The organism is Serratia sp. EC4 (genome assembly GCF_059652115.1).
This window is the reverse complement of the sequence record NZ_JBNIDE010000001.1, coordinates 1,311,885-1,367,454: the sequence shown is the minus strand read 5'-3', so window position 1 is coordinate 1,367,454 and position 55,570 is coordinate 1,311,885. Positions and strand designations below refer to the sequence as shown.

General features: G+C 61.1%; 51 protein-coding genes, 6 tRNA genes and 1 other RNA gene (2 of these 58 only partly in view). 30 read left to right on the top strand and 28 right to left on the bottom strand.

The window, feature by feature from the left end:
* The 10 genes from ACP39K_RS06445 to ACP39K_RS06400 all read left to right on the top strand — a co-directional run.
* Window positions 1-306, top strand: partial view of a DUF2919 domain-containing protein gene (locus ACP39K_RS06445; RefSeq protein ID WP_033639700.1) — the 3' portion only. Its footprint begins 159 nt before the window's first position; the window shows 306 of its 465 coding nt (coding positions 160-465); its start codon lies off the left edge, out of view; it ends in the stop codon at window positions 304-306.
* 156 nt (window positions 307-462) lie between these two features.
* Window positions 463-1,050, top strand: coding sequence for an RpoE-regulated lipoprotein (locus ACP39K_RS06440; RefSeq protein ID WP_004936494.1), 588 nt, complete (start codon window positions 463-465; stop codon window positions 1,048-1,050).
* Window positions 1,051-1,227: 177 nt separating this feature from the next.
* On the top strand, window positions 1,228-2,127 hold the full coding sequence (locus ACP39K_RS06435) for a Dyp-type peroxidase (protein ID WP_004936493.1): 900 nt from the start codon (window positions 1,228-1,230) through the stop codon (window positions 2,125-2,127).
* A gap of 201 nt (window positions 2,128-2,328) precedes the next feature.
* Window positions 2,329-3,351 carry a sulfate ABC transporter substrate-binding protein gene (locus tag ACP39K_RS06430; RefSeq protein WP_497008371.1) on the top strand — a complete coding sequence of 341 codons (1,023 nt, stop codon included), beginning with the start codon at window positions 2,329-2,331 and terminating at the stop codon, window positions 3,349-3,351.
* Window positions 3,352-4,191: a sulfate/thiosulfate ABC transporter permease CysT gene (gene cysT, locus ACP39K_RS06425; RefSeq protein ID WP_019453852.1), complete on the top strand. Its 840-nt coding sequence runs from the start codon at window positions 3,352-3,354 to the stop codon at window positions 4,189-4,191.
* Window positions 4,191-5,066, top strand: coding sequence for a sulfate/thiosulfate ABC transporter permease CysW (cysW, locus tag ACP39K_RS06420; protein ID WP_497008370.1), 876 nt, complete (start codon window positions 4,191-4,193; stop codon window positions 5,064-5,066). The genes cysT and cysW overlap by 1 nt, the downstream gene beginning before the upstream one ends.
* Window positions 5,056-6,144, top strand: coding sequence for a sulfate/thiosulfate ABC transporter ATP-binding protein CysA (gene cysA, locus ACP39K_RS06415; RefSeq protein WP_025303786.1), 1,089 nt, complete (start codon window positions 5,056-5,058; stop codon window positions 6,142-6,144). The genes cysW and cysA overlap by 11 nt, the downstream gene beginning before the upstream one ends.
* Window positions 6,145-6,226: 82 nt before the next feature.
* Window positions 6,227-7,108, top strand: a complete 882-nt coding sequence (gene cysM, locus ACP39K_RS06410; RefSeq protein ID WP_497008369.1) for a cysteine synthase CysM — start codon at window positions 6,227-6,229, stop codon at window positions 7,106-7,108.
* Between the two features lie 252 nt (window positions 7,109-7,360).
* Complete coding sequence (locus ACP39K_RS06405) at window positions 7,361-8,041, top strand: response regulator transcription factor (RefSeq protein ID WP_016926783.1); 681 nt, start codon at window positions 7,361-7,363, stop codon at window positions 8,039-8,041.
* Between the two features lie 6 nt (window positions 8,042-8,047).
* Window positions 8,048-9,367, top strand: a complete 1,320-nt coding sequence (locus ACP39K_RS06400) for an ATP-binding protein (RefSeq protein ID WP_033639703.1) — start codon at window positions 8,048-8,050, stop codon at window positions 9,365-9,367.
* A gap of 299 nt (window positions 9,368-9,666) precedes the next feature.
* On the opposite strand, the gene crr is transcribed toward ACP39K_RS06400, so the two are convergent.
* The 5 genes from crr to cysZ all read right to left on the bottom strand — a co-directional run bounded on the left by crr (window position 9,667) and on the right by cysZ (window position 14,569).
* A complete protein-coding gene (gene crr, locus ACP39K_RS06395) occupies window positions 9,667-10,176 on the bottom strand; it encodes a PTS glucose transporter subunit IIA (protein ID WP_004936467.1) in 510 nt (169 codons plus the stop codon).
* 49 nt (window positions 10,177-10,225) lie between these two features.
* A complete protein-coding gene (ptsI, locus tag ACP39K_RS06390) occupies window positions 10,226-11,953 on the bottom strand; it encodes a phosphoenolpyruvate-protein phosphotransferase PtsI (protein WP_004936461.1) in 1,728 nt (575 codons plus the stop codon).
* A gap of 46 nt (window positions 11,954-11,999) precedes the next feature.
* Window positions 12,000-12,257, bottom strand: a complete 258-nt coding sequence (gene ptsH, locus ACP39K_RS06385; RefSeq protein WP_004936458.1) for a phosphocarrier protein Hpr — start codon at window positions 12,255-12,257, stop codon at window positions 12,000-12,002.
* A gap of 399 nt (window positions 12,258-12,656) precedes the next feature.
* On the bottom strand, window positions 12,657-13,625 hold the full coding sequence (cysK, locus tag ACP39K_RS06380; RefSeq protein WP_016926786.1) for a cysteine synthase A: 969 nt from the start codon (window positions 13,623-13,625) through the stop codon (window positions 12,657-12,659).
* 185 nt (window positions 13,626-13,810) lie between these two features.
* Window positions 13,811-14,569, bottom strand: coding sequence for a sulfate transporter CysZ (gene cysZ, locus ACP39K_RS06375; protein WP_033639704.1), 759 nt, complete (start codon window positions 14,567-14,569; stop codon window positions 13,811-13,813).
* Between the two features lie 221 nt (window positions 14,570-14,790).
* On the opposite strand from cysZ, the gene zipA reads away from it, so the two are divergent.
* From zipA to ACP39K_RS06360, 3 genes are all read left to right on the top strand, one after another.
* Window positions 14,791-15,816 (top strand): cell division protein ZipA, encoded by a 1,026-nt coding sequence (zipA, locus tag ACP39K_RS06370; protein ID WP_016926788.1) that lies wholly within the window; start codon window positions 14,791-14,793, stop codon window positions 15,814-15,816.
* 79 nt (window positions 15,817-15,895) lie between these two features.
* Entirely contained in the window at window positions 15,896-17,917 is a 2,022-nt protein-coding gene (ligA, locus tag ACP39K_RS06365) for an NAD-dependent DNA ligase LigA (protein ID WP_004936443.1), read from the top strand.
* A complete protein-coding gene (locus tag ACP39K_RS06360) occupies window positions 17,917-18,132 on the top strand; it encodes a DUF3820 family protein (RefSeq protein WP_004936441.1) in 216 nt (71 codons plus the stop codon). Before ligA ends, ACP39K_RS06360 begins: the two co-directional genes overlap by 1 nt.
* Window positions 18,133-18,158: 26 nt before the next feature.
* On the opposite strand, the gene ACP39K_RS06355 is transcribed toward ACP39K_RS06360, so the two are convergent.
* Window positions 18,159-19,151 (bottom strand): bile acid:sodium symporter family protein, encoded by a 993-nt coding sequence (locus ACP39K_RS06355; protein WP_016926790.1) that lies wholly within the window; start codon window positions 19,149-19,151, stop codon window positions 18,159-18,161.
* 96 nt (window positions 19,152-19,247) lie between these two features.
* Between ACP39K_RS06355 and ACP39K_RS06350 the strand changes: the two genes are divergently transcribed.
* Window positions 19,248-20,168 carry a LysR family transcriptional regulator gene (locus tag ACP39K_RS06350; RefSeq protein WP_033639707.1) on the top strand — a complete coding sequence of 307 codons (921 nt, stop codon included), beginning with the start codon at window positions 19,248-19,250 and terminating at the stop codon, window positions 20,166-20,168.
* Window position 20,169: 1 nt separating this feature from the next.
* On the opposite strand, the gene ACP39K_RS06345 is transcribed toward ACP39K_RS06350, so the two are convergent.
* Window positions 20,170-20,637 carry a FlxA-like family protein gene (locus tag ACP39K_RS06345; protein ID WP_497008368.1) on the bottom strand — a complete coding sequence of 156 codons (468 nt, stop codon included), beginning with the start codon at window positions 20,635-20,637 and terminating at the stop codon, window positions 20,170-20,172.
* A 52-nt stretch (window positions 20,638-20,689) separates the two neighbouring features.
* The gene (locus ACP39K_RS06340) at window positions 20,690-21,238 is read right to left on the bottom strand and encodes a nucleotidyltransferase family protein (protein WP_197788569.1); all 549 of its coding nucleotides are present in this window, start codon (window positions 21,236-21,238) and stop codon (window positions 20,690-20,692) included.
* 159 nt (window positions 21,239-21,397) lie between these two features.
* Between ACP39K_RS06340 and ACP39K_RS06335 the strand changes: the two genes are divergently transcribed.
* The gene (locus ACP39K_RS06335) at window positions 21,398-22,783 is read left to right on the top strand and encodes an ethanolamine ammonia-lyase subunit EutB (RefSeq protein WP_497008367.1); all 1,386 of its coding nucleotides are present in this window, start codon (window positions 21,398-21,400) and stop codon (window positions 22,781-22,783) included.
* On the top strand, window positions 22,780-23,571 hold the full coding sequence (gene eutC, locus ACP39K_RS06330; protein WP_060444460.1) for an ethanolamine ammonia-lyase subunit EutC: 792 nt from the start codon (window positions 22,780-22,782) through the stop codon (window positions 23,569-23,571). The genes ACP39K_RS06335 and eutC overlap by 4 nt, the downstream gene beginning before the upstream one ends.
* Here eutC and ACP39K_RS06325 read toward each other — a convergent pair.
* Window positions 23,550-24,452, bottom strand: coding sequence for a LysR family transcriptional regulator (locus tag ACP39K_RS06325; RefSeq protein ID WP_060444461.1), 903 nt, complete (start codon window positions 24,450-24,452; stop codon window positions 23,550-23,552). The genes eutC and ACP39K_RS06325 overlap by 22 nt on opposite strands.
* 450 nt (window positions 24,453-24,902) lie before the next feature.
* Here ACP39K_RS06325 and budA point away from each other — a divergent pair, with 450 nt between their 5' ends.
* From budA to ACP39K_RS06310, 3 genes are all read left to right on the top strand, one after another.
* A complete protein-coding gene (gene budA, locus ACP39K_RS06320) occupies window positions 24,903-25,682 on the top strand; it encodes an acetolactate decarboxylase (protein WP_004936416.1) in 780 nt (259 codons plus the stop codon).
* Between the two features lie 32 nt (window positions 25,683-25,714).
* Window positions 25,715-27,400, top strand: a complete 1,686-nt coding sequence (gene alsS / locus ACP39K_RS06315; protein ID WP_016926797.1) for an acetolactate synthase AlsS — start codon at window positions 25,715-25,717, stop codon at window positions 27,398-27,400.
* A 140-nt stretch (window positions 27,401-27,540) separates the two neighbouring features.
* Window positions 27,541-29,127 carry an ABC transporter substrate-binding protein gene (locus ACP39K_RS06310; RefSeq protein WP_048324631.1) on the top strand — a complete coding sequence of 529 codons (1,587 nt, stop codon included), beginning with the start codon at window positions 27,541-27,543 and terminating at the stop codon, window positions 29,125-29,127.
* A 28-nt stretch (window positions 29,128-29,155) separates the two neighbouring features.
* On the opposite strand, the gene ACP39K_RS06305 is transcribed toward ACP39K_RS06310, so the two are convergent.
* From ACP39K_RS06305 to ACP39K_RS06265, 9 genes are all read right to left on the bottom strand, one after another.
* Window positions 29,156-29,962 carry an ABC transporter ATP-binding protein gene (locus tag ACP39K_RS06305; RefSeq protein ID WP_033639715.1) on the bottom strand — a complete coding sequence of 269 codons (807 nt, stop codon included), beginning with the start codon at window positions 29,960-29,962 and terminating at the stop codon, window positions 29,156-29,158.
* A 17-nt stretch (window positions 29,963-29,979) separates the two neighbouring features.
* On the bottom strand, window positions 29,980-31,017 hold the full coding sequence (fepG, locus tag ACP39K_RS06300; protein WP_016926800.1) for an iron-enterobactin ABC transporter permease: 1,038 nt from the start codon (window positions 31,015-31,017) through the stop codon (window positions 29,980-29,982).
* Window positions 31,017-32,072 (bottom strand): Fe(3+)-siderophore ABC transporter permease, encoded by a 1,056-nt coding sequence (fepD, locus tag ACP39K_RS06295; protein ID WP_497008366.1) that lies wholly within the window; start codon window positions 32,070-32,072, stop codon window positions 31,017-31,019. Before fepD ends, fepG begins: the two co-directional genes overlap by 1 nt.
* 214 nt (window positions 32,073-32,286) lie before the next feature.
* The gene (gene fepB / locus ACP39K_RS06290; RefSeq protein WP_048324629.1) at window positions 32,287-33,294 is read right to left on the bottom strand and encodes a Fe2+-enterobactin ABC transporter substrate-binding protein; all 1,008 of its coding nucleotides are present in this window, start codon (window positions 33,292-33,294) and stop codon (window positions 32,287-32,289) included.
* A gap of 207 nt (window positions 33,295-33,501) precedes the next feature.
* A non-coding RNA gene (locus ACP39K_RS06285) (RtT sRNA) lies at window positions 33,502-33,625 on the bottom strand.
* 74 nt (window positions 33,626-33,699) lie between these two features.
* Window positions 33,700-33,775, bottom strand: a tRNA-Lys gene (locus tag ACP39K_RS06280).
* A gap of 7 nt (window positions 33,776-33,782) precedes the next feature.
* Window positions 33,783-33,858, bottom strand: a tRNA-Val gene (locus ACP39K_RS06275).
* Between the two features lie 38 nt (window positions 33,859-33,896).
* Window positions 33,897-33,972 (bottom strand) — tRNA-Val (locus tag ACP39K_RS06270).
* 29 nt (window positions 33,973-34,001) lie between these two features.
* Window positions 34,002-34,077, bottom strand: a tRNA-Val gene (locus tag ACP39K_RS06265).
* A gap of 294 nt (window positions 34,078-34,371) precedes the next feature.
* On the opposite strand from ACP39K_RS06265, the gene gltX reads away from it, so the two are divergent.
* Window positions 34,372-35,787 (top strand): glutamate--tRNA ligase, encoded by a 1,416-nt coding sequence (gene gltX, locus ACP39K_RS06260; protein ID WP_016926803.1) that lies wholly within the window; start codon window positions 34,372-34,374, stop codon window positions 35,785-35,787.
* A 68-nt stretch (window positions 35,788-35,855) separates the two neighbouring features.
* Here the strand turns inward: gltX and ACP39K_RS06255 are convergent, their stop codons facing one another.
* Window positions 35,856-36,641, bottom strand: a complete 786-nt coding sequence (locus ACP39K_RS06255) for a formate/nitrite transporter family protein (protein WP_497008365.1) — start codon at window positions 36,639-36,641, stop codon at window positions 35,856-35,858.
* 308 nt (window positions 36,642-36,949) lie between these two features.
* Here ACP39K_RS06255 and ACP39K_RS06250 point away from each other — a divergent pair.
* Window positions 36,950-37,025, top strand: a tRNA-Ala gene (locus ACP39K_RS06250).
* Window positions 37,026-37,085: 60 nt separating this feature from the next.
* Window positions 37,086-37,161: transfer RNA gene (locus tag ACP39K_RS06245), tRNA-Ala, on the top strand.
* Window positions 37,162-37,279: 118 nt separating this feature from the next.
* Here the strand turns inward: ACP39K_RS06245 and ACP39K_RS06240 are convergent.
* Window positions 37,280-38,467 carry a NupC/NupG family nucleoside CNT transporter gene (locus ACP39K_RS06240; RefSeq protein WP_004936373.1) on the bottom strand — a complete coding sequence of 396 codons (1,188 nt, stop codon included), beginning with the start codon at window positions 38,465-38,467 and terminating at the stop codon, window positions 37,280-37,282.
* A 377-nt stretch (window positions 38,468-38,844) separates the two neighbouring features.
* Between ACP39K_RS06240 and ACP39K_RS06235 the strand changes: the two genes are divergently transcribed.
* Entirely contained in the window at window positions 38,845-40,083 is a 1,239-nt protein-coding gene (locus ACP39K_RS06235; RefSeq protein ID WP_497008364.1) for an Nramp family divalent metal transporter, read from the top strand.
* A gap of 41 nt (window positions 40,084-40,124) precedes the next feature.
* On the opposite strand, the gene ACP39K_RS06230 is transcribed toward ACP39K_RS06235, so the two are convergent.
* Both ACP39K_RS06230 and mgrA read right to left on the bottom strand, forming a co-directional pair.
* Complete coding sequence (locus tag ACP39K_RS06230; protein ID WP_004936369.1) at window positions 40,125-40,535, bottom strand: DUF2502 domain-containing protein; 411 nt, start codon at window positions 40,533-40,535, stop codon at window positions 40,125-40,127.
* 222 nt (window positions 40,536-40,757) lie between these two features.
* A complete protein-coding gene (gene mgrA, locus ACP39K_RS06225; protein WP_016926806.1) occupies window positions 40,758-41,747 on the bottom strand; it encodes an L-glyceraldehyde 3-phosphate reductase in 990 nt (329 codons plus the stop codon).
* Window positions 41,748-41,935: 188 nt separating this feature from the next.
* Here mgrA and ACP39K_RS06220 point away from each other — a divergent pair, with 188 nt between their 5' ends.
* Window positions 41,936-43,597 carry an alpha-keto acid decarboxylase family protein gene (locus ACP39K_RS06220; protein WP_060444738.1) on the top strand — a complete coding sequence of 554 codons (1,662 nt, stop codon included), beginning with the start codon at window positions 41,936-41,938 and terminating at the stop codon, window positions 43,595-43,597.
* On the opposite strand, the gene ACP39K_RS06215 is transcribed toward ACP39K_RS06220, so the two are convergent.
* Complete coding sequence (locus ACP39K_RS06215; RefSeq protein ID WP_033639718.1) at window positions 43,594-44,463, bottom strand: LysR family transcriptional regulator; 870 nt, start codon at window positions 44,461-44,463, stop codon at window positions 43,594-43,596. The genes ACP39K_RS06220 and ACP39K_RS06215 overlap by 4 nt on opposite strands.
* Before the next feature lie 99 nt (window positions 44,464-44,562).
* Between ACP39K_RS06215 and ACP39K_RS06210 the strand changes: the two genes are divergently transcribed.
* Window positions 44,563-45,015 carry a multidrug/biocide efflux PACE transporter gene (locus ACP39K_RS06210; protein ID WP_016926809.1) on the top strand — a complete coding sequence of 151 codons (453 nt, stop codon included), beginning with the start codon at window positions 44,563-44,565 and terminating at the stop codon, window positions 45,013-45,015.
* A gap of 66 nt (window positions 45,016-45,081) precedes the next feature.
* Entirely contained in the window at window positions 45,082-45,774 is a 693-nt protein-coding gene (locus tag ACP39K_RS06205; RefSeq protein WP_016926810.1) for an aspartate/glutamate racemase family protein, read from the top strand.
* Here ACP39K_RS06205 and ACP39K_RS06200 read toward each other — a convergent pair.
* Window positions 45,771-47,018 carry an ion channel protein gene (locus ACP39K_RS06200; RefSeq protein WP_049190183.1) on the bottom strand — a complete coding sequence of 416 codons (1,248 nt, stop codon included), beginning with the start codon at window positions 47,016-47,018 and terminating at the stop codon, window positions 45,771-45,773. The genes ACP39K_RS06205 and ACP39K_RS06200 overlap by 4 nt on opposite strands.
* 310 nt (window positions 47,019-47,328) lie before the next feature.
* On the opposite strand from ACP39K_RS06200, the gene glk reads away from it, so the two are divergent.
* Window positions 47,329-48,291 (top strand): glucokinase, encoded by a 963-nt coding sequence (gene glk, locus ACP39K_RS06195; protein WP_497008363.1) that lies wholly within the window; start codon window positions 47,329-47,331, stop codon window positions 48,289-48,291.
* A 69-nt stretch (window positions 48,292-48,360) separates the two neighbouring features.
* Here glk and ACP39K_RS06190 read toward each other — a convergent pair whose 3' ends face one another.
* A complete protein-coding gene (locus ACP39K_RS06190) occupies window positions 48,361-49,590 on the bottom strand; it encodes an L-lactate MFS transporter (RefSeq protein WP_016926813.1) in 1,230 nt (409 codons plus the stop codon).
* A 397-nt stretch (window positions 49,591-49,987) separates the two neighbouring features.
* On the opposite strand from ACP39K_RS06190, the gene ACP39K_RS06185 reads away from it, so the two are divergent.
* The gene (locus tag ACP39K_RS06185; RefSeq protein WP_016926814.1) at window positions 49,988-50,320 is read left to right on the top strand and encodes a DUF2502 domain-containing protein; all 333 of its coding nucleotides are present in this window, start codon (window positions 49,988-49,990) and stop codon (window positions 50,318-50,320) included.
* Between the two features lie 4 nt (window positions 50,321-50,324).
* Here the strand turns inward: ACP39K_RS06185 and ACP39K_RS06180 are convergent, their stop codons facing one another.
* The 3 genes from ACP39K_RS06180 to ACP39K_RS06170 form a co-directional block, all read right to left on the bottom strand.
* Window positions 50,325-51,059: a LytR/AlgR family response regulator transcription factor gene (locus ACP39K_RS06180; protein ID WP_004936341.1), complete on the bottom strand. Its 735-nt coding sequence runs from the start codon at window positions 51,057-51,059 to the stop codon at window positions 50,325-50,327.
* Window positions 51,056-52,747 carry a sensor histidine kinase gene (locus ACP39K_RS06175; RefSeq protein WP_033632451.1) on the bottom strand — a complete coding sequence of 564 codons (1,692 nt, stop codon included), beginning with the start codon at window positions 52,745-52,747 and terminating at the stop codon, window positions 51,056-51,058. Before ACP39K_RS06175 ends, ACP39K_RS06180 begins: the two co-directional genes overlap by 4 nt.
* A gap of 91 nt (window positions 52,748-52,838) precedes the next feature.
* Window positions 52,839-54,083 (bottom strand): DUF1479 domain-containing protein, encoded by a 1,245-nt coding sequence (locus ACP39K_RS06170; RefSeq protein WP_016926816.1) that lies wholly within the window; start codon window positions 54,081-54,083, stop codon window positions 52,839-52,841.
* Between the two features lie 168 nt (window positions 54,084-54,251).
* Here ACP39K_RS06170 and ACP39K_RS06165 point away from each other — a divergent pair, with 168 nt between their 5' ends.
* Together ACP39K_RS06165 and alaC are read left to right on the top strand one after the other, a co-directional pair.
* The gene (locus ACP39K_RS06165) at window positions 54,252-54,791 is read left to right on the top strand and encodes a GNAT family N-acetyltransferase (RefSeq protein WP_497008362.1); all 540 of its coding nucleotides are present in this window, start codon (window positions 54,252-54,254) and stop codon (window positions 54,789-54,791) included.
* A 119-nt stretch (window positions 54,792-54,910) separates the two neighbouring features.
* Window positions 54,911-55,570, top strand: partial view of an alanine transaminase gene (gene alaC / locus ACP39K_RS06160; protein WP_033639724.1) — the 5' portion only. 570 nt of this gene lie beyond the right edge of the window; the window shows 660 of its 1,230 coding nt (coding positions 1-660); it begins with the start codon at window positions 54,911-54,913; its stop codon lies off the right edge, out of view.

Below are 55,570 nucleotides of genomic sequence, written 5' to 3'. Positions count from 1 at the left end.
GCGCTGTTTTATCCGGATACCCAACGCTTTTGGTACGGCATGCTGCTCGGTCTGCCGGCGGCGCTGGCGTTTTTGCTGAGCGGCCGTCGCCACCAATGGCCGCGGCTGTGGCGCGGTTGGCGCTGGGGGCTGGCTGTCTCGCTGCTGGCGTCGCTCGGCGGCTCGCTGTTCAGCCTGTGGCGCCAGGACGGCGATGCGCCGGGGCTGGAGCTGGCGTTGGCGTTACTCGACGCGCTGGCGCTGAGCTATCTGTTGCTGAATGCGCGTCTGAAAGCCTGTTTCGCGCCGGCGGGGCGCGCCGACTAATTGCCGAGAAGTGCGGCACTTTTCGCATTTTCCGCACTCCAAGCTGGCAACCGTTGGCGTAGTGCGGGCCGTTGTGAGAGGCTGGCATGCAGCAAAACGCCGAGTGCGGCAGGGGCGGGTTACCGCCCCGTGCCATTGATGTTTAAGGAGCTAGAGATGAATATTCGCCCCCTGTTGTTAGGGCTTCCGCTGTTACTGACCGGCTGTTCGAGCATGTCCAATTTCTCTTGGTCCAGCCTGTCGCCGTTCAACTGGTTCGGCAGCAGCCTGGAGGTCGGCGCCAAGGGCGTCGGCAAGCTCAATGCCGGCACGCCGATGTCGGAAAGCGCCATTAATGACGGGCTGGACGGCAACTACCGCCTGCGCGGCGGCATGGCGACCAACAACGGCCAGATCGTCTCTTATTACCAGGCGCTGTCCGGCGACGAAGTGAAACTGGTGATCACCGGCGAACCGAAAGGGCGCCTGCAGCGCGTGGACGTGCTGGATCCGAAAGTGGCGACGGAGTGGGGCAACAAGCTCGGCACGCCGTTCGGCGATATGTACAGCAAGGCGTTCGGCTCTTGTAAGCCGGGCAGCGGCGAAGACGCCGGTAAAGTGGAGTGCGTGGCGGAGCAGAGCAAGTACGTCACCTACATCTTCAGCGGCAAGTGGGCCGGGGCGCAGGATATCATTCCGCCGGACGACACCCTGAAAAGCTGGACGGTCAGCAAAATCATCTGGCACGCCAAGCCGCAGCAGTAATGCGTTCAACGGGCGCCGGTTCGCGGCGCCTGCCTTTTCAAGCCATTACCCCTATTTTCTTTGCGCTGCTGCAAGGCAATCGCCCGCGCTTGCGGTATGATAGCGCGCGTTTGTAACAGGGAACCCGCGCGTCAACCGCCATACCTGTTGCCTGGTTTTGGTATTGAGGATAACAACATGACACAGGTTCAGAGCGGTATTCTGCTGGAGCACTGCCGTTTCGCCATTTTTATGGAAGCCAGCGTACAGGGCGAATTCGCCGACTTGCGCCAGGGCTGCAAGCAGTTTTGTCAGACCCTGAGCGAGCTGCAGCAGCAGTTCCCCGATGCGCGCCTCGGCGCGGTGATCGCTTTCGGTTACGACGTCTGGCACGATCTCTCCAGCGGCCAGGGCGCGAAAGAGTTGAAGCCGTTCACGCCGCTCGGCAAAGGGCTGGCGCCGGCCACCCAGCGCGATATGCTGATCCACATCCAGTCGCTGCGTCACGACGTCAATTTCACGCTGGCGCAGGCCGCGCTGGCGGCGTTCGGCAACGTCATCAAGATTGAAGAAGAAACCCACGGTTTCCGTTGGGTGGAAGAGCGCGATCTGAGCGGCTTCATCGACGGCACCGAAAACCCGCAGGGCGATCAGCGCCCGGCAGTGGCGACGATCGCCGAAGGCGAAGAGGACGCAGGCGGCAGCTACGTGCTGGTGCAACGTTACGAGCACAACCTGCGCCAGTGGCAGCGCTTTACCACCGAGCAGCAGGAGCAGATCATCGGCCGCACCAAGCACGACAGCGAAGAACTGCCTGCGGATCAGCGCCCGGATACCTCCCATGTCAGCCGCGTCGATTTGAAAGAGAACGGCAAGGGCCTGAAAATTCTGCGCCAGAGCCTGCCTTACGGCACCGCCAGCGGCAAGCACGGCCTGTTCTTCATCGCCTATTGCGCGCGCTTGCACAATATCGAGCAGCAACTGCTGAGCATGTTCGGCGATTTGGACGGCAAACGTGACGCGATGTTGCGCTTCAGCCGTGCAGTGACCGGCAGCTACTACTTTGCGCCATCGCTGACGCGCCTGCTGTCACTTTGACGCCGTCGCCGAAGCCGGCGCGTCCGGCTTCGGTCCGTTTTCCCGTCCCGAAAACGCCTCGCATTCCCTGCCTTATAGCGTTTGATGCTTGTAAATCACTAAACGGTATATAAAAGCGTTACAGCTCCGCACCGAGTTATAAATACACTGGTCGTCAATAAGGCGAAAGCCTGAAGGAATGACTCAGTGATAAGGTGCAGAATGAAACAAAACCGGGTTAAAAATCTCGTGCTGAAAGGTTGGCTGGCGGCTGCGCTGTTGGCGAGCGGCGCCGCATCGGCGGCGGAAATGCTGAACAGCTCTTATGACGTTTCCCGTGAATTGTTCGTCGCGCTGAATCCCGGCTTTGAACAGCAGTGGAATCAACAGCATCCGAACGACAAGTTGACCATCAAACAATCGCACGCCGGCTCGTCGAAGCAGGCGCTGGCGATCCTGCAGGGCCTGCGGGCCGACGTGGTGACGTACAACCAGGTCACCGACGTGCAGATCCTGCACGATCGCGGGCAGTTGATCCCGGCGGACTGGCAGGCGCGCCTGCCGAACAACAGCTCGCCGTTCTATTCCACCATGGCGTTTCTGGTGCGCAAGGACAACCCGAAGGGTATCCACACCTGGAACGATCTGGTGCGCGAAGACGTGAAACTGGTGTTCCCGAACCCGAAAACCTCCGGCAACGGCCGTTACACCTATCTGGCCGCCTGGGGCGCCGCCAGCCAGGCTGACGGCAACGATGCGGCCAAGACCCGCGCCTTTATGACCCGCTTCCTGAAAAACGTGCTGGTGTTCGATACCGGCGGCCGCGGCGCGACCACCACCTTCGTCGAGCGCGGTTTGGGCGACGTGCTGATCAGCTTCGAGTCCGAAGTGAACAATATCCGCAAGCAATACGGTGAAGACAAGTACGAAGTGATCGTGCCGCCGGTCGATATTCTGGCGGAGTTCCCGGTGGCCTGGGTTGACAAAAACGTCGAGCGCAACGGCACCGAACAGGCGGCCAAAGCCTATCTGAACTATCTCTACAGCCCGGCGGCGCAGCAGGTGATCACCAGCTTCTACTACCGCGTCTATGACCAGAAAGCGATGGCTGCCGCGAAGGGGCAATTCCCGGACACCCAACTGTTCCGGGTGGAAGACCAGTTCGGCGGCTGGCCGCAGGTGATGAAAACCCACTTCGCCACCGGCGGCGAGCTGGATCAGCTGTTAGCGGCAGGGCGCAAGTAAATGTTGGCGTTGTCGTCCAGTAAGCGGGTGCTGCCCGGATTTGGCCTCAGCCTCGGCAGCAGCCTGTTTTATACCTGTTTGATCCTGCTGCTGCCGCTCACCGCGCTGGTGATGCAGTTGGCGCAGATGAGCCTGGCGCAGTACTGGGAAGTGATTTCCAACCCGCAGGTGGTGGCGGCGTATAAAGTGACGCTGCTGGCGGCCGGCGTCGCCAGCCTGTTCAACGCGGTGTTCGGCATGCTGATGGCCTGGATCCTGACGCGTTATCGCTTTCCCGGCCGTTCGCTGCTGGACGGTCTGATCGATTTGCCGTTCGCGCTGCCGACGGCGGTGGCCGGCCTGACGCTGGCGGGGCTGTTTTCCACCACCGGCTGGTACGGCCAGTGGCTGGCGCACTTTGACATCAAGGTCACCTTCACCTGGCTTGGGATCGCGGTGGCGATGGCGTTCACCAGCCTGCCGTTTGTGGTGCGCACCGTGCAGCCGGTGCTGGAAGAGCTGGGGCCGGAATACGAAGAGGCGGCCGAGACGCTGGGCGCCACGCGTTGGCAGAGCTTTCGCCGCGTGGTGCTGCCTGAGGTGGCGCCGGCGCTGCTGGCCGGCACCGCCATTTCCTTTACCCGCAGTCTGGGCGAGTTCGGCGCGGTGATTTTCATCGCCGGCAATATCGCCTGGAAGACGGAAGTGACTTCGCTGATGATTTTTGTGCGTTTGCAGGAGTTCGATTACCCGGCGGCCAGCGCCATCGCCTCGGTGATCCTGGCGGCGTCGCTGTTGCTGCTGTTCAGCATTAACGTCTTGCAAAGCCGCTTTGGCAGACGTTTGGGAGGAGGGCACTGATGGCTGATGTTTCCGCCTTCAACGGCGCCGAGCGCCCGCGCGTCAACTGGGGCAAGTGGACGCTGATCGCCATCGGTACGCTGTTCTCGGTGCTGCTGCTGGTGGTGCCGATGATGTCGATTTTCGCCGAGGCCTTTTCCAAAGGATTCGGCGCGATGTGGAGCAATTTGCTCGATCCGGACATGCTGCACGCCATTTGGCTGACGGTCTTGATCGCGCTGATTACCGTGCCGTTTAACCTGGTGTTCGGCACGTTGCTGGCGTGGCTGGTGACGCGTTTCACCTTCCCCGGCCGCCAGCTGCTGCTGACGCTGATCGATATCCCGTTCGCCGTCTCACCGGTGGTGGCGGGGCTGATTTATCTGCTGTTTTACGGCAGCAACGGCCTGCTGGGCGGCTGGCTGGATGCGCATAACATCCAGATCATGTTCTCCTGGCCGGGCATGGTGCTGGTGACTATCTTCGTCACCTGTCCTTTCGTGGTGCGCGAGCTGGTGCCGATGATGCTCAGCCAGGGCAGCCAGGAAGATGAGGCCGCCATTCTGCTGGGGGCGTCCGTTTGGCAGATGTTCCGCCGCGTGACGCTGCCCAACATTCGCTGGGCGCTGCTGTACGGCGTGGTGCTGACCAACGCGCGCGCCATCGGCGAGTTCGGCGCGGTGTCGGTGGTGTCCGGTTCGATTCGCGGCGAAACCTACAGCCTGCCGCTGCAGGTCGAGCTGTTGCAGCAGGATTACAACACCGTCGGTTCCTTTACCGCCGCCGCGCTGTTGACCCTGATGGCGATCGTTACCCTATTTTTGAAGAGCGCGCTGCAGTGGCGTCTGGAACGTCAAAACGCGCGTCTCGAGCGGGAGGAAAATCATGAGCATTGAGATTAACGGCATCAACAAGTACTTCGGTCGCACCAAGGTATTGAACGATATCTCGCTCGATATTGCTTCCGGCGAGATGGTGGCGCTGCTTGGGCCATCCGGTTCCGGCAAGACCACGCTGCTGCGCATCATCGCCGGGCTGGAGAGCCAGAGTGGCGGCAAACTGGGTTTTCACGGCACCGACGTCAGCCACATGCATGCGCGCGACAGACGTGTCGGCTTCGTGTTTCAGCACTATGCGCTGTTCCGCCACATGACGGTGTTCGACAATATCGCCTTTGGCCTGACCGTACTGCCGCGCCGCGAGCGGCCGAACGCCGCGGCGATCAAACAGAAAGTCACTCAGTTGCTGGACATGGTGCAGCTTGGCCATTTGGCCAATCGCTACCCGTCGCAGCTGTCCGGCGGCCAGAAACAACGCGTGGCGCTGGCGCGCGCCCTGGCGGTGGAACCGCAAATTCTGCTGCTGGACGAGCCGTTTGGCGCGCTGGATGCGCAGGTGCGTAAAGAGCTGCGTCGCTGGCTGCGCCAGCTGCACGAAGAGCTGAAGTTCACCAGCGTATTCGTCACCCACGATCAGGAAGAGGCGATGGAAGTGGCTGACCGCATCGTGGTGATGAGCCAAGGCAATATTGAACAGGTTGGCTCGCCGGAGGAGATTATGCGCGAGCCGGCCAGCCGTTTCGTGCTGGAGTTTATGGGGGAAGTGAACCGTCTGAACGGCGAAATTCGCGGCTCCCAGCTGTTCGTCGGCGCGCACCAGTGGCCGCTGTCGTTCCAGCCGATGCACCAGGGCAGCGTCGATCTGTTCCTGCGCCCGTGGGAAATGGAAGTGGCGACCGAGAGCAGCGAGCGCTGCCCACTGCCGGTTCAGGTGTTGGAAGTCAGCCCGCGCGGCCATTTCTGGCAGCTGACGGTGCAGCCGATCGGCTGGCATCAGGAACCGATAAGCATAGTGTTGCCGGAAGGCAACGCCACGCCGGTGCGCGGCGGCCGTTATTACGTCGGCAGCCTCAATGCGCGGCTGTATGCCGGCGATCAACTGCTGCAACCTGTTGCGTTAGCCAAAAGCGCCTGATAGGTTTTAGCCAGTCCTTTTCTTTAAGGCAACCCCGGGGTTGCCTTTTTACTTTACGCACACCAACACACAGGCAAAGATCGTGACAACGCTCGAACAATGCATCGGGAATACCCCGCTGGTACAACTGCAACGGCTGGCCGCCCAGGCGGGCAGCGAGGTATGGGTCAAACTGGAAGGCAATAACCCGGCGGGATCGGTGAAGGATCGCGCCGCGTTGGCGATGATCCAGCAGGCGGAGTTGCGCGGAGAGATCAAGCCCGGCGACGTGCTGATCGAGGCTACCAGCGGCAACACCGGCATTGCACTGGCGATGATCGCTGCATTGAAAGGCTATGCGCTGAAGCTGCTGATGCCGGAGAACATGAGCCTGGAGCGGCAGGCGGCGATGCGCGCCTACGGTGCGGAACTGATCCTGGTCAGCCGTGAGCAGGGGATGGAAGGGGCGCGCGATCTGGCGCTGGATATGCAGCGCCAGGGGCAGGGCAAGGTGCTGGATCAGTTTAACAATTTCGACAATCCCTATGCCCACTTCACCACCACCGGCCCGGAGATCTGGCGCCAGACCGAAGGGCGCATCACGCACTTCGTTTCCAGCATGGGCACCACCGGCACCATTACCGGCGTGGGCGGTTACCTGAAGAGCCAGAATCCGCAGGTGCAGATCGTCGGCCTGCAGCCGGCGGAGGGCAGCAGCATCCCCGGCATTCGCCGTTGGTCGCCCGCTTACCTGCCGGGGATTTTCCGCCCGGAGCTGGTGGATCAGGTGTTGGATATCGAACAGGGCGATGCCGAGCAAACAATGCGCCAGTTGGCGCAGCGTGAAGGCATTTTCTGCGGCGTCAGCTCCGGCGGTGCCGTAGCCGGCGCCTTGCGCATCGCGGCGGCCCATCCTGGCAGCGTGGTGGTGGCGATCGTCTGCGATCGCGGCGACCGTTACCTCTCTACCGGCGTGTTCGACTGATCGCTCCTTCCCGGCGGTGTGTTCCGTCGGGAGAATCTTTCCCACTTTCCTTCCGACAGACGGCAGCCCCGCTTGCGTGGTTGCTGCCGCTTGCTCGTGCGCCAATGCCATGACTGAAGTAGAGAAATTGCGCGGCAGCGACCACAATAACGGTGGCGAGACGCAAAGAGCGATGTGTAAGGATTGAGTAAAACCGGCTGCGGGCCGGCGGAATTGGCGGGAAAATAACGAAAATCGGTGAAGGAGCAAGGCATGAAAATTTTACTGGTCGACGATGACCTGGAGCTTGGCACCATGCTGAGCGAATACCTGACGGGCGAAGGTTTCGACGCCACGCTGGTGCTGACCGGCAAGGCGGGGGTTGAGGGCGCGCTGTCGGGCGACTATACCGCGATGATCCTCGACATCATGCTGCCGGACATGAGCGGCATCGACGTGCTGCGCGATGTGCGTAAAAAGAGCCGGCTGCCGATCATCATGCTGACCGCCAAAGGCGACAACATCGATCGGGTGATTGGCCTGGAGATGGGCGCTGACGATTACATGCCCAAACCGTGCTACCCGCGCGAATTGGTGGCGCGTCTGCGCGCGGTGCTGCGCCGTTTCGAAGAGCGGCCGCAAGAGGCGGACGAGGAGGCCGCCATCAGCTTCGGCGAGCTGACGCTGAACCCTTCAACCCGCAGCAGCGAATGGCGCGGTAAGGCGTTTGATCTGACCGCTTCGGAATTCAATCTGTTGGAGCTGTTGCTGCGCGCGCCGGATCGCGTGGTATCGAAGGACGAACTGTCCGAGAAGGGGCTGGGGCGCCCGCGCGAGGCCTATGATCGCAGCGTGGACGTGCATATCAGCAATATCCGCCAGAAGCTGAGCGCGCTGGCCGGCAGTAAGCTCAGCATCGAGACGGTGCGCAGCATCGGCTATCGCATTCGGTAACCTGACATGCGCGGAAGACTGTTCTGGAAAATTTTACTCGGCTTTTGGCTGACCTTTCTCATCATGACGCAGGCGCTGTGGGTGGCGTTTTCTCTTTATGGCGATCGCTATGTGCCGCCGGAGAACGCCATGGCGCGACGGGCGATCGGCCTGCAGCTGACCTCCGCCGCCACCCAGTTGCGCAGTGGCGGCATGCCGGCGCTGGAAGCCTTGATGCGCGACTGGCCGGAGGACGATCGGCGTCTGCTGTCGGTGACGCCGATGACCCAACCGCCGCCTGCGCCGGAAGAACCGGTGTTTGAAGGGCGGCGGATGCCGAAAGCGATTTCCGCCTGGGTGCAGACCGGGGAAGGGCAGGGTTACTGGCTGAGCTATGACGTGCGCGGGCTGCGGGAAGAGTATCGGCCGGAGCGGCGTTCCCACTTCTTCAACATTCCTGCGCCGATGCTGTGGGTCGGCGGGCTGGGCGGTTTGCTGTTCAGCGCCGTGCTGGCCTGGAACCTGACCCGGCCGATGCGTCAGCTGCGCGGCGGCCTGGATCGGGTGGCGCAGGGCGATCTCTCGGTGCGGCTGTTTCCGACGATGCGGCGCCGCCATGACGAGCTGTCCGACGTGGCGCGCGATTTCGACACCATGGCCGAACGCCTGGAGCTGTTGGTCAGCGCCCGCGAGCAGCTGTTGCACGACGTCTCGCACGAGTTGCGTTCACCGCTGGCGCGCCTGCAGCTGGCGATCGGACTGGCGCGACAGAATGCCGGCAACGTCGAAACCTCGCTCAAGCGCATCGAACATGAGTCGGGGCGGCTGGACAAAATGATCGGCGAGCTGCTGGCGCTGTCGCGTACCGAACACAGCAGCCTGCCGGACGAGGAGTACTTCGATCTGTACGGCCTGGTGGACGCGGTGGTGAGCGATGCGCGCTACGAGGCGCAGGTGCCCGGCGTGGATATCGTGCTGCAGGCCGAATCGGACGTGGAGTATACCGTCAAGGGCAATGCGGAGCTGATGCGGCGAGCGGTGGACAACATCGTGCGCAATGCGCTGCGCTTTTCCAGCCACGGGCAGCGGGTGACGGTGGCGCTGTCGCGCGTCGATAACCAGTTCCAGATCGCCGTCAGCGATCAGGGGCCGGGGGTCGAAGAGGCGAAGCTGTCGAGCATCTTCGATCCGTTCGTGCGCGTGAAGTCGGCGCAGTCGGGCAAGGGCTACGGCCTGGGGCTGGCGATTACCCGCAAGGTGGTGTTGGCGCACGGTGGCCAGGTTGAGGCGCGCAACGGCGACAAAGAGGGGCTGGTCATTACCCTGCGTATCCCGCGCTGGCAATAATAGACTATCTTACTTGCCATTTTGAACTAGGGCAGTGCTCGCCTTCGTCACGTACTGCGTGTACGCTCCGAAGGTTGCGCGCTGTCCATGTTCAAACTGCCTGCGCCGATAACGTCTATTATCCGCGGCATACCCAAAGGATTTCGAATTGCAGCTAGGCGGCAAGCGGGGGAATCCCCGGGAGCTTACTCCGGTAAGTGACCGGGGTGAGCACGTGCGGCCAACAACGCTGCGGTTCGAAAGACGAAGGGGATAAAAAAAACGGCGCCGAGGGCGCCGTTTTTCTTGCTCATCCGCGATTACTTCTTGATGCGGATGATCGGGGTTTCGCCAACGGTCACGCTGCCCGACAGTTTGATCAGCTCTTTGATCTCGTCCATGTTGGAGATAACGACCGGCGTCAGGGTAGACTTGGCTTTCTCTTCCAGCAGTGGCAGGTTGAACTCGATAACGACGTCGCCTTTCTTGACGCGCTGGCCTTCTTCGGCGATGCGTTTGAAGCCTTCGCCTTTCAGTTCTACGGTATCGATGCCGAAGTGGACGAACAGCTCAATGCCGCTGTCGGATTCGATAGAGAATGCATGGTTGGTTTCGAAAATCTTGCCGATGGTGCCGTCAACCGGAGCAACCATTTTGTTGCCGGCCGGTTTGATGGCGATACCGTCGCCAACGATTTTTTCAGCGAACACTACGTCCGGCACATCTTCGATATTGACGATTTCGCCAGAAAGGGGAGCGACGATCTCGATAGTGCCCGTGTCTTTCTTGTCATCAGAAACCAGAGATTTCAGTTTATCGAACAAACCCATGATCTTCTCCTAAGCATTAAATTGGGCGGCGTTCCAGTGTCGTGGAAGTTTAGCAGAGCGTTTTTTCTTCGATGAATTTATTGACGCAATTCATCAGGTCTTGTGCCGTTGGCTGTGCCAAGGCCTGCGCTGCCAACGCCTTCACATCTTCGAAATTCGTGTTACGAATAATTTTCTTGATGCGCGGGATTGAAATCGCACTCATGCTGAACTCATCCAGCCCCATGCCCAATAACAACAGTGTAGCACGCTCATCGCCAGCCAGTTCGCCGCACATGCCGGTCCACTTGCCTTCCGCGTGAGATGCATCAATAACCTGTTTGATCAGGCCAAGCACTGATGGGGACATCGGGTTATAGAGATGAGAAATCAGCTCGTTGCCGCGATCTACCGCCAGAGTATACTGGGTTAGATCGTTTGTCCCAATACTAAAGAAGTCGACTTCTTTCGCCAGGTGGTGAGCGATGACCGCCGCAGCCGGTGTTTCCACCATCACGCCCACTTCGATGCTCTCGTCAAACGCCTTGCCTTCTTCGCGCAGCTGCGCCTTCAGCGTCTCGATTTCGCCTTTCAGATCGCGCACTTCTTCCACGGAGATGATCATCGGGAACATGATGCGCAGTTTGCCGAACGCCGAGGCGCGCAGGATGGCGCGCAGCTGGGCGTGCAGGATTTCACGGCGGTCCATCGCGATGCGGATGGCGCGCCAGCCGAGGAACGGGTTCTCTTCCTTCGGCAGGTTCATGTACGGCAGGTCTTTGTCGCCGCCGATGTCCATGGTGCGGACGATCACGGCCTGCGAGCCCATGGCTTCGGCCACGGCTTTATAAGCCTGGAACTGCTCGTCTTCGGTTGGCAGCGAGTCGCGATCCATGAACAGGAATTCGGTACGATACAGGCCGACGCCTTCCGCGCCGTTGCGCTCTGCACCTGCGACGTCGCGCACGGTGCCGATGTTGGCGCAGACTTCAACCTGATGGCCGTCCAGCGTAATCGCCGGCAGGTCCTTCAGCTTGGCCAGATCGTTTTTCTCGGTGATGTATTGGTTCTGGGCGGCTTTCAGCTGATCGATAACGTCAGCGGTCGGGTTAACGTAAATCTGGTTGTTAACCGCGTCCAGAATCAGGTAGTCGTCGTTCTTCACCTGCTTGGTCACGTCGCTGGTGCCGACGATCGCCGGCAGCTCCAGGGAGCGCGCCATGATAGAGGTGTGGGAAGTGCGGCCGCCGAGATCGGTAATGAAGCCCAGCACTTTGTCCAGGTTCAGCTGCGCGGTCTCGGACGGGGTCAGATCGGTGGCCACCAGGATCACTTCGTCCTGAATGGAGCCCAGATCGACGATCGGCATGCCCAGAATGTTCTGCAGCAGACGTTTGCCGATGTCGCGCACGTCGGCGGCGCGTTCTTTCAGGTATTCGTCGTCCAGCTCTTCCAGCGCTTTCGCCTGACCTTCGATCACGGTGTAGGCGGCGGCGTCTGCGGAGGCCAGATCGTCTTTGATTAGGGCTATGATTTCCTGCTCAAGCTCTTCGTCTTCCAGCAACATGATGTGGCCTTCGAAGATAGCTTCCTTCTCTTCGCCGAAGGTTTCGCCAGCTTTGGTCTTGATCGCTTCCAGCTGTTCGGACGCTTTCGCGCGGCCGGCCAGAAAACGCGAGACTTCCTGCTCTACTTGATCAGCAGAGATTTTCTTCCGGTTGATGACGATGTCGTCTTCTTTCAGCAAGAGAGCCTTACCAAAAGCGATGCCCGGTGATACTAAAATGCCTGAAATCATAACCCTACCTTACTCTTGACTGGTGTTAACTAAAAAGACGGGCCGATTACTCAAGCTCTGCCATCAGTTTTACCAAGTGCTCAACGGCTTTCTGCTCGTCTTCACCTTCAGCTGAGATGGTCACTACGGTCCCTTGAGTCAGCCCCAGAGTTTGCAGTTTGAACAGGCTTTTAGCGCTGGCGCTTTTGCCGTTGGAGGTCACGGTGATGTCAGACGTGAAGCCTTTGGCTTCTTTAACGAACTGAGCGGCAGGGCGAGTATGCAGACCATTCGGAGCGGTAATAGTAACTTCTTGCTGGAACATTGATGTTTCCCCAACTTATTGGATTAATGTTGTGGAGTTAAAGTTTAGCCCAGGGGCCTGACTTTAACTTGTCTGGTTATAGCGCCTGACTATGGACAGGGGCGAACGTTGATGCAACAGAAAACGACGCGTTAGGCACTTCAGATCAAAAAACTCGGCTTTTGACGTCGTTCCAATCCGCTCCCCATTATGCCCGATTCGCCGCATCGGCGACAGATGAGTAAATCGATTCAGCCTCGACCAGGCTCGGAGAGTGATTAATTTTGCGCATCGAAATAATGCACCGTTAAATACTAAAGGCGACGGGCAAAAGCAATCTTGGACTGCTATAAAGTTTGATCCAGTCCACAAAAAAGCACCCCACAGGGTGCTTTTTTAGCGATTTGTGCAGTGGCGGAATTACTGCTGCAATTCTTGCTCGGTGAACAGATCGGCGAACAGCGCGGTGCTGAGATAACGTTCGCCGGAAGAGGGCAGGATGACCACAATGGTCTTGTCGGCGAACGCCGGTTCTTCGGCCAGTTTTACCGCCGCTGCGACCGCTGCGCCGGAGGAGATGCCTGCCAGGATGCCTTCTTCGTCCATCAGGCGGCGCGCCATGCTGATGGCTTCGTCGTTGGAGATTTTTTCGACGCGATCCACCAGGTCAAGATCGAGGTTGCCTGGAATGAAGCCGGCGCCGATGCCCTGGATCTTGTGCGGGCCCGGTTTCAGCTCTTCACCGGCCAGCGCCTGGCTGATGACCGGCGAGTCGGTCGGCTCGACCGCCACGGTGGTGATGGCCTTGCCTTTGGTGTTCTTGATGTAGCGGCTGACGCCGGTCAATGTGCCGCCGGTGCCGACGCCGGAGATGAACACGTCGACTTCCCCATCGGTGTCTTCCCAGATTTCCGGGCCGGTGGTTTTTTCATGGATGGCCGGGTTGGCCGGGTTGCTGAACTGTTGCAGGATCAGGTAGCGGTTTGGATCGGTGGCGACGATCTCCTCCGCTTTGGCGATGGCGCCTTTCATGCCTTTCGCCCCTTCGGTCAGCACCAGATTGGCGCCCAGCGCCTTGAGCAGCTTGCGGCGCTCGATGCTCATGGTTTCCGGCATGGTTAGCGTCAGCTTGTAACCGCGCGCGGCGGCGACGAAGGCCAGCGCGATGCCGGTGTTGCCGCTGGTCGGCTCCACCAGTTCCTTGCCGGCGGTCAGCACGCCGCGTTGTTCCGCATCCCAAATCATATTGGCACCGATGCGGCATTTGACGCTGAAGCTCGGGTTGCGTGATTCAACCTTGGCCAGAATGCGTCCGTTGCCGATACGGTTCAGACGAACCAGCGGCGTATGGCCGATTGTTAATGAGTTGTCTTCATATATCTTGCTCATAGCCCGTCCTTTAACTCTATGAAAATGTGGGGAACATCGAAAGCATACGCTAACAGTACCGGCAGGGAAGTAAAGAATTGGTATATCTATATGTTATTAGGAAATAAGTTTTAAGCACAATGATAAGGGCGCGAAATGCGCGCCCTGTCGAAAATTTCCGCGCTGTCGGCGGCAAAAAACGGCGGTTATCGGACGAATTGCGAGCGGTAGCGATCGACCCACATCGCGGTGGCACCGCAGACGGCGACCGGCAGGATCACCAGGTTGAGGATCGGGATCATGGTGAACAGGCTGACCAGCGCGCCGAACTGCAGGTTGTCGGTTTTGTGCTGGCGCAAAGCGCGGCGCATGTCGGCAAAGCTCACCTTGTGGTTGTCGAACGGGTAGTCGCAATACTGGATCGCCAGCATCCAGGCGCTGAACAGGAACCACAGCACCGGCGCCACCGTCTGACCGATGCCGGGCACGAAGTACAGCGCCAGCAGCAGCAGCGCGCGCGGCAGGTAATACATCAGTTTGCGCCATTCGCGCGCCATGATGCGCGGCAGATCTTTGGCGATGCCGAGCAGGCCGGTGTCCGGCAGCGGTTTGCCGGTCAGGCTGCCTTCGAGCTGCTCGGCCAGCAGGCCGCAGAACGGCGCGGCGATCAGATTGGTGATGGTGCTGAACAGATAGCTGAACACCAGCAGCACCGAAATGACCGCCAGCGGCCACAGCAGGTAGCTCAACCATTGCAGCCAGTCGGGAACGTGGCTCATCATCGCCGGGATCCAGTCGCCGAGGCGGCTGAACAGCCACCAGAAAGCGGAACCCATCAGCAGCACGTTGACCAGCAACGGCAGGACCACATAGCGTTTAATCCCCGGGCGTGAAATCAGGCGCCAGCCTTCGGCGAAATAGTGAATGCCGCTGGTCGATCGGGGAGGGGGCTGCGTATAGGACATATCTTAAGTTATCTCGTTGTCTGAACAGGCATCATTATCATATAGGGATGATTTTCCACTGGCTAGGGTAGGGTTGGCTGAAAAACCAGCAGAAAAAGGCAGTATAATCATCTTTATTGGCATAAAGTTCAGCACGGACTTGCACTTGTGTGCGCGGGCAAATAGAGTTAAAGAGTGAATGTTTGCCGCGGTGGCAATGTATTGGAACAACAGAGATAGCAATGATGCAGGATTTGCGTCTGATATTAATCGTTGTTGGCGCGATCGCCATAATAGCGCTGTTATTGCACGGTCTGTGGACCAGTCGCAAAGAACGGTCAGCGCTCTTCCGCGATCGCCCAGCCAAACGTTCCCAAAAGGAACGTGAACAAACTCCGATCGACGATCTCGAAGAAGGCGTCGGTGAGGTGCGCGTACGCGCCGCTCACCCGCAAGACGAGCCGTCATTCGGCCATTTCGATGCCGCACGCGAAGAACCCGTGGCCGCGCCGAAGCCCGCTCCGGCGGCTGCGCCTGCGCCCCGCGCCGTTCAGCCGGCCGCTCATCAGACGCCGCCTCCGCTGTCTCAGCGGCCGGAGTATGATGACATCCTGCTGAACAACTACGCGCCGGACGAAGAACCGGCCGAGCCGCAGCAATCGCAACCGGCCGCGCGCCGCGAGCCGCGCGTTGACGATCTACCGCATGAACATGAGGCGCCGCTGGCGGCGGAACCGGCATTCCACGCCGAACCCGCCCCTGTGCAGCCCGCGCCGGAAGTCAAGCCTGCGTCGGAACCTGCACCGCAGCCGCAACAGCCGGCCGCTGCGCCAGTTCAGGCTAAACTGAAAGAGACCGTGCTGGTGCTGCACGTCGCGGCCCATCAGGGCGGCGTGATCGGCGGCGAAGTGCTGCTGCAGAGCGTGTTGCAAGCGGGCTTCCAGTTTGGCGAGATGGGCATCTTCCACCGCCATATCAGCCCGGCCGGCAGCGGCCCGGTGCTGTTCAGCCTGGCGAACATGGTCAAGCCGGGGTCGTTCGATCCTGACATGATGTCCGACTTCTCCACGCCGGGCGTGTCGATGTTCATGATGGTGCCGTCTTACGGCGACGCCAATCAGAACTTCAAGCTGATGCTGCAGTCGGCGCAGCGCATCGCCGACGACGTGGGCGGCGTGGTGCTGGACGACGAGCGCCGCATGATGACGCCGCAGAAGCTGGAAACCTACAAAGCGCGTATCCGTGAAGTGTTGGAAAACAACGCCTGACCGGGTTGCCGCGCGCACTGAACATCCGTAACAACAAAGCCCCCGCTAGCCGGGGGTTTTTTATCTTTGATGGTGAGCCATGGAATCGATAATCCAACAAATCAATCAACTACGAGCCACACTGCGCCATCATGAATACCAGTATCATGTACTGGATGCGCCGGAAGTGCCGGATGCGGAATATGACCGCCTGATGCGCGAACTGCGCGAGCTGGAGAGCGCGCATCCGGAGCTGATCACCGCCGATTCACCGACCCAGCGCGTGGGCGCGGCGCCGCTGGCGGCGTTCGACCAGGTGCGTCACGAAGTGCCGATGCTGTCGCTGGACAACGTATTCGACGAAGAAAGCTTCCTGGCGTTTTACAAGCGCGTGCAGGACAGGCTCAAAAGCAGCGATCCGCTGACCTTCTGCTGCGAACTGAAGCTGGATGGCCTGGCGGTCAGCCTGCTGTATGAAGACGGCGAACTGGTGCGCGCGGCGACGCGCGGCGACGGCACTACCGGCGAGAACATCACTACCAACGTGCGCACCATTCGCGCCATCCCGTTGCGCCTGACCGGCGACAATATCCCGCGCCGGCTGGAAGTGCGCGGCGAAGTGTTCATGCCGCAGGCCGGTTTTGAACAGATGAACGAAGAGGCGCGGCGCAAAGACGGCAAGGTATTCGCCAACCCGCGCAACGCTGCCGCCGGCTCGCTGCGCCAGCTCGATCCGCGCATTACCGCCAAACGCCCGCTGACCTTCTTCTGCTACGGCGTCGGCCTGCTGGAAGGCGGCGAGCTGCCGCGCAGCCACTTTGAGCGCCTGATGCAGTTCAAGGCCTGGGGCCTGCCGGTCAGCGATCGCGCCCAGCGCCGCACCGGCAGCGAGGAAGTGCTGGCGTTTTATCGTCAGGTCGAGCAGGACCGCGCACAGCTCGGTTTCGACATCGACGGCGTAGTGATCAAGATTGACGATATCGATCTGCAGGAAACGCTGGGCTTCGTGGCGCGTGCGCCGCGCTGGGCGACGGCGTTCAAATTCCCGGCGCAGGAGCAGATCACCGTGGTGCGCGAAGTGGAGTTTCAGGTTGGTCGCACCGGCGCGATTACGCCGGTGGCCCGCCTTGAGCCGGTGCTGGTGGCCGGGGTGACCGTCAGCAATGCGACCTTGCACAACGCCGATGAAATTGAGCGGTTGGGGCTGCGCATCGGCGATACGGTGATCGTGCGCCGCGCCGGCGACGTGATCCCGCAGGTGGTGGGGGTGCTGGAAGACCGTCGGCCGCAGGATGCGCGCGAAGTGGTGTTCCCGCTGCACTGTCCGGTGTGCGGCTCCGACGTTGAGCGCGTGGAAGGCGAAGCCGTGGCGCGCTGTACCGGCGGGCTGATCTGCGGCGCGCAGCGCAAAGAGGCCTTGAAGCACTTCGTTTCCCGTCGCGCGCTGGACGTCGAGGGCATGGGTGACAAGATCATCGAGCAACTGGTGGACAAGGAGTACGTGAAGAACCCGGCCGATCTGTTCCGCCTGTCCGCCGGCATTCTGACCGGTCTGGATCGCATGGGGCCGAAATCGGCGCAGAATCTGGTCAACGCGTTGGAGAAATCCAAGCAGACCACCTTCGCCCGTTTCCTGTATGCGCTCGGCATTCGCGAGGTCGGTGAAGCGACCGCCGCCAACCTGGCCGCGCATTTCGGTTCGCTGGAGAAGCTGTTCGCCGCCGATATCGAGGCGCTGAAAGAAGTGCCGGACGTCGGCGAAGTGGTGGCCAAACACACCCGCAATTTCCTCGATGAAGCGCTCAATCAGCAGGTGATCAACGAGCTGGTGGGCGCCGAGATCGGCATCCGCTGGCCGGCGCCGGTGGTGGTGGTAGCGGAAGAGATAGACAGCCCGTTCGCCGGAAAAACCGTGGTGCTGACCGGCTCGCTGAGCCAGCTGTCGCGCGACGAAGCCAAAGATCGCCTGACGGCGCTGGGCGCCAAGGTCAGCGGCAGCGTGTCGAAGAAAACCGATCTGGTGATCGCCGGCGAGGCGGCCGGCTCCAAGCTGGCGAAGGCGCAGGAGCTGGGTATCGCCGTGATCGACGAAGCGGAAATGATCCGCCTGCTGGGTGACTGATGGAAAAGGAAAACCTGCTGGAGATCGCCAATACCGTGATGCCGTTCGGCAAGTACCAGGGGCGGGTGCTGATCGACCTGCCCGAAGAGTACCTGCTGTGGTTCGCCCGTAAGGGCGAATTCCCCAAAGGCAAGCTCGGCATGCTGATGGAGATGACGCTGGCGATTAAAATCGAAGGGCTTGACCACTTGGTCAAGCCGCTGAAGAAAAGCTGATCTGACGGGCCTCGGCCCGTCTTTTTTTACCCGCGCGACGCCTGCGCGTTGGGTACCGCCTGCTGCGTCTGCTGCTTGCGCTGGTATCTTTTGGCCAGCACTGCGCAGGTCATCAACTGCACCTGATGAAACACCATCAGCGGCAGCACCATGATCCCCACCGTCGCCGCCGGGAACAGAATATTGGCCATCGGAATGCCGTTCGCCAGGCTCTTCTTCGATCCGCAGAACACGATGGTGATTTCGTCTGCCTTGCTGAACCCCAGCCAGCGCGCCATGTAAGTGTTCACCACCAGCACGATCGCCAGCAGCACGATGCTGCCGCCGACGATAAACGCCAGCGAACCGATCCCTACCTGATGCCAGATGCCGTGCGTGACCGCTTCGCTGAAGGCGGCGTACACCACCAGCAGAATCGAGGTCTGGTCGGTTTTGCCGATAAGCGGGCGATGGCGCTCGATCCAGCCGCCGATCAGCGGCCGCAGCAGGTGGCCGGCGACGAACGGCACCAGCAGCTGCAGCACGATCGAGCCCACCTGCCGCAGGCTGCCGGTATCGCCGTGCACGTTCATCAGCAGGCCGACCAACAGCGGCGACACGAAGATCCCCAGCAGGCTGGAGGCGGAGGCGCTGCACACCGCCGCCGCCACGTTGCCGCCCGCCAGTGAGGTGAAGGCGATGGCCGACTGCACGGTGGCGGGCAGGATGCACAGGTAGATGAAACCGGCGTACAGCTCGGGGCTGACGTCGATCGGCGCCCACCAGGCGAACAGCATCCCCAGCGCCGGAAAAATGATGAAGGTGCTGAACATCACCCACAGATGCAGCCGCCAGTTATTGCTGCCGGCCAGGATGGCCTCGCGCGACAGCTTGGCGCCGTGCATGAAGAACAGCAGGGCGATGGCGGCGATGGTCAGGGCGTTGAGCCAGCCGACGAACTCGCCGCGCGCCGGCAGGAACGACGCCAGCAGCACGGTGGCGATCAGCGTCAGGGTAAAACGATCGGGCAGGAATCTCATGGCGATGCGCTCGGGTAGAAAATCGATGGGGCTATTCTCCCGCGCGGGGATATAATAATTAAATTGATTTATTTAATTCATCTATGAATAAAACACATGAATTACTCACTCAAACAGCTGCGGGTGTTCGTCGTTGTCGCCCGCCACGGCAGCTTCAGCCGCGCCGGCGAGGCGATCGGCCTGACGCAATCGGCGGTCAGCCACAGCGTGAAAGAGCTGGAGGCGGAGGTCGGCGTGCGTTTGCTGGATCGCACCACGCGTGAAGTGGTGTTGACCGACGCCGGCCTGCGGCTGGCCAACCGGGTTGAACGGTTGCTGGACGAACTGCAGGCTGCTTTGCTGGATGCGCGCAGCTTTGGCGTACAGCGCAGCGGCACGGTGCGGGTGGCGACGAGCCAGACCATTTCCGCCCATCTGATGCCGCAGTGCATCGCCGCCGGCGAGCGCCAATACCCGGAGATCCGCATCATGCTGCGCGATCAGGCGCAGCAGCAGGTGCTGCACAGCGTGCGTAACGCCGAGGTGGATTTCGGCATCGTGGTCGATCCGGTGCAAGCGGTGGATCTGGAGTGCGAAGCGGTGCTGCATGAACCGTTCCTGTTGCTGTGCCGCGACGATCACCCGTTTGCTGCGCAGCAGGCGGTACGTTGGTCGGCATTGAACGGCTGCCGTCTGGTGCTGCAGGATTATGCGTCGGGCAGCCGGCCGCTGATTGACAGCGCGCTGAGGCAGCAGGGCGTGGAGGCGCAGGTGGTGCAGGAAATCGGCCATCCGGCGACGCTGTTCCCGATGGTGGCGGAGGGGATCGGCATCAGCATTTTCCCGGCGTTGGCGCTGCCGCTGCCGGAAGGGGGGCGGCTTCGGGTACGGCGGCTGGTGCCGGAAGTTAACCGCGCGCTGATGCTGGTGCGCCGCAAGAACCGCTCGCTGACGCCGGCGGCGGAGGCCATCTGGCAGGTGGCGCGTCAGCAGGCGGCGCTACTGCAACAGCGCCGGCGGGAAAACGCGGAATATTGAGTCAGATATAGACGTCCACCGCGTTGAGCGGCGTTGGGCGGTTGACGCCGTCGCCGGCTCGCGCCGCGGCTTTTTCCATTTGCTCCTGCTGCTGCTTTTCCATTTCTTCTTTCTGGATGCGCGCGATCTCGGCTTGCAACATCTTGATCTGCGCTTCGATCAGCTGTTTCTGCTTTTCGATTTCCTTAGGATCGGCGTCGGAGTCCTTCAGTTCCACCAGCTTTTGCTGCAGCGCCTGACTCTGCCGGTTCAGCGCCTTGATGCGCGCCGAGGCGCGGCTTTCGTTGAGATTAACCGGTTCGTCATTGCCGTTGGCGCGTTCGTTTTTCTCCATCTTGCCGCCTTGCGGCTGGTTGTTGACCGGCTTGGCCATCAGCAATTCGCCCTGATGGCCCGGCGCGCTGAACACGTTGCTGACGCCGGGGACGGTATTTTTGATCGGTACGATCATGGTGATGGTGGTCGACATGGTTGCTCTCCCTGAGTCTGGATCTCGCTGTTCAGGGTATCGGCAGCGGCGGCTAAATCTTTACCTGCCGCAGATGCGGCCAACGCTGCAGCCAGCCTTTGTCGACCACGCGCTGGGCATAGGCCGCGCGATCGCCGTTTTTCGCGTTGAAGGTAATGGTGTCGTCGAACAGCGCCGCGAGCCCGAAGGGGGCCACCAGCGTGATGCTGTCGTCGGCGTTCAGGCGCGCGCCGATCGCCGTTTCCACTTCGGTCCAGAAGCTGATGGCCTCTTCGCTGTCGCGGTAAGGCGCCCGGCCGCCGCGCAGGTGCATCCGCGCCTGGTTCTTGACCGACCAAGGCCGCGGCAGCCACTGTTGCAGCCGCGCCTCCAGCATGCGATCGCGCTCAGCGTCCGCACGCTCCGCATCGAAGTGGATCACGTCGATATCGTTGAGCGGCGTGGGTTCCGTATAGCCATGGCGCCGATCCCACACCAGATTGCGCACAAAGCCGGCGCCGAGGCACCAGTCATTCAGGCCGAGCCGGCGCACGGTGCGCAGGGCGGCCATGCGCGCGCTATCTTGTTGCAGCCAGTCGATAATTTGCCGTTGCGGATCCATCACCCCTCCTGTTTTCGCGGCTACTGTAACCCGAAGCGGCAACGGGTGAAATGGGGGAAAGCGTGATGGCGGCGATCGCGTGAAAAATAATTTTCTTTTCCCACTGACTACACTTGGTGCAGGGTTGTTATCTCGTCACCCGGGGCAAGGGAGGGGGCTATGTATCAGGCAACGGTGGGCCAACGCGGCTATCGCTTTGGCGATCTGCGTCAACTGATGGCGAAAGCTTCGCCGGCGCGTTCCGGCGATTATCTGGCGGAGGTGGCGGCGGAAAGCGCCGAAGAGCGCATGGCGGCGCGCATCGCGCTGGCGGACTTGCCGCTCAAGGCGTTCCTGCAGCAGGCGCTGGTGCCGTACGAACAGGACGAGGTGACGCGCCTGATCATCGACAGCCACGACGCCGCCGCCTTTGAGCCCATCTCGCACCTCACGGTCGGCGATTTTCGCGACTGGCTGCTGAGCGAGCAGGCGGACAGCGCCATGCTGGCGCAGGTGGCCGCCGGCATTACGCCGGAGATGGCGGCGGCAGTGAGCAAGATCATGCGCAATCAGGATCTGATCCTGGTGGCGAAAAAGTGCCGGGTGGTGACGCGCTTTCGCAACACGATCGGTCTGCCGGGCCACCTTAGCGCGCGGCTGCAGCCCAATCACCCGACCGACAGCCTGCAGGGCATCGCTGCCAGCATGCTGGACGGTCTGCTGTACGGCAGCGGCGACGCGGTGGTCGGCATCAACCCGGCCAGCGACAGCCTGCCGCTGCTGGAAAAGCTCAACTACATGCTGGACGAGGTGATCCAGCGCTTCGCCATTCCCACCCAATCCTGCGTGCTGACCCATGTGACCAACACGCTGCGGCTGATGGAGCGCGGCGCGCCGGTGGATCTGGTGTTTCAGTCGATCGCCGGTACCGAAGCGGCCAATCGCGGTTTCGGCATCAGTCTGGCGCTGCTGGCGGAAGCGCAGCAGGCGGCGCTGAGCCTTAGGCGCGGCACATTGGGCGATAACGTGATGTACTTCGAAACCGGGCAGGGCAGTTGCCTGTCGGCCAACGCGCATCACGGCGTCGATCAGCAGACCTGTGAGGCGCGTGCCTATGCGGTGGCGCGCCATTTCTCACCGCTGCTGATCAACACCGTGGTGGGGTTTATCGGCCCCGAATACCTGTATGACGGCAAACAAATTATCCGCGCCGGGCTGGAGGACCACTTCTGCGGCAAGCTGCTCGGCCTGCCGCTGGGCTGCGACGTCTGCTACACCAACCATGCCGAAGCCGATCAGGACGACATGGACACGCTGCTGACGCTGTTGGCCGCCGCCGGGTTGACGTTCCTGATCGGCGTGCCGGGCGCGGACGACATCATGCTCAACTACCAAAGCACCTCGTTCCATGACGCGCTCTATATCCGCGAGCTGCTGGGGCTGAAGCATGCACCGGAGTTCGCCGCCTGGCTGGCAGCGATGAACATCACCGACGAACGCGGGCGGCTGCGCGACGCCGCCGCCAATCACCCGTTGTTGCTGGCGCTGCAGGGAGAACGGACATGAGCAAACCGGTTCACGTCAACAGTTGGAACGCGCTGCGCGCCTTTACCGACGCGCGCATCGCGCTGGGGCGCACCGGCGCCAGCCTGCCGACCGACGAGCTGCTGCGCTTCGGCCTGGCCCATGCCCAGGCGCGCGACGCGGTGCATCAGCCTTTCGACAGCGAGCGGCTGGCGGCGGATTTGCACGAGGCCGGTTGGCCCACGCTGGCGGTGCACAGCCAGGCCGCCGACCGCGCCGCCTACCTGCGCCGACCGGATCTGGGGCGGCGATTGGCGCCGGACAGCCGCAGCCTGCTGCTCGGCTCACCATCGCGCCGTGTCGATCTGCTGCTGGCGGTGGCGGACGGCCTCTCCTCCAAGGCGGTGCACCGTCAGGCGCTGCCGCTGCTGCAGGCGCTGCGACCTTATCTCGATACGCTGGGTTTGAGCGTGACGCCGGTGGTGCTGGCGCATCAGGCGCGGGTGGCGCTGGGGGATGAGATCGGCGAATGCCTGCAGGCCCGGGCGGTGGCGGTGCTGATCGGCGAACGGCCGGGGCTGTCGTCGCCGGACAGCCTGGGCATTTATTTAACCTGGGAGCCGAATGCGCGCAGAACGGACGCCGAGCGTAACTGCATCTCCAACGTGCGGCCGGAGGGGCTGGATTACCCGCAGGCGGCGTTCCGTCTGGCCTGGCTGCTGGAGCAGGCGTTCCAGCGGCGGCTGAGCGGCATCGAGCTGAAGGACGAGAGCGACAATCCGGCGCTGCACAACCGGGTGACACCGCTTTACCCCCAACTGGGCGGCTGACCGAGGGTTTGCTGCAGCAGGGCGGTGAAGGCCGCCAGCCGGGCGGACACCTTCGCCATCGGGCGCAGCAGATAGATGCCTTGCTGCTCATGGCGCGGATCTTCGAGCATCTGAACCAGTTGCCCATTCTGCACGTCCGGCCCCACCACCCAGTTGGGCAGGAAGGCGATGCCGAGGCCGAGCAGCGCCGCCTGGCGCTGCGCGGTGAAGTCGTCGCAGCGCAGCGCCATGGTGCAGCGGCTCATCAGCGCCGCGTCGAGGATCTGTGCCCAGCAGGCCGGCTGCTGTTTGTGATAGCGGGCGATCAGCCGATGCTGCGGCAACGCTTCCAGATCGCTCGGCAGGCCATAGCGGGCGACGTAGGCGGGGCTGGCGCACATCACCCAGCGTTGTGTGGCGATACGGCTGGCGTACAGCGCGCTGTCCTTCTGTTCGCCGATGCGGAGGGCGGCGTCCAGCCGTTCCTGGGTCGGATCGGTCTGACGTTCGGTCAGATCGAGATCGACAGACAGCTGCGGATGGCGTTCCGCCAGCGTCGGCAGCAGCGGCAGCACATAGGTTTTGCCGAAGGTCGGCAGGCAACTGATGCGCAGCGTGCCCTGCGGCGTTTCGTTTAACGCGCTCAGCTCGGCGTGAATACCGGTAATGTCCGCCATCAGCGAGGCGGCGCGCGTCAGCAGCAGCTCGCCGGCGTCGGTCAGCAGCAGCCCACGGGTGGAGCGGACGAACAGCGCGGCGCCGAGCGCGCTTTCCAATGCGTCGATATGGCGCACCAGCGAGGAGGGCACCATGCCCAGTCGGCGAGCGGCGGCGGAAAAGCTGCCCAGGCGGGCCACGTCGAGAAAGATCGGCAGATGTTCAACATAACGGGCGTCATTCATTTTTGCATTATATGCAAAAGCGTTTCTTATGAATACCCGCTTCTCTGTCGGCGGCGCTGCGGCTACTCTGGCTGCGGGTTGACGGCGGGCTTCAACGCCGCCGCATCCCGGCCGTATAGAGAGAAAACGCATAAACCTCGCGGCGCTTAGCACTAAATAACAGATGTTTTTCCCAGGCTGCATGAGCCGCCTGCGGAGTTGATTGTCGCTCCAACACCAGATTAACCGTTCAATTTGATATCCGACTCAGCATTAATGATTAGTGAGCCTTTACTTTCACACATCATGCCGTGGGTTCTGGATATCGGCCGGCCAGCCGTGCCGGTTTTTTTGTCGCCTCAGGCTGAATCGTTCCAACTGATGAACACGCCTTAGGGGGCATCTTGGCCCGCCGTCGGCGGGTCTTTTGAACGCGTGGAACCGCAGTTCCGCGCTGGTGGAGGAGTCAGCATGAACGAAAAACACGGGTGTTCCTGTGCGCGCCATTTGGCGCAGGGTTTTGCCAGGCAGTCGATCAACGCCGGGGAGGGCGAAATCTATCAAATCTCGCTGATGAGCGCGCTCATCGACGGGGTCTACGAGGGTGAAACCACCATTGCCGAGTTGCTCAAACACGGCGATTTCGGCCTCGGCACCTTCAATCACCTGGACGGCGAACTGATCGCTTTCGACCAGGAAATACACCAGCTGCGCGCCGACGGCAGCGCCCGCCCAGCCGGTTTGCAACAGAAAACCCCTTTCGCCGTCGTCACCTTTTTCCAGCCCAGCATCAGCCAACAGTTCGACCGGCCGATTACCAAGGCGCAACTGCATCAGTGCATCGACGAACAGGTCGCCTCGCCGAACCTGTTCTGTGCGGTACGGGTCGACGGTGAGTTCAGTCACGTGGAAACCCGCACCGTGCCGCGCCAGGAGCGGCCCTACCGCCCGATGTTGGAAGCGATAGAAGAGCAGCCGACCTTCTCGTTTCATCAACGGCGCGGCACGCTGGTCGGTTTCCGCTCGCCGGATTACATGCAGGGCATCGGCGTGGCCGGCTATCACGAACACTTCGTTACCGACGACCGCAGCGGCGGCGGCCACGTGCTGGACTACCAGCTCGATCATGGCCGCCTGCAGTTCGGCGTCATCACCCGTCTCAATCTTCAGTTGCCGCATGATGCGGATTTCTTGCGCGCCAACCTCTGCCCAGAGGATTTGGATCGCGCGATTCGTTCCGCCGAGGGCTAACCCCGGCGATCGTTTTCTTAGGAGGTGGAACCATGGCACAGGAAAAAACAGGCAATGATTGGCAATGCGGCGCCGATTTGGTGGTGAAAAACCTGGAAGCGCAGGGCGTCAAACACGTTTTCGGCATTCCGGGCGCCAAGATCGACCGGGTGTTCGACTCGCTGGAGGACGCGCCATCGATCGACACGGTGGTGGTGCGGCATGAGGCCAACGCGGCCTTTATGGCGGCGGCGGTCGGCCGCCTGACCGGCAAGGCCGGGGTGGCGCTGGTCACCTCCGGGCCGGGCAGCTCCAACCTGATCACCGGGCTGGCCACCGCCACCTCGGAGGGGGACGCGGTAGTGGCCTTTGGCGGGGCGGTGAAGCGCGCCGACAGCCTGAAGCAGACGCACCAGAGCATGGATACCGTCAGCATGTTCCGGCCGGTGACCAAGTATTGCGCCGAAGTGCATGCCGGTTCGGCGATTTCCGAGGTGATCGCCAACGCCTTCCGCCGCGCCGAGTTTGGCCGGCCGGGAGCATCATTCGTCAGCCTGCCGATGGATATCGTCAATGAACCGGTCAGCGCGCCGGTGCTGGCCGGCTGCCGCTTGCCGCGCATGGGGGCCGCGGCGGCGGACGACATCCAGGCGGCGGTGAAGCTGATTCGCCAGGCCAAATGTCCGGTATTGCTGCTCGGTTTGCAGGCCAGCCGGCCGGAGAACAGCGAGGCGGTGCGCCATCTGCTGTACCGCACCCATATGCCGGTGGTCGGCACCTATCAGGCGGCGGGGGTGATCGACGTCAACCACTTCGCCCGTTTCGCCGGCCGCGTCGGCCTGTTCAACAACCAGCCGGCCGATCAGCTGTTGCAGAAGGCCGATCTGGTGGTGAGCGTCGGCTATGATCCGATCGAATACGATCCTTGCATGTGGAACAGCCACGGGCGGCTGAAGCTGGTGCACATCGACGTGCTGCCGGCGGATATCGACACCTGCTATCGGCCGGATGTCGAACTGGTGGGCAACATCAGCGCCACGCTGAACATGATGACCGAAGCGTTCAATGAGGCGGTCTGCGTGCCGCCGGAGGTGGAGCTGATCCTCTCCGATCTCGGCCGTCAGCGCACAGAACTGGCGGAACGCGCCGCGCGCCGCGGCGGCATGCCGATCCATCCGCTGCGCATCGTCAAGGAGCTGCAGGACATCGTCAGCGACGACGTGACGCTGTGCGTGGACATGGGCAGCTTCCACATCTGGATCGCCCGTTACCTTTACAGCTTCCGCGCCCGCCAGCTGTTGATCTCCAACGGCCAGCAAACCATGGGGGTGGCGCTGCCGTGGGCCATCGGCGCGGCGCTGGTGCGCCCCGGCGATAAGGTGGTGTCGATCTCCGGCGATGGCGGCTTCATGCAGTCGAGCATGGAGCTGGAGACCGCGGTGCGGTTGAAAAATAACATCGTGCACGTGATCTGGGTCGATAACGCCTACAACATGGTGGAGATGCAGGAAGTGAATAAATACCAGCGCAAATCCGGCGTGGAGTTTGGGCCGATTGACTTCAAGGCCTATGCGGAATCCTGCGGCGCGGTCGGTTTCGCCGTGCAGTCGGTGGACGACCTGCGGCCGATGCTGCGCAAGGCGATGGCGATCCAGGGGCCGGTAGTGGTGGCCATTCCGGTCGACTACGCCGACAACTATAAGCTGATGGCGCAGATGAACTTCAGCCAGATGATTTAATTTCATCATCGCGCTGTTTCACCGGGGCAGGCCGCTTGCGCGCCTGCCCGTTTTTATGCGCGGAATTTGTCCTTTACATCACTAACTGCATGATTTATTGCTATCCGTTGGGCTGTTTTTTCACCACTGGGGATAGCGCAATGAAAAGAAAAGCAATAACGATCGGGCTGCTGGCGTTGGCGATTGCCGGCGGCGCGCGAGCCAATACGCTGGTCTACTGTTCCGAAGGTTCACCGGAAGGTTTCAACCCGCAGCTGTTCACCTCCGGCACCACGGTAGACGCCAGTTCGGCGGCGATCTACAACCGGCTGGTGGATTTCAAACCCGGCACCGTCGAGCTGCAACCCAGCCTGGCGGAAAGCTGGGAGGTGAGCGAAGACGGCAAGCGCTATACCTTCCATCTGCGCAAGGGCGTGGCATTCCAGAGCAATAAATATTTTACCCCCACCCGCGATTTCAACGCCGATGACGTCATCTTCTCGTTTATGCGCCAGAAGGACGCCAACAACCCGTATCACAAGGTCTCCAACGGCGCCTACACCAACTTCGAGTCGATGGAGTTCGGCACGCTGATTGACCGGATCGTCAAGGTGGATGACCACACCGTGCGCTTTGAGCTCTCCCGCGCCGAGGCGCCGTTCGTCGCCGATCTGGGCATGTATTTTGCCACCATTTTATCGGCGGAATATGCCGACGCGATGCTGAAGGCCGGCACGCCGCAGCGGGTGGACAACGATCCGATCGGCACCGGGCCGTTCCAGCTGGTGCAGTACCAGAAGGACGCGAAAATCCTCTACAAGGCGTTCGATCGTTACTGGGAAGGCAAACCGAAGATCGACCGGCTGGTGTTTTCGATCACGCCGGATGCGACGGTGCGTTACGCCAAGCTGCAAAAGAACGAGTGCCAGGTGATGCCGTTCCCCAACCCGGCGGATCTGGCGCGCATGCGGCAGGACGGCAACCTTCAGGTGATGGAAAAATCCGGTTTGAATATCGGTTTCCTGGCGTTCAATACCCAGAAGAAGCCGTTGGATAACGTCAAGGTGCGCCAGGCGTTGGCGCTGGCGGTCAACAAGCCGGCGATCATCGACGCGGTGTTCCACGGCGCCGGCCAGCCGGCCAAAAATCTGCTGCCACCGACCCAATGGGGCAGCAACGCGCAGCTTGAAGACTACCCGTATTCGCCGGAGCGGGCGAAGCAGCTGTTGCAGGAGGCCGGGCTGGGGCAGGGTTTCGACATCGATCTGTGGGCGATGCCGGTGCAGCGGCCCTATAACCCCAACGCCAAGCGCATGGCGGAGATGATCCAGGCCGACTGGGCCAAGATCGGCGTGCGCGCCAAAATCGTCACCTTCGAGTGGGGCGAGTATTTACAGCGGATTAAAAACGGCGAGCACCAGACCGCGCTGATGGGCTGGACCACTGCCAACGGAGATCCGGACAACTTCTTCGGCCCGCTGTTCACCTGCGCTTCGCTCGGCGGCTCCAACTCGGCGAAATGGTGCTACAAACCGTTCGACCAGCTGATCCTGCAGGCGCGTGAAGAGAATGATCACGCCAAACGGGTGGCGATGTACCAGCAGGCGCAGGTGATGATGCACGATCAGATGCCGGCGCTGATGATCGCGCACTCGACCATCTTCGAACCGGTGCGCAAGGAAGTGAAAGGCTACGAGATAGACCCGTTCGGCAAACACATCTTCAAACAGGTGTCGTTGGAGAAATAAGGCACAGGCCGGGGTAACCCGGCCTTTTTCATGCCTGCGGCGCGTCGCAGTGGTAGCGGCCGCGCGGGATCACCAGCGGCGTGTGGGACAGCGGATCGTCGATAATCATGCACGGCATGCCGAACACTCGCTCCACCAGTTCGGCGGTGATGATCTCCGCCGGTTTCCCCTCCGCCACGATCTTGCCGTCGCGCATGGCGATGATGTGATCGGCATAGCGGCAGGCGTGGTTGAGATCGTGCAGCACCGCGATCATGGTTTGACCGCGCTCGCGGTTAAGCTGGCGGAACAGATCCAGCAGCTCAATCTGGTGCGCGATGTCGAGGTAGGTGGTCGGCTCATCCAGCAGCAGCAGCGGGGTTTGCTGCGCCAGCGCCATCGCCACCCAGACGCGCTGGCGCTGCCCGCCGGACAGTTCGTCGACGCTGCGGTCCGCCAATTGGCTGACGTTGGTGGCCGCCATGGCGGCTTCCACCGCCTGTTTGTCGGCCTGCGTCCACTGTTTCAGCAGGCTCTGATGCGGATAGCGGCCGCGCGACACCAGATCCGCCACGGTGATGCTGTCCGGCGCGATTGAAGTTTGCGGCAGCAGGCCAAGCTCGCGTGCCAGCGCCTTGGTGGCGAAGCTGCTGATGTTCTTGCCGTCCAGCATCACCTCGCCGGCGCTGGGTTTCAGCAGGCGGCACAGGGCGCGCAACAGCGTCGATTTGCCGCAGGCGTTCGGCCCGACGATCACCGTGAAGGCGCCGTCGGGGATCGCCACGCTCAGATCGTCAGCGATGATTTTATTGTCGTAGCCCAGCTTCAGGTGCGAGGCGTGCAGGCGGTGGCTCATGGCATTATCACTCTTCATTATCTGCGGGCCTCTCGGATGAGCAGCCAAATCAGGTACAGGCCGCCGATGCAGACGGTCACGACCCCGACCGGCAGTTGGATCGGCGCGAAAAGATGTTGGGACACCACGTCGGCGCCGAGCAGCAACGCCGCGCCCATCAGCGCCGAGGAGGTCAGGGTGACCGAGGATTGTCCGGCCAGGCGACGGGCGATCTGCGGCGCCGCCAGCGCGATAAAGGAAATCGGCCCGGCGGTGGCGGTGACGGCGGCGGTGAGGGTAACGCCAAACAGCATCAGCCACAGCCGGCTGCCTTCGGCGTTGACGCCCAGCGCGCGCGCCGTGTCGTCGCCCATTTCCAGCAGCTGCAGCCGTTTGCCCATCAGCAGCGCGGCCGCGGCCGCCAGCACGATGAACGCCGTGGCGGGCTGGGCTTTTTGCCAGGTCATGCCGTTGAGCGAACCGGCCTGCCACATGGCGGCGTCCATGGCGCGCTCGAGCGAAGCGGTGATGATCAGCCAGGTGTTGGTGGAAACCAGCACTGCGCTGATGGCGATGCCGACGATGATCAACCGGAAGCCGGCGATGCCTTGCCGCCAGGCCAGCAGATAGATGGCCAGCGCCGAGAGAATGCCGCCGGCCAGCGCGCCGCCGGCGATGTAATAGTAGCCGCCGTTGAACAGGGTGATGGCGATCAGCGCGCCGGTGTAGGCCCCCATGTTAAAGCCGATCACGTCCGGGCTGCCGAGCGGGTTGCGGATAATCGACTGGAAAATGGCGCCGCTCATGCCGAGCGCGGCGCCTAACAACAGCGCCATGGCGATGCGGGGCAAGCGCCATTGGGTGACCACGGTCACCAGATTTTTCGGCGCCTCGCCGCTGAGCGCGGCAAAGACCTGCTCCAGCGAGAGCTGCAGCGTGCCGTAGCACAGCGCGGCAACCGCCATCGCCAGACATAACGCCAGCAGCGAAAGGTTGACCAACAGCAGGCGCAGCGGCACGCGCCAGTTGATGACGCCGTCTGGACGGCCGATATGCAGCGTGTGCGGCAGACTCATCACAAGCCCCCCAGCGTTTTCTTGCGGCGCACCAGCCAGATCAGTACCGGCGCGCCGATAAAGGCGGCGACGATGGAAACCCGCAGTTCACCGGCCGCCAGCAAGCGGCCGACCACGTCGGCGCACAGCAGTAAAATCGGCGCCAGCAGCATGGAATAGGGCAGGATCCAGCGTTGGTCGGGGCCGACCCACCAACGGGCGATATGCGGCACCATCAGGCCGATGAAACTGATCGGACCGACGGTGGCGGTCGCCGCGCCGCACAGCAGCGTGATGGCGATCACCGCGACGATCTGAGTCAGCACCACGCGCGCGCCGAGCACGATAGCCAAATCTTCCCCCATGCCGATGGTATTCAGCGGCCGGGCGATGAGCAGCGTCAGCAGGCAGCCGAGCAAAATGGCGGGGGCGGTGACCGGCAGCGTGGACAGCGTGCGGATATCCAGCGTGCCGGCCTGCCAGAAGCGCAGTTGGTCAAAGGTTTGCGGATCGATCAGCGACAGCCCGGTGGTGATGCCGAGCAGCACCGCGCCGATCGCCACGCCGGCCAGCGTCAGCCGCACCGGGTTGATGCGCCCGCCCGCCAGCGTGCCGATCAGGTAGACCAGCAGGGTGGTGAGGGCCGCGCCGACAAAGGCATAGGCCATATAGCTTTCGGTGGTGGCGGCGCCGAAAAACATGATGCCGATGACTACGGCGAAGCTGGCGCCGGCGTTGATGCCGAGCACGCCGGGATCGGCCAGCGGGTTGCGCGTCAGCGCCTGAATCAGCGCGCCGGCGGCGCCGAGCGCCATGCCGGCCAGGATGCCCGCCAGCGTACGGGGTACCCGGGCATTGAGAATGATGGTGCTGTCGGAACCGCTCGCGGCGCCCTGCAGGCTGAGCCAGACGGTATGGAAGGGGATGGCTTTGGAACCCAGCATCAGGCTGGCCATGATGCACAGCAGCAACAGCGCCAAACCGATACCGAACCCGGCGATGCGTTTGAAGCCACTGGCGTAAGCTGCGTGCGGTGCGGACGAAAGCGTCCGCTCAGTTGGAGTGGGTACGTTCACACCGGTAACTCCTGTATGATTTTTATTCTCATTGTTATTTGCGTTCATGCGGGCGCTTATAGTAGCACGAGTTTACGCCCGCATGCACCCGCCGGTTGGCGGCGCAGGTGCAATGATGATGTTAATAACTATTGATATTTCAATTGATTGAATGTGAATGCTTGCCCCGTTTGCGGAAAGCGTCGGCAGGGGGCTGGCCTGCCGACGGCATGATTCAGGGCTTTTTGAACAACCGTTCGATTTGGTTCAGCATGTTGGTGGCGCTGTAGTAATCGAGGCGGAAGGTGTCGTTGCCGACGGCGTAGACGTGCCGCTGTTCCACCGGCTCCAGATGTTTGAGGAACGGGTTGGTCAGCACCTCTTGCACTTTGCGCTCATTGGTGGCGAACAGGATCAGGGTTTTGCCATTCAGGCCTTCGGCCATTTTTTCGCCGGAGATCTGGATGATGTCATGGCGTTTCCCCATGCTGGTGTTGCCTTTGGCGCTTTCCGGCGGGGTGGCCAGTTGGAAACCGAGCTGGGTCAGCAGTTTGCCCTGGGCGGAACCCGGCGTCCACAGCATGGCCTCGCGGCCGTTGTCGGCATACACCAGCGGAGTGGTGGGCTGCGGCGGCAGCGCGATCGCCTGCTTCACTTGCTCCACGCGCTGTTCGAAACGATCTTCCGCCTGTTTGGCGCCGGCTTCATGACCGGTGATCTCGCCGAGCTCGCTGGCCAGCTGCTGCCAGCTTTTGTCGCCATAATCGAGCACCAGCGTCGGCGCAATGGCGGACAGCTGGTCATACAGTTTCAACGCCGAATCCCCGCCGGTCGCGGCGACGACGATCAAATCCGGCGCGGCGGCGGCGACGGCTTCGGCATTGGGCTCCACCTGGTACAGCCGCTCGACGTGGCGCTGCTTGGCCACCTCGCTCCATTGGGTAAAGAAACCTTGTTTATCGGCCACCAGGGGATTTGGGCTGGTGGCGGCGCTGGCGACCACCGGGGCGTCGATAGCCAGCAGCGTGCCGGTGATGGTGACGCTGGTGGACACGATGCGCTGCGGCGGTTTTTCCAGCGTGAACTTCCCTTTGGCGCTGTCGATGGTGCGCGGCCAACTGCTGTCGGTTGCGGGAGCGGACGGTTTCTGCCCGTCGCTCTTGTCGTCCGGGCCGCAGCCACTGAGCAGCAGGCTGGAAGTGGCGATAAATGCAATGAACAGCTGGCGTAAGGATAGGGTCATGAGCGGGCTCTTTCTTTCCTTGAACTAAGGCGTATCAATCCGGCGGCGGATTGGCTGCGTGGTGTATGCCCGCTAATTTACCATTCAAGCCGCCAAAATGATAACCATTCGTATCTCAGCGCGTGGTGAATACAGAAAGAATAAGGAGATAGGGGCAGTGAGTGAGGCAGAAACGAAAAAAGCGCCAAAAGGCGCTTTTTTCTGAATTGGTGGGTCGTGCAGGATTGATTCGGCCTGTGGCCTCACCCTACGGGCAACGCTGCGCGTTGTCGTATCGCTGCGCGATGCTCGAACCTCTACGGTTCTTCATCCTGCACGACCCGGTGAACTCTGTCGGCGAGAGATGAAGTCAGAGTCGGATGGTGCAGAAACGAAAAAAGCGCCAAAAGGCGCTTTTTTCTGAATTGGTGGGTCGTGCAGGATTCGAACCTGCGACCAATTGATTAAAAGTCAACTGCTCTACCAACTGAGCTAACGACCCGCAGAAGTGGTGGGTGATGACGGGCTCGAACCGCCGACCCCCTCCGTGTAAAGGAGATGCTCTACCAACTGAGCTAATCACCCACTTCAGGACTTCCAGGCACTGCTAAACGAGAGAATGATGGTGGGTGATGACGGGCTCGAACCGCCGACCCCCTCCGTGTAAAGGAGATGCTCTACCAACTGAGCTAATCACCCTCATTCGTTCTCATTTTTTCTCAACAAGATGGTGGGCGATGACGGGCTCGAACCGCCGACCCCCTCCGTGTAAAGGAGATGCTCTACCAACTGAGCTAATCGCCCCGTCTTGTTGGAGTCGCATTATAGGGATAGTTCAAAGTGAGTCAACGCTTTTTAAAATGATTTCAATCGTTCGCCGCAAATTTAGGCAGGGCGCGATAATTATCGCCAGCAGCGCCGATTCTTTGCGCGATGCTATGCGAAACTCGCCGCAAAACGCGCGAAATCGACCGGCGCAATATCGTGTCGGCGTTGAGGAATTAGCGCGTGGTGATACAATGTCGTCCACTCTTTTTTCAATTCCGAGCAATCGTCGGCAACCGCCGACACGCGTTGCGTAATAAGGCAGTGAACCCAATGAAAATCAAAACCCGTTTTGCACCGAGCCCGACCGGCTATCTTCACGTCGGCGGCGCGCGTACCGCACTTTATTCCTGGTTGTTCAGCCGCCATGCGGGCGGTGAGTTCGTTCTGCGTATCGAAGATACCGATCTGGAACGTTCGACCCAGGACGCGATCGACGCAATTATGGATGGCATGAACTGGTTGAACCTGGATTGGGATGAAGGCCCGTATTTCCAGACTAAGCGTTTCGATCGTTACAACGCGGTCATCGATGAGATGCTAGAGCAGGGCACGGCGTATAAATGCTATTGCTCCAAGGAACGTCTGGAAGCGCTGCGCGAGAAGCAGATGGAAAACGGCGAGAAGCCGCGTTACGACGGCCACTGCCGCGACAGCCAGTGCAGCCACACCGACGACGAGCCGCACGTGGTGCGCTTCCGTAACCCGCAGGAAGGCTCGGTGATCTTCGACGACAAAATTCGCGGCCCGATCGAATTCAGCAACCAGGAGCTGGACGATCTGATCATCCGCCGCACCGACGGTTCGCCAACCTATAACTTCTGCGTCGTCGTCGATGACTGGGACATGGAAATCACCCATGTGATCCGCGGTGAAGACCACATCAACAACACCCCGCGCCAGATCAACATTCTCAAAGCGCTGGGCGCGCCGGTGCCGGAATACGCGCACGTGTCGATGATCCTCGGCGACGACGGTAAAAAACTGTCCAAGCGCCACGGCGCGGTGGGCGTCATGCAGTATCGCGACGACGGCTATCTGCCGCAGGCGCTGCTGAACTACCTGGTGCGTCTGGGCTGGTCCCACGGCGATCAGGAGATCTTCTCCATCGATGAGATGAAAGAGTTCTTCACGCTGGAAGCGATCAACAAATCCGCCAGCGCGTTCAACACTGAGAAGCTGCAGTGGCTGAACCACCACTACATCAACCATATGCCGGCGGAAGAAGTGGCGGTGCATCTGGCATGGCACGTTGAGCAACTGGGCATTGAAACCCGCAACGGTCCGGAACTGAAAGACATCGTCAAGCTGCTGGGCGAGCGTTGCAAAACGCTGAAAGAGATGGCGGAGTCTTGCCGTTACTTCTACGCAGATTTCAGCGAGTTTGACGCCGACGCCGCCAAGAAGCACCTGCGCCCGGTCGCGCGTCAGCCGCTGGAAGCGGTGCGCGCCAAGCTGGCCGCCATCACCGTCTGGACGCCGGAAAATGTGCATGACGCCATTCAGGGCACGGCGGATGAGCTGGGTGTCGGCATGGGTAAAGTCGGCATGCCGCTGCGCGTCGCGGTGACCGGCGCCGGCCAGTCGCCAGGCATGGACGTGACCGTGCATGCGATCGGCCAGAAGCGTTCGCTGCAGCGCATCGACATGGCGCTGGCTTACATCGCCGAGCGCGAAGCACAAGCCTGATTAGGTTGATACGCCATAAATGAAAAAGCCCCGTGGAGCAATCCCGGGGCTTTTTTTATTGCTTGCTGTCAGGCTTGCTCGCCGGCCGGTAAACCCGGACGGTAGGCGAGGAAATACATCAGCCCGACAAAGCCGGCGCCGCCCAGCGCATTGCCGAGAAATACCGCGACGAAATTAGGCAGGTACTGCTCCCAGCCCATGCCGCCGGCAAAGATGGCCGCCGGGATGATGAACATGTTCGCCACCACGTGCTGGAAGCCGATGGCGACAAAAGCCATGACCGGGAACCACATGCCGATCACTTTGCCCGGCACATCTTTGCTGGCGAAGGCTAACCACACCGCCAGGCACACCAGCCAGTTGCAGCCGACGCCGGAAATGAAGGCGTGCAGGAAGTCCGCCTCCACTTTGGCCTGCGCGATCGCCAGCGTCTTATGTAAAAACGCGCCTTCGGTCAGGCCCAGCAGGTGGCCGAAGAAGTAGGCGACGGCCACGCTGCCGGCGAAGTTGGCCAGAGTGACCCAAAACCAGTTGCGCAGCACGGCGAGGGCGGGGATTTCGCGGGCAAACCAGGCCATTGGCAAGGTCATCATGTTGCCGGTCAGCAGTTCGCCGCCGGCCAGAATGGTCAGGATCAAACCGATAGGGAAGACCGCGGCGCCCAACAGCGCGCCGAAAGAGCCCCATTCGGCCGGCAGGGTGCCGATGACGTGAATATCCAGCAGAAAGCCGGTGGCGATAAAGGCGCCGGCGAGAAAGCCCAGAATCAGCAGATTAGCGAGCGGGGCGCGGCTTTTGTTTACCCCGGCCTGAACGGCGAGGGCGGCGATTTCTTTTGGTGAATGCAAAGACATGACGGACTCGGTTTATAGTAATAAAGTTTATGGCGCGGGCAGTCTATGCCGCTCGGGAGTCCGACTCAAGCGCATTTCGCTAACATTCCGTTAATTAAAAATCAACGTGATATGCAGGGTCTTTTGCTATTTTGAGATGTAACGCGCAAAATGGATGAACTCTGCACAAACTGATGATTTTTTGGCGCCAAAGATGCTGATTTGGCGGCTTTTTCAACGCTTGATTCAGTAATTCAATTTAGCCGTTGACAGCTTTGAGCGGGTTTCATATTATGCGCCCCGTTCACAGCACAAAGTGATTGTGGAACGGGGCTATAGCTCAGCTGGGAGAGCGCTTGCATGGCATGCAAGAGGTCGACGGTTCGATCCCGTCTAGCTCCACCAACCTTCTTCTCAGAGAGGTTGGGGAATACCGTAACGCCGGTCAACGCGTACCACTTTTGTGGGGCTATAGCTCAGCTGGGAGAGCGCTTGCATGGCATGCAAGAGGTCGACGGTTCGATCCCGTCTAGCTCCACCACCATTTAAAAAGCCGACCTTAGGGTCGGCTTTTTGCTTTGCATTATTCCACCTTCGCCGAAGGCCAGCCAATAAAAAAGGCGCCCGCAGGCGCCTTGTTATCCTGGCCGGTTCGAGGCTTAGCCCAGCACCAGACCCGCGATGGAAGCGGACAGGATGCTGACCAGCGTAGAGCCGTACACCAGCTTCAGGCCAAAGCGTGACACCACGTTGCCCTGGTGTTCGTTCAGGCCCTTGATCGCACCGGCCACGATGCCGATGGAAGAGAAGTTGGCGAAGGACACCAGGAACACCGACAGGATCCCCAGGCTGCGCGGCGACAGCTCGGCAGAGACTTTCTGCAGTTCCATCATGGCCACGAATTCGTTGGAAACCAGTTTGGTCGCCATGATGCTGCCAACCTGCAGGGCTTCGTGTTTAGGGATGCCCATGATCCAGGCGAATGGATAGAAGAAGTAGCCGAGGATTTCCTGGAAGCTCAGGCCGAAAATGGCGCTGAACACACCGTTGAGCGCGGCGATCAGGGCGATGAAGCCAATCAGCATCGCGGCGACGATAATCGCTACTTTGAAGCCCGCCAGGATGTATTCACCCAGCATTTCAAAGAAGCTCTGGCCTTCGTGCAGGTTGCCGAGGTGCAGCTCTTCTTCTTTATTGGTGTCGTACGGGTTGACCAGCGACAGCACGATAAAGGTGCTGAACATGTTCAATACCAGCGCCGCCACCACGAACTTGGCGTCCAGCATGGTCATGTAGGCGCCGACGATGGACATGGAAACCGTAGACATCGCGGTCGCCGCCATGGTGTACATGCGCTTTTCCGACATCTTGCCCAGGATATCCTTGTAGGCGATGAAGTTTTCGGATTGCCCCAGGATCAGCGAGCTGACGGCGTTAAACGACTCCAGCTTGCCCATGCCGTTCACTTTCGACAGCACGGTGCCGATAATGCGGATGATGAACGGCAGCACCTTGATGTACTGCAGAATACCGATCAGCGCCGAAATGAAGACGATTGGGCACAGCACCTTCAGGAAGAAGAACGCCAGGCCTTTGTCGCCCATGCCGCCGAACACGAAATCAGTCCCTTGTCCCGCAAACCCGAGCAGTTTGTCAAACAGCGCGGCGAATCCTTTTACGAAGCCCAAACCCGCTTCCGAATGCAGGAAAAAGTAGGCCAGCAGTACTTCGATAACCAGTAGTTGAATAACATAGCGAATGCGGATGCTTTTACGATCGCGGCACACCAACAGGGCCAGGATCGCCACCACCACTATCGCCAACGCAAAGTGCGCAATATGGGACATGTTTGCTCCAAATTTGAGGCAGGCTGAATTTCGGCTGCCATTTTATGTAACGCTACGTTTAAAAACGAGACTTCTATTGCAAATATGGAAAATCATAGTGGGAGTTCTCCTAAAGTGTTGCGCAAAAGCATAAAAAATCAAGATGTTAAAGCAGCAATAGGAAATTCGTATTCTTGTGCTAACCTGTCTTTCAGGGGTATTGCAGCCAAAATCCCATCCCAAAAGCACGGAAATCGGCAAGCTTCGCGCTGAACCCTTCGATAAAACCGTTAATGTTGGCTATTACAGAGATAAGTTTTACCGCTACAAATGCGCTTGATAATTATTATCATTTATATAGAGTGGAGATAAACGTAATTTCAGTAAGGGTTCAACATATGCTGAACAGTCGCGTGGTTGAAACCACCTCCGGTCGCTCCGCCAGAAAAATCAAACTCTCGCTCATGGGGCCCGCCTTCATCGCCGCTATCGGCTATATCGATCCCGGCAACTTCGCCACCAACATCCAGGCCGGCGCCTCATTCGGCTACAGCCTGCTGTGGGTGGTGGTTTGGGCCAACGTGATGGCGATGCTGATCCAGCTGTTGTCCGCCAAGCTGGGCATCGCCACCGGGAAAAATCTGGCCGAGCATATTCGCGATCGCTTTCCGCGGCCGGCGGTGTGGGCCTATTGGGTGCAGGCGGAGATCATCGCCATGGCGACCGACCTGGCCGAGTTTATCGGCGCGGCGATCGGCTTCAAGCTGCTGCTCGGCGTCTCTCTGTTGCAGGGCGCAGTGCTGACCGGGATCGCCACCTTTTTAATTCTGATGCTGCAAAAGCGCGGACAAAAGCCGCTGAAGCGGGTGATCGGCGGCCTGTTGTTGTTCGTCGCCGCCGCCTACATCGTCGAGCTGGCGTTTTCCCAGCCGCAGCTTGCGCCGCTGCTGAAAGGCATGGCGTTGCCCGATCTGCCTAACGGCGATGCGGTATTCCTGGCTGCCGGGGTATTGGGCGCCACCATCATGCCGCACGTGATCTATCTGCATTCGTCGCTCACCCAAATCGGCGGCGAGCACGACAAGGCGGAACGCTATGCCGCCACCAAAGTCGACGTCGCCGTGGCCATGACCATCGCCGGTTTCGTCAATCTGGCGATGATGGCCACCGCCGCCGCCGCGTTTCATTTCAGCGGCCACAGCGGCATCGCCGATCTCGACGTGGCTTACCTGACGCTGCAACCGCTGCTCGGGCACGCCGCCGCCACCGTGTTCGGCCTGAGCCTGGTGGCGGCCGGCCTCTCTTCTACCGTGGTCGGCACGTTGGCGGGGCAGGTGGTGATGCAGGGGTTCGTGCGTTTCCATATTCCGCTGTGGCTGCGGCGCGCGGTGACCATGCTGCCGTCGTTTATCGTCATCATGTTGGGGATGGATGCGACGCGCATTCTGGTGCTGAGCCAGGTGCTGCTCAGCTTCGGCATTGCGCTGGCGTTGGTGCCGCTGCTGGCTTTCACCGGCAATCGGGCGCTGATGGGGGAAATGGTCAACGGCCCGCTGGTGCAAAACCTGGGCAAGCTGATCGTGCTGGTGGTGGTGGTGGGATTGAACGGCTACCTGCTGATCGGCAGCGTGCTGTAAGCAAAAACAGTGCGGGCCGGCGTTGCGCCGGCCCGTCGTCGTTAATCGCGGTCGTCATCGCCGTGGCGGCGCCAGCGATCGCGGTCATGATCGTGGTGATGCTTTTTCTCTTTCTTCCAGTGGTGCTTATCGTAGTGTTTGTCGTATTTACGATAGCGTCCTTCATGGTAGTAATAGTGTTTACGCCAGTAGTCGCCATCGCGCCAGCGATAGCCGTCCCAGTAGTAACCGCGACGGCTGCGGTCGCCGAGATAACGCCCCTGATGGCCTTGCCACCAGTCGCGATCCCGCCAATCGTAACCATCCCAATAGCGGCCGCGGTTATCCTGATCGCCGATGCGCAATGAAACGCCTGGCATCAGATCGATGCTGATCCCTTCGGCATGCGCCTGCTGTGCGGCGGGCAGTACCGTCGCCGCCAAAATGGCGGCCAAGAGCAGAGGTTTAAACATGGCTTCTCCTTCCCGCTTGCGCGGCCTGGCCGTTTGTCACTTTATGAAGCGCGTTCATCAGTTTAAAAGCGGCCTTATCGTTATTTTTGCTGCAATATCGGCATCATAGCGCCGGCGCATAGGGTTGAATCTGAGAGCCACTCTGAAAATGATGCAGGAGGTTAAGATTTGAGATTTTTCTGGGGTAGCGCCGCTCGATTGAACGGCGGAATTTGTAAACGATTACAATAAGATTGTCTCGATCTGCGCGAGCTCTTCTTCACTAAAGTGACGATTGGCCAGCATGCCCACCGCGTCTTCTATCTGCGCATTCTTGCTGGCGCCGATCAGCACTGAGGTAACGCGATCGCCGCGCAGCACCCAGGCCAGCGCCATCTGCGACAGCTTCTGCCCGCGTTGCCGCGCCAGCGCATCGAGGCGGCGCACCTTGTCCAGTCGCTCGGCGGTCAGCTGCTCCGGCTGCAGGAAGCGGCTGCCGCTGGCGGCGCGAGAATCTTGCGGTATGCCGTGCAGGTAGCGATCGGTCAGCAGGCCGCCCGCCAGCGGCGAGAAGGCGATAGATCCGACGCCATGTTCCTCCAGCGTATCCAGCAACGCCGTCTCCGGCCCGCGTTCCAACATCGAATACTTCGGCTGGTGGATCACGCACGGCGTGCCGAGCCGCTGCAGAATGTCGAACGCCTGTCGCGCGCGCTCGGCCGGGTAGTTGGACAGGCCGACATACAGCGCTTTGCCCTGGCGCACCAGCAGATCCAGCGCCGCCATGGTTTCTTCCAGCGGCGTGTCCGGATCCGGCCGATGATGATAAAAGATATCCACATACTCCAACCCCATGCGCTTCAGGCTCTGATCGAGGCTGGCGACCAGGTACTTTTTCGAGCCCCAATCGCCGTAGGGACCGGGCCACATGGTGTAACCGGCTTTGGATGAGACGATCAGCTCATCGCGCCAGGCCCGCAGATCGGCGTTGAGAATGCGGCCAAAGTTCTCCTCGGCGGCGCCGGGCGGCGGGCCGTAGTTATTGGCCAGATCGAAATGGGTAATGCCGCGATCGAAGGCGCAGCGGATCAGGCCGCGGGCGTTGTCGTACAGCGTGGCGTCGCCGAAGTTGTGCCACAGCCCGAGTGAGACGGCGGGCAGCTTCAGCCCGCTGCGGCCGCAGCGCCGGTATTCCATATCTTGATAACGCGAGGGGGAGGCTGGGTAAGACATAGTTATCCTTGTCGGCGAGAGGTGAAGTGCTTTGAGTGTATACGTTTTCACCTCGCGCTGCCGCGGGAGGGATCACGGCGCCGGCATGTAACGCCAGGTTGCCGTTCGACGCAGGGGTGATTGTTCGAAATTTGAACGGCATCTTCGATACTTAAGATAATCGCTCCAGTTGCAGACAGGTGATGATCATGACTCAGACCTATACGGTGGCCGATTATCTGCTCGATCGTCTGGCCCAAATCGGCATCCGTCATTTCTTCGGCGTGCCGGGGGATTACAACCTGCAATTTCTCGATCACGTCCTCGCGCATCCGCAAATCACCTGGGTAGGCTGCGCCAACGAGTTGAACGCCGCCTACGCAGCCGATGGCTATGCGCGCTGCAAACCGGCGGCCGCGCTGCTCACCACCTTTGGCGTCGGCGAGCTGAGCGCGTTGAACGGGGTGGCCGGCAGCTACGCCGAATACCTGCCGGTGATCCACGTGGTCGGCACGCCGGCGCAGCGCGCCCAGCGCGCCGGTGATTTGCTGCACCATTCGCTGGGGGATGGCGACTTCACCCACTTCGCCCGGATAGCCAAAGAGGTGACCGTCGCGCAGGCCGACCTGACCGCCGACAACGCCGCGCTGGAGATAGATCGCCTGATCGGCGCCGCCTTGCTGGAGCATCGCCCGGTTTACCTGATGTTGCCCAGCGACGTCGCGCAGGCGCCGCTGCCGAATAAACCGGCGCCGCTGATGCTGCGTCAGGCCAAACTGTCGCAGAGCGCATTGCAGGCGTTTATCGCCGCAGCGCGCGAAAAGCTGCTGTCGGCGCGGCGGGTGTCGCTGCTGGCGGACTTCCTCGCCGATCGCTTCGGCGCCGAAGCGGCGCTGGACGAGTGGCTGCAGGAGGTCGATATGCCGCACGCGACGCTGCTGCTCGGCAAGGGCGTGCTGGACGAGAACCGCGCCGGTTTCGTTGGTACCTACTGCGGCGGCGCCAGCGATCCGGCGGTGAAACAATTGATCGAAAACGCCGATGTGGTGATCAACGTCGGCGTACGCTTGACCGACACCATTACCGCCGGTTTCACGCATCATCTGCCGGTGGAAAAATGCATCGATATTCAACCGTTCGAAGCCTGGGTCGGGCGGCGGCGCTTTAGCCGCATTCCGATGCGCGAGGCGGTGCAGGCATTGCACCGCCTGAGCCTGTCGCTGGCGTCGCGTTGGCCATTGCCGCCGATCGTTCGCCCGGCGCTGCCGGAAGGCGATGGGGAACGGCTGGATCAGCACGCCTTCTGGCGGCAGATACAGGATTTCCTGCGGCCGGGGGATATCGTGCTGGCCGATCAGGGCACCGCCTGTTTCGGCGCGGCGGCGCTGACGTTGCCGCGTGGCTGCCGCCTGATCGTGCAGTCGCTCTGGGGATCGATCGGCTATACCCTGCCGGCGACGTTCGGCGTGCAGACCGCCGAACCGCAGCGCCGGGCAGTATTGCTGATCGGTGACGGCGCCGCGCAGTTAACCGTGCAGGAACTGGGATCGATGCTGCGCGACGGGCTTAAACCGGTGATCTTCGTGTTGAACAATCAGGGGTATACCGTTGAGCGCGCGATCCACGGGCCGGAGCAAAGTTATAACGACATCGCGCGCTGGAACTGGACGCAGTTGCCGACGGCGCTGGCCGGTGAGCGGCCGGTGAAGGCGTTGCGGGTCTGCGATCCGGACGGATTGCGTCAGGCGCTGCGCGAGGTCGCGGACGACGAGCGGCTGGCCTTCATCGAAGTGATGCTGCCGAAGATGGACATTCCGGAACTCCTCGATACCGTCTCTCGCGCTATTCAGGCGCGCAACGCCGCCGCTTAGGGCTGGGTGTCGCCCAGCAGGCGCTCCAGCATCCAGAACCCCGCCGGGCCCGGCGGGGTCAGTTTGGACCATACCGCATCCACCGAAATCAGTTTTGGCCAGCCGCGCGGCCGCAGCTGGGTGAGTCTGCCGTGGCCGTATTGCTGTACCAGCCAGTGCGGCAACACCGCCCAACCGAATCCTTGTTCCGCCATCTCCAGCAACAGCAGATAGCTGGGCGCCGACCAGACCAGTCCACCCTGTCTGGCCGCCTCTGCGCCGGTGTAGGTATTCAGGATCAACTGGCGGGTGCTGGACAACTGCTCCGGCGTCGGCGCGGCGACCTGGGCCAGCGGATGCTGATGGGCGACGAACAGCCCCATTTCGGTCTGCTCAGGCAGCCGGGAGAAGGCGATATCCGGCGGATAACTTTTTTGCACTTCCACCATGCCCAAATGCGCGCGGCCGCTTTGCAGCAGATCGATAACGTCGCCTTCCTCGGCGATCATCCATTCCAGCTCAATTTCCGGGTAGCGCTGTTCGAACAGCTGCATCAACCGATCGTGATGCTTGGGCTGGTAGGTATCGGAAAACACCATGCTCAGGCGCGGTTCAACCTCGCCCGCCAGCTGAATGCTCAAGGCGTCGAGCCGTTCGCTGGCCGCGAGGATAGCCTGTACGTGCCCCAGCACTTTGCGGCCGGCGGCGGTGAGCACCGGCTGGCGCGCGCTGCGATCGAACAGCGTCAATGCCAGGTCGGCCTCCAGATTGGCGATGGCGGTGCTGACGGTGGATTGGCTTTTGCGCAGTTTGCGCGCGGCGGCGGAAAATGAGCCGAGGGCGGCGGCTTCCACGAACGCCTGCAACGCTTCCGGGGAATAATGCATGATATATCTACTTTATCGATGGAACCTATTTTTAATCTACCCAAAAAAGCGATGATAATCACCAGGCTTTCGCAACAACTGTTGAAAAAAAGGTGATGTATGCAACTGCAAAACAAGTCTCTCATTGAACGTATCGTCCACGCCGTCGGTTTCGAGGCCATCGCCGTGATGGTTTGCGCCCCGCTGGGCGCGTGGCTGCTGAACCGCTCAATGGTGCAGGTCGGCGCGTTGGCGGTGATGCTGTCCACCGTCGCGATGCTGTGGAACATGGTTTACAACACGGTGTTCGACCGCCTGTGGCCGGTCAGCCGGGTGGTGCGTAACCTGAAGGTGCGTGCGCTGCACGCCGTCGGCTTTGAAGCCGGTTTTATCCTGATCGGCGTGCCGATCGCCGCCTGGATGCTGAGTATCTCCTGGGCGCAGGCGTTTATGCTGGAAATCGGTTTCTTCCTGTTCTTCCTGCCGTACACCATGGCCTATAACTGGCTGTACGACACGCTGCGCCAGCGCTGGTTCGAGGCGCGCCAGCCGATCAATTCCGGCGCCAAATAAGGCGTCGTCAGACTGACGATTCTCAGGTAAGGTCAGAGGATCGTCGGAAATGCTGAGGAACGAAGGATGAAAGTGTTGGGTCTGCTGGGCGGCATGAGCTGGGAATCCACCATTCCGTATTACCGCACCATCAACGAGCAGGTAAAGGCGCGCCTCGGCGGGCTGCATTCGGCCAAAATCGTGCTCTACAGCGTCGATTTCCAGGAGATTGAGCGCTTGCAGCACCAGGGCGATTGGGACGGCGCCGGCCGGCTGTTGGCCGAGGCCGCGGTGGCGTTGCGCGCTGCCGGCGCCGAAGCCATCGTGATCTGCACCAACACCATGCACAAGGTGGCGGAGGCGGTCGAGCAGGCCAGCGGCCTGCCGCTGATTCACATCGCCGATGCCACGGCGCTGCAGGTGCGGGAGAAAAACATTCGCCGCGTCGGGCTGCTGGGCACGCGTTTTACCATGGAGCAGACCTTCTACCGCGGCCGCCTGCAGGAATTGCACGGCATCGACGTGGTGACGCCGGTCAGCGCCGATCGTGACATCGTGCACCGCATCATCTATGACGAGCTGTGCCTCGGCAAAATTCGCGACGCCTCGCGCGACGAGTATCGCCGGATCATCAGCGATCTGGAACAGCAGGGGGCGCAGGGGATTATTTTCGGCTGCACCGAAATAGGCTTGCTGGTGAGCGAGCGGGATGCGTCGGTGCCGGTGTTCGACACCACCGCGATCCACGCCCGCGCCGCCGCGGCGTTCGCGCTGGCCTAATCGTCGTGCGGCGGTTGCCGGCGGTTTACCAGCATCAGCGGTTTGCCCGCCAGCGCCAGCCAGGCGGGCAGCATCACGATGCACAAGACCGGCAGCAGGTGCAGATCCGGCACTACCGCCACTGCCATAAACAGGCTCAGCCAGCCGTCGCGGGTCACCACCAGCACCAGCCCCATGATGGCGCAGGAGACGGTGATCGCCGCCGGCACCGCCGGAACATGCTGATGCAGCATCAGGCCCAGCGCCGCGCCGACGAACACCGCCGGGAAGATGCGCCCGCCGCGAAAACCGCAGGCGGCGGCGATCACCAGCGCCGCCAGCTTGGTCAGGGTAATGGTCAACAGCGCCGGCACCGAATAGCTGTCGTCCACCGCCAGGCGTTTCATCTCATCCAGCCCCTTGAACAGGGTAATCTCTCCGCCCAACAGCGCCAGCAGCCCCAGCACAAAGCCGCCCAGCCCTAACATCAACACCGGATTCTTCATTGAATGGAACAGGCGGTGAACGTGCGGGAAACACCACAGCGCCACCATGCCGAGCGCGATGGCGATCAGCGCCACGATGGCGCCGCTGAAGATGTCCGGCAGCCGCGTCACGTCGTAGGCGTCGAGCTGCAGGGCGAAATTGGGCACGAAGAACATCTGGGTGGTGACCGCGCCAGCGGCGGCGGCCACCAGCGGGGCGAACAGCCGATCCCACAGCGGCGTTTCGTTATTGCCGGCCAGGGTTTGCGAAAAGATCAGCGCGGCGGCGACCGGTGTGCCGAACATTGCGCCGATGGTGCCTGCCGCGGCCAGGATGATCCAGTCCATGCGCGGCACTTTCGGCAGCAGGCGCGCGCCGGCCGCCGCCGCCAGTGCGATGTTGATGGCGGTGATCGGATTCTCCGGCCCCAGACTGACGCCGCCGGCCAGGCCGACGATCAGCGCCAACCCCAACCCCGGCAGGGCGGAGAGCGGCAGCGGCATGCCGATCAGCGATTCCGTCGCCGGATCCGGCCCGGCGTGACCCGGCATATAACGCACGATCAGGCCGACCGCCACGCCGGTCAGCGTCAGCATCGCAACCGGCCACCAGGGCGACTGGGCGTCCAGGCTCAGCGCATCGGGCAGCGTCACCCACAGTAATTGCTGCAATGCGGCGGCAATTTTCATCACCAACAGCAGCACCAGACTGGAAGCGGAACCGATAATCAGCGCAGGCAAAGCAAAGGCCAACATGGCATTGGCGCGCGGATGCAGCATGAATAATCCCTTGTCGATGCCTCCCTGCGGGGCAGGGAGAGCGAGTGGTTGGGCAGTGGCCACAGCTTGCCAGACTATCGGCGCGCAGGCACGCATTGATATTGCCCGGCTGCGATGGCGGTTAACAGTCGCCGGGGGGCATTTTTTGCCGCAATTTGTTTCAAATCGCAGCATAGCGGGCAAGCTGAAACGTTTTTTGTGATCCAGATCGCTATTGAGGTGCAGATCCGAGGCGGGTGATTGTTGTTTTCGCAGCAGGATTTTACAGTGTGGGCAGCGTGTTATTTTTCATTTTGCGGAGACGAAATCAATGACCTATGCCCTCGTGGGTGATGTTGGCGGCACCAATGCCCGCCTGGCGTTGTGCACTGTTGCGACGGGTGAGATTACCCAGGCGAAAACCTATTCCGGCCTGGAGTTCGACAGCCTAGAGGCGGTGATCCGCCACTATCTGAAAGCGTGCGATATCGAGGTGCAGGACGCCTGCATCGCGATCGCCTGCCCGGTGACGGAAGACTGGGTCGCGATGACCAACCACAGCTGGGCGTTCTCGATCAAAGAAATGAAGGCCAGCCTGGGGCTGAGTCACCTGGAAGTGATCAACGATTTCACCGCCGTCTCGATGGCGATCCCGATGCTCTCGCCGGACGACGTGCTGCAGTTTGGCGGCGGCGATGCGCAGCCGGGCAAACCGATCGCGGTGTACGGCGCCGGCACCGGGCTGGGTGTTGCCCACCTGGTGCAGGTCGATCGCCGCTGGGTCAGCCTGCCGGGCGAGGGCGGCCATGTCGATTTCGCACCGAACAGCGAAGAAGAAGACATTATTCTGGAGGTGCTACGCGGTGAAGTGGGGCACGTTTCCGCCGAGCGCGTGCTGTCCGGGCCGGGCCTGGTCAACCTGTATCGCGCCATCGTCAAGGCGGACAACCGCCTGCCGGAGAAACTGGCGCCGAAGGACATTACCGAGCGGGCGCTGGTCGACAGCTGCATCGACTGCCGCCGTGCGCTGTCGCTGTTTTGCGTGATCATGGGGCGCTTCGGCGGCAACCTGGCGCTGAATCTGGGCACCTTTGGCGGCGTGTACATCGCCGGCGGCATCGTGCCGCGCTTTATGGAATTCTTCAAGGCCTCGGGCTTCCGCGCCGCCTTCGAAGACAAGGGGCGCTTCCGCGACTATGTGCGCGACATTCCGGTGTTCATGATAACCCATGGTCAACCGGGCCTGTTGGGGGCCGGCGCGCATCTGCGCCAGACGCTGGGCATGCGGCTGTAAGCCGCGCGGCAGGGCAATAAAAAAGGGGCGCAACCCGCAGGTTGCGCCCCTTGTCGTTTTCGCGGGGTATCAGGCTTTGGCCAGCTCCGCCGCCTGTGCGGTTTCTTCGCTTTCCATTTCCACCGCCTTCGGCGCTTTGATGAACAGCGTAATCAGCAAAGAAGCGGCGGACAGGACGCCAATCACCATGAAGGTGGCGTGGAAGCCGCCGAAGTATTTGGCGACGAACGAACCGGCCAGCGCGCCCAGGCCGAAGCCCTGGTAGATGATGCCGTAGTTTTTGCTGTGGTTTTTCAGGCCGAAGAAGTCGCCGACAATCGCCGGGAACACGGTGATGTTGCCGCCGAAGCAGAAGGCCACCGCGCCGACGCAGATGAAGAACAGCGTGTGGTTCAGGGTCATGAAGCTCAGGGCGACAATCGCCAGCACGGTAACCAGCATGGTGAAGCTGATGACGCGCATGCGGCCCACTTTATCGGACAGCGTACCCAGGATGATGCGGCCGGCGGTGTTGAAGATGGCGACGGCAGACACGGTGTTGGCGGCGGTAGCCAAGTCCATCCCGGCCAGCTGAACGCCCATGTCTTTCACGATGCCAATCAGGTACAGACCGCTCATGCAGGCAGCGAAGAAGATGGTGAACAGCAGGTAGGCTTCTTTGGTGGCCAGCATCTGGCGCACGCTGAAGTCGTTGCCCAGACCATTGGCGCCTTGCTGTGCGGCGTTGGCCGCCAGCACCGGCTCTTTCAGCAACAGGGAACCGACGACGATCAGGCCCATCACGATGGCACCCCAGTAGAAGAAGGCGCCGGAAACGCCGACGTCAGCGATCAGGGCGGCGTTGACGTATTTGAACAGCAGGCTGCCGCTGCCGAAGGCGCCGACCGAGATGCCGGAAATCAGGCCTTTGTTGGCGGGGAACCACTTAATCAGGTTGGACAGGGTGGAGATGTAGGCGATACCGACCGCAAAGCCCACCACCACGCCGGCCAGCAGGTAAATCATGTCAAGCGAGCTGACGTGGGCGCTGGCGATGAGACCCAGGCCGACCAGGATGCCGGAACACAGCGTCAGATTGCGGATGCCGAAGCGTTCTTGCAGCTTGCCGGCGAACAGCGTGGCGAAGGCCAGGAAGAAGCTGGTGATGGAGAAGGTGGTGGCGACGTCCGCCAGCCCCCAGTGGAACTTGTCGACCAGCGGCTGGTTGAACAGGCTCCAGGTGTAGATGGTGCCCAGACCCATCTGACAGATGATGGTGCCGAGAACGATTAAGCTGCGATTTGCCGGTTTGGTGTTCATGGCCGGTCTCCTTCCTGTGTGTGCGTTGCCGGGCGTGAGCCGTTGGCTGAAATTTGCGGGGTGAATCTGTGTTCCCGCGGTATGGGCTTATTATATGGCCGGCGCCCCCGGCGGGCGGCGGATCGGGAATGAGTTGCACGATGGAAGGAATGAAATGCATTTTATACGGCGTGAGTTGCCGTTTTTGCGCCGAAAAGCGCGTGAAATGCCGGGGGTGACACGTGATCTACATCAAAGATATCAACGATTTATTGTTAATCGCCGGTGAATGATTGTGGTGAAATTGTGAAGGATGCGTCTGCAAGGCGTAAATCGGCATTGCGCCTATAGAGCGGCGGCGAGCGCGGGACTATCTTATCTGCGATCGGACGAGGTCCGCTCTGCAGGAGTCCATGAAATGAAAAAAACGCTGTTGTTACTGGCCGCGCTGCTGGCGCTGCCGCTGGCGAGCCAGGCCGACGTGTCCATCGGCGTGAACGTGCCGGGCCTGTCGTTGCATATCGGCGATCGCGATCATCGCGGCCACTACTGGGACGGCTATCGCTGGCGCGATCCGCGTTGGTGGGCCGATCATCACCGGTATGAACGCCCGCGCGGGTACTATTACGGCCCGCCGCCACGGGTGATTTACTACGGGCCGCCGCGGCGCGACTGGCGAGATCGGCCGCATTACCGCATGCCGCCACCGCCGCCGCCCGGCTATTACTACCGTCCGGGCCCGCGCTGGTAAGCGCTTACAGGCGCATCAGCTTGCGAAACTCTTTCACCTTGCTGCGGCTGACCGGCACTTCAAACTCAAGATCGCTCAGCCGCAGAATGTAGGTATTGTTGAACCAGGGCACGATCTCGCGGATCTTGGCCAGGTTAACGCAGTAAGAGCGGTGGCAGCGGAAGAAATGTTCTTCCGGCAGCCGGCCGTAAAACTCGGTGAGGTTCATCGGCATCACGAACTCTTCCCGGCGAGTGTAGACCCGCGTCACCTTTTCATCGGCGGCGGCGTAATAGATGTCGTTGATGTCGGTAACGATGATCCGCTCGTCTTTGATCAGGTTGATGCTGTGGCTGCCGCGGCTCGGCGCGCTGGTCGGTTCCGCCGCGCCGGCGGGGCGATGATGCAGCGCCTCCAGCTTTTGCAGCATGGTGACGATGCGCGCCTCGTGATAGGGCTTGAGGATATAGTCGAACGCTTCGATCTCGAACGCTTCCACCGCGTGCTCTTTATAGGCGGTGATGAACACGATAGACGGGCGATGCGCGAATTTGCTGATGTTTTGCGCCAGTAACACGCCGTCCAGCGACGGGATGTTGATGTCGAGGAAAATGGCGTCGACCTGGTGGGTCTGCAGGTATTTGAGGACGTCGAGGCCATCCTCGAAGGTGGCGACGATATCGATATTGCTGTGTTTCTTGATCAGGTAACTGAGTTCTTCCTGCGCGAGGAATTCGTCTTCCACGATGATGGCTTTCATGAGGCCTCCCCGACCGGCGGCGCGCTCGGTTCCTGATGCAGCTTGCCGCCGTTTTTGCTGATGTAGAACGCGATTTCGGTGCCCGGCTCCAGGCGGCGGATATGCAGCCCTTCACCGTACAGCAGCGACACGCGGTGGTGTACGTTGAGCAGGCCGATATTGTGGCCCGGCATCTCGTTGCGCGCCACCCGATCGATGGTTTCCTGATTGATGCCGTGGCCGGTATCCTTCACCGATATTTTCACCCGGTCGCCCTGATCTTTCACCGCGATCACCACCACCCCTTTGCCCTTGCAGGGCTGGATGCCGTGCACGATGGCGTTCTCCACCAGCGGCTGGATCAGCAGGCTCGGAATGCGCACCGAGACGTCGTCGTCGATGTCGTAAATCACCGTCAGCTTGGCGCCGAAGCGCGCCTGTTCGATGGCGATGTAATCCTGGATCTGATGCAGCTCCTTGCGGATATCGATCAGTTCGTCGTTCAGCTCCAGGTTGTAGCGCAGGTAGCGCGACAGATTGATGATCAGCTGGCGCGCGGTGTCCGGATTCAGGCGGATGGAGGAAGAGATGGCGTTCAGCGCGTTGAACAGGAAGTGCGGGTTAATCTTGCTCTGCAGCGCGCGCATTTCGGCTTTATCCGCCATCTGGCGCAGATGCTCGATGCGCGAAACCTCCATCTGGGTGGAGATGATCTGCGACAGCCCGACCGCCATCACCTTCAGCGTGTTGGTGATCTGGTGAGCGTGGCAGTAGTAAATTTTCAGCGCGCCGGTCACTTCGCCCTTTTCCCACAACGGCACCACCAGCTGCGAATGGATCTGCGGCGCGGCCGGGTTTTCCAGGTTGTTTTTGATGATGATTTTGCCGTGGCGAATGCTTTCGCGGGTAACGCGGCTCAGCCCTTCGCGGCCGATCGGGTAGGCTTCGCGCCCCACGCCGACGTAAGCCAGCACCTGATGGGTATCGGTGATCGCCACCGCGTCGGCGCGGATGTCCTGGCGGATGATATCGCAAATGGTGGCCAGCGATTCGCTGTTGATGTTGCGAAAATAGGGCAGCGTCTTGTGGGCGATATCCAGCGCCAGCTTGGCCTGGCGCGCGGCGATCACCTCTTTTTCATCTTCGACGCTCTGCACCAGCAGCACGATCAGGCCGATGCACACCGTGCCGAGGATCATCGGCAGCGCGATCTGCGACACGATGTCGAGCCCAAGCTCGGTCGGCTTGGCCCACAGCACGATCAGCAGCATGGTGAGGGATTCGCACAGCATGCCGCCGACGATGCCGGCGCGCCAGCGCTGCTCTTTTCTCACCTTGAGGTTGATGTAGCCGGCGCTGATGCCGGCGATGATGCTGGTGATGAGGCAGGGCACCGAGGTGATGCCGCCGATGTCGATCAGATAGCGGTGCACCCCGGCGATGATGCCGGTGACGATCCCCACCCAGGGGCCGAACAGGATGCCGCCGGCCATGATGGCGATGACGCGCACGTTGACCAGCGATCCCTCAACGTTGATGCCGGAGTAGGTGCTGAACAGCGCGAACAGCGAGAAGATTGCCGTGACGATGCCGAGCTCAAGCGGCGTATGGTCTTCTTTTTGCAGCAGTTGGCGGAACAGCCGGGTGCGGGTCAGGAAAAACAGACAGATCAACATCAGCGCGGCGCGATCAAACACCGCCAACAGCATTTCAAAAAAAGGGTGCACGACGGGGTCTCGCTGCGGCCTACGGATGACGGCAGTATACCACAGCGAGAGAGGCCCGTGGCTGGGGCGGCGGTCAGCGCATGCCGAGCTGCGCTTTGCCCAGCGGCGTCAGCAGCTCGACGGTGGCGCGGCCCTCGAAATCCACTTCGAAATCGTCGGGGGCGAAGTCCGGCGGCGTTCTGCCGTCGATAAAGCTCGGCAGTTGGCGCTGCAGATAGGCGTCGTTTTTCTCACAGCCCGGCGCGGCGGCGATGTACATCACGTTGCTGTCGAACTCGCCGTTATGTTCGTTCTCCACCGCGTGGATCACGTCGCAATGCCAAAATACCGTGTCGCCCGGCTCCAGATCGGGAATAGGGGAAATCCCGCTTAATAAAAGGGGATGCCATTTTTCCGAGATCGACAGCGCGCGGCCCGGCGCCGCATCGCACAGATCGTCGTCGGCGACGTCGTCCTGCAGCGCGCGCAGCAACACATAGGCCATGGCGTTGGCGATCGGCACCAGGTTCAGCGTGCCGGCGTTGGTGCGCTGCGGCGTCAGCGCCGTCCAGCCCTGGAAGGTGCGGAACATCGAGCAGACCGCCGGGGAGGCTATTTCACGCACCTCGGTGCGGCCGTCGGCGGCAAAGGGATCGTACTGCCGCCAGTCGCCGGAGAAGACGTGGCGATACACATAGCGGAAATTCTCGTCCAGCCAGCGCTCGATGGTGCCGCTGTCGACGTGCGGTGACAGGCCCAGCGATGAGGAGTTCGGCGGGCGGCGGCGGGTGCGATCGGCGTAGGTGGCGACGCGGGTCGGATCGAAATGCTGCTTGCCGTTGCTTTCGGTGGCCCACAGGCTGTTGAGGAACACCTGCACCGCATGCATGCGCGCATCCTGCCGCGCTTCAACCTGTGGTTTTGACCAATAGATGCCGTAAATCTGCGGCTTGCTGGCGGCCAGCTTGCCGAAATAGTTGTCTTCGGCGGCGTTTTTCAACCGCTCGACGAAGTTGTTGCGCTCGAGATAGTCGCCGATTTCCCGGTTCCAGCCTTCGGCCTTGGCGCGGGGAAACACACCGCGAATGGCGCAGGCGCCGCGCTGTTTGATCAGCGCTATCTGTTGATCGCTGACGCGTTGCTGCAGGATATCTTCCGCGTCGATCTGCGGCACCGGATTATGGCCGGCGGCCAGTTCGCGGCGGATCTGGTCGACCTGGCCGCGGATGTTCTCCTCCAGCGCCAGAAAAACGTCGCGGTAGTTCGGCAATGCCTGGCGCAGCTGGCGCTTGACGTTAACGATCGTCTGCGGAATATCGTCGATGACTAAAGAGGCCATGGTGTTCTCCTGATGCCGCGTGAGTCACGGCGGCGGACGGTTGTAGGGAAACGGGCAAGACGTTATGGTTTTGTGGTTTTAACGTAAATGATTATCGGCAACCAATCGGGGAAAATAAAGAGATATCTTTCATTCGTAAGTTCCTCTTTTTCGTTTTTCGGAGATTTCATGAAGCTGGTCACTAAACGCTTGTACTTACAGTCGATAACCGCCGAGGATTGGCCGCTGTTTCTGCGCCTGTACCAAGATCCCGAGGTGATCCGTTACATCTCCGATCCGCGCAGCGAAGCGGAGATCCGCGCACGGTTCGAAGAGCGCCTGCCGGCCTGGGACAAACACGGCGAGCAGTGGTTGTGCCTGGTGATGCGTGAGAAGCGCAGCGGAGAGGCGGTGGGCATTACCGGCTTTCGCCCGCACTGGGCGCCGTATCGGCAGGCGGAGGTGGGATACGGGAGTTTGCCTGCCGGCCAGGGCAAGGGCTATGGCAAGGAGTCGCTACGGGCAGTGCTGGATTTTGCGGTGAACGCCTGCGGTTTTCACAAGCTGACCGCCACCGTGACCGCGGGCAACCTCGCCTCGCGCGGCCTGCTGGAGTCGTGCGGTTTTCAGCTGGAGGGCACGCTGCGCGACAACTACCGTCTGGCGGAGCAGTGGTGCGACGACTGGCTGTTCGGGCTGCTGGCGGCGGAGTTTCAGGGCGGCAAATAAAAATATCGCGCCGGGTATCGACAAGCTCGTCGGCGCTGCGCTATGTTCGATATTCGGTCAGTTCGCTGGCCAGCGTCGCTCGGACGGTCCGGGCGCTAACGTCTATCGAGGAATCCCCTATGGCTGATAACAGTCCACAGCGCCGTTTTACGCGCATTGAACGTCTTCCCCCTTACGTATTCAACATCACCGCCGAACTGAAGATGGCCGCACGCCGTCGCGGCGAGGATATTATCGATTTCAGCATGGGGAACCCCGACGGCCCGACGCCGCCGCACATCGTGGAAAAACTGTGCGCCGTCGCCCAGCGCGACGACACCCACGGTTATTCCACCTCGCGCGGCATTCCGCGCCTGCGCCGCGCCATTTCGCGCTGGTATGCCGATCGTTATCAGGTGGATATCGATCCGGAAAGCGAAGCCATCGTCACCATCGGTTCGAAAGAGGGGCTGGCGCACCTGATGCTGGCTACCCTCGATCACGGCGATACCGTGCTGGTGCCGAATCCCAGCTACCCGATCCACATTTACGGCGCGGTGATCGCCGGCGCCCAGGTGCGTTCGGTGCCGCTGGTGGACGGCGTGGATTTCTTCGGTGAGCTGGAGCGCGCCATTCGGGAAACCATTCCGCGCCCGAAAATGATGATCCTCGGCTTCCCGTCCAACCCGACCGCGCAGTGCGTGGAGCTGGATTTCTTCGAGCGGGTGGTGGCGCTGGCCAAACAGTACAACGTGCTGGTGATCCACGATCTGGCCTATGCCGATATCGTCTATGACGGC

Bases quoted from the DNA above. Each gene is read 5' to 3' on its own strand.
- ACP39K_RS06440 (WP_004936494.1), top strand. From the start codon at position 463: ATGAATATTCGCCCCCTGTTGTTAGGGCTTCCGCTGTTACTGACCGGC.
- ACP39K_RS06435 (WP_004936493.1), top strand. From the start codon at position 1,228: ATGACACAGGTTCAGAGCGGTATTCTGCTGGAGCACTGCCGTTTCGCC.
- ACP39K_RS06430 (WP_497008371.1), top strand. From the start codon at position 2,329: ATGAAACAAAACCGGGTTAAAAATCTCGTGCTGAAAGGTTGGCTGGCG.
- cysT (WP_019453852.1), top strand. From the start codon at position 3,352: ATGTTGGCGTTGTCGTCCAGTAAGCGGGTGCTGCCCGGATTTGGCCTC.
- cysW (WP_497008370.1), top strand. From the start codon at position 4,191: ATGGCTGATGTTTCCGCCTTCAACGGCGCCGAGCGCCCGCGCGTCAAC.
- cysA (WP_025303786.1), top strand. From the start codon at position 5,056: ATGAGCATTGAGATTAACGGCATCAACAAGTACTTCGGTCGCACCAAG.
- ACP39K_RS06405 (WP_016926783.1), top strand. From the start codon at position 7,361: ATGAAAATTTTACTGGTCGACGATGACCTGGAGCTTGGCACCATGCTG.
- ACP39K_RS06400 (WP_033639703.1), top strand. From the start codon at position 8,048: ATGCGCGGAAGACTGTTCTGGAAAATTTTACTCGGCTTTTGGCTGACC.
- crr (WP_004936467.1), bottom strand. From the start codon at position 10,176: ATGGGTTTGTTCGATAAACTGAAATCTCTGGTTTCTGATGACAAGAAA.
- ptsI (WP_004936461.1), bottom strand. From the start codon at position 11,953: ATGATTTCAGGCATTTTAGTATCACCGGGCATCGCTTTTGGTAAGGCT.
- ptsH (WP_004936458.1), bottom strand. From the start codon at position 12,257: ATGTTCCAGCAAGAAGTTACTATTACCGCTCCGAATGGTCTGCATACT.
- cysK (WP_016926786.1), bottom strand. From the start codon at position 13,625: ATGAGCAAGATATATGAAGACAACTCATTAACAATCGGCCATACGCCG.
- cysZ (WP_033639704.1), bottom strand. From the start codon at position 14,569: ATGTCCTATACGCAGCCCCCTCCCCGATCGACCAGCGGCATTCACTAT.
- zipA (WP_016926788.1), top strand. From the start codon at position 14,791: ATGATGCAGGATTTGCGTCTGATATTAATCGTTGTTGGCGCGATCGCC.
- ligA (WP_004936443.1), top strand. From the start codon at position 15,896: ATGGAATCGATAATCCAACAAATCAATCAACTACGAGCCACACTGCGC.
- ACP39K_RS06360 (WP_004936441.1), top strand. From the start codon at position 17,917: ATGGAAAAGGAAAACCTGCTGGAGATCGCCAATACCGTGATGCCGTTC.
- ACP39K_RS06355 (WP_016926790.1), bottom strand. From the start codon at position 19,151: ATGAGATTCCTGCCCGATCGTTTTACCCTGACGCTGATCGCCACCGTG.
- ACP39K_RS06350 (WP_033639707.1), top strand. From the start codon at position 19,248: ATGAATTACTCACTCAAACAGCTGCGGGTGTTCGTCGTTGTCGCCCGC.
- ACP39K_RS06345 (WP_497008368.1), bottom strand. From the start codon at position 20,637: ATGTCGACCACCATCACCATGATCGTACCGATCAAAAATACCGTCCCC.
- ACP39K_RS06340 (WP_197788569.1), bottom strand. From the start codon at position 21,238: ATGGATCCGCAACGGCAAATTATCGACTGGCTGCAACAAGATAGCGCG.
- ACP39K_RS06335 (WP_497008367.1), top strand. From the start codon at position 21,398: ATGTATCAGGCAACGGTGGGCCAACGCGGCTATCGCTTTGGCGATCTG.
- eutC (WP_060444460.1), top strand. From the start codon at position 22,780: ATGAGCAAACCGGTTCACGTCAACAGTTGGAACGCGCTGCGCGCCTTT.
- ACP39K_RS06325 (WP_060444461.1), bottom strand. From the start codon at position 24,452: ATGAATGACGCCCGTTATGTTGAACATCTGCCGATCTTTCTCGACGTG.
- budA (WP_004936416.1), top strand. From the start codon at position 24,903: ATGAACGAAAAACACGGGTGTTCCTGTGCGCGCCATTTGGCGCAGGGT.
- alsS (WP_016926797.1), top strand. From the start codon at position 25,715: ATGGCACAGGAAAAAACAGGCAATGATTGGCAATGCGGCGCCGATTTG.
- ACP39K_RS06310 (WP_048324631.1), top strand. From the start codon at position 27,541: ATGAAAAGAAAAGCAATAACGATCGGGCTGCTGGCGTTGGCGATTGCC.
- ACP39K_RS06305 (WP_033639715.1), bottom strand. From the start codon at position 29,962: ATGAGCCACCGCCTGCACGCCTCGCACCTGAAGCTGGGCTACGACAAT.
- fepG (WP_016926800.1), bottom strand. From the start codon at position 31,017: ATGAGTCTGCCGCACACGCTGCATATCGGCCGTCCAGACGGCGTCATC.
- fepB (WP_048324629.1), bottom strand. From the start codon at position 33,294: ATGACCCTATCCTTACGCCAGCTGTTCATTGCATTTATCGCCACTTCC.
- gltX (WP_016926803.1), top strand. From the start codon at position 34,372: ATGAAAATCAAAACCCGTTTTGCACCGAGCCCGACCGGCTATCTTCAC.
- ACP39K_RS06255 (WP_497008365.1), bottom strand. From the start codon at position 36,641: ATGTCTTTGCATTCACCAAAAGAAATCGCCGCCCTCGCCGTTCAGGCC.
- ACP39K_RS06240 (WP_004936373.1), bottom strand. From the start codon at position 38,467: ATGTCCCATATTGCGCACTTTGCGTTGGCGATAGTGGTGGTGGCGATC.
- ACP39K_RS06235 (WP_497008364.1), top strand. From the start codon at position 38,845: ATGCTGAACAGTCGCGTGGTTGAAACCACCTCCGGTCGCTCCGCCAGA.
- ACP39K_RS06230 (WP_004936369.1), bottom strand. From the start codon at position 40,535: ATGTTTAAACCTCTGCTCTTGGCCGCCATTTTGGCGGCGACGGTACTG.
- mgrA (WP_016926806.1), bottom strand. From the start codon at position 41,747: ATGTCTTACCCAGCCTCCCCCTCGCGTTATCAAGATATGGAATACCGG.
- ACP39K_RS06220 (WP_060444738.1), top strand. From the start codon at position 41,936: ATGACTCAGACCTATACGGTGGCCGATTATCTGCTCGATCGTCTGGCC.
- ACP39K_RS06215 (WP_033639718.1), bottom strand. From the start codon at position 44,463: ATGCATTATTCCCCGGAAGCGTTGCAGGCGTTCGTGGAAGCCGCCGCC.
- ACP39K_RS06210 (WP_016926809.1), top strand. From the start codon at position 44,563: ATGCAACTGCAAAACAAGTCTCTCATTGAACGTATCGTCCACGCCGTC.
- ACP39K_RS06205 (WP_016926810.1), top strand. From the start codon at position 45,082: ATGAAAGTGTTGGGTCTGCTGGGCGGCATGAGCTGGGAATCCACCATT.
- ACP39K_RS06200 (WP_049190183.1), bottom strand. From the start codon at position 47,018: ATGCTGCATCCGCGCGCCAATGCCATGTTGGCCTTTGCTTTGCCTGCG.
- glk (WP_497008363.1), top strand. From the start codon at position 47,329: ATGACCTATGCCCTCGTGGGTGATGTTGGCGGCACCAATGCCCGCCTG.
- ACP39K_RS06190 (WP_016926813.1), bottom strand. From the start codon at position 49,590: ATGAACACCAAACCGGCAAATCGCAGCTTAATCGTTCTCGGCACCATC.
- ACP39K_RS06185 (WP_016926814.1), top strand. From the start codon at position 49,988: ATGAAAAAAACGCTGTTGTTACTGGCCGCGCTGCTGGCGCTGCCGCTG.
- ACP39K_RS06180 (WP_004936341.1), bottom strand. From the start codon at position 51,059: ATGAAAGCCATCATCGTGGAAGACGAATTCCTCGCGCAGGAAGAACTC.
- ACP39K_RS06175 (WP_033632451.1), bottom strand. From the start codon at position 52,747: ATGCTGTTGGCGGTGTTTGATCGCGCCGCGCTGATGTTGATCTGTCTG.
- ACP39K_RS06170 (WP_016926816.1), bottom strand. From the start codon at position 54,083: ATGGCCTCTTTAGTCATCGACGATATTCCGCAGACGATCGTTAACGTC.
- ACP39K_RS06165 (WP_497008362.1), top strand. From the start codon at position 54,252: ATGAAGCTGGTCACTAAACGCTTGTACTTACAGTCGATAACCGCCGAG.